General features: G+C 68.3%; 56 protein-coding genes, 1 pseudogene, 1 riboswitch and 1 other annotated feature (1 of these 59 cut by a window edge). Of the genes and pseudogenes, 22 read left to right on the plus strand and 35 right to left on the minus strand.

Translation table 11 applies throughout. From position 1 onward, the window contains the following. Positions 1-260 precede the first annotated feature (260 nt). A complete protein-coding gene (locus FG154_RS12995) occupies positions 261-1,916 on the plus strand; it encodes a BCCT family transporter (protein ID WP_145108579.1) in 1,656 nt (551 codons plus the stop codon). Positions 1,917-2,021: 105 nt separating this feature from the next. Further along, entirely contained in the window at positions 2,022-3,548 is a 1,527-nt protein-coding gene (locus tag FG154_RS13000; protein ID WP_145108582.1) for a cryptochrome/photolyase family protein, read from the plus strand. 148 nt (positions 3,549-3,696) lie between these two features. Here the strand turns inward: FG154_RS13000 and egtD are convergent, their stop codons facing one another. Together egtD and egtB are read right to left on the minus strand one after the other, a co-directional pair. Next, the gene (gene egtD, locus FG154_RS13005; protein WP_145108585.1) at positions 3,697-4,629 is read right to left on the minus strand and encodes an L-histidine N(alpha)-methyltransferase; all 933 of its coding nucleotides are present in this window, start codon (positions 4,627-4,629) and stop codon (positions 3,697-3,699) included. Beyond that, positions 4,629-5,876 (minus strand): ergothioneine biosynthesis protein EgtB, encoded by a 1,248-nt coding sequence (egtB, locus tag FG154_RS13010; RefSeq protein WP_145108588.1) that lies wholly within the window; start codon positions 5,874-5,876, stop codon positions 4,629-4,631. Before egtB ends, egtD begins: the two co-directional genes overlap by 1 nt. 237 nt (positions 5,877-6,113) lie before the next feature. On the opposite strand from egtB, the gene ilvD reads away from it, so the two are divergent. Further along, entirely contained in the window at positions 6,114-7,952 is a 1,839-nt protein-coding gene (gene ilvD, locus FG154_RS13015; protein ID WP_145108591.1) for a dihydroxy-acid dehydratase, read from the plus strand. A gap of 117 nt (positions 7,953-8,069) precedes the next feature. Here the strand turns inward: ilvD and FG154_RS13020 are convergent, their stop codons facing one another. The 4 genes from FG154_RS13020 to FG154_RS13035 all read right to left on the minus strand — a co-directional run bounded on the left by FG154_RS13020 (position 8,070) and on the right by FG154_RS13035 (position 10,631). Then, a complete protein-coding gene (locus tag FG154_RS13020; protein ID WP_145108593.1) occupies positions 8,070-8,624 on the minus strand; it encodes a L,D-transpeptidase in 555 nt (184 codons plus the stop codon). A 133-nt stretch (positions 8,625-8,757) separates the two neighbouring features. Then, positions 8,758-9,804 (minus strand): YeeE/YedE family protein, encoded by a 1,047-nt coding sequence (locus FG154_RS13025; RefSeq protein ID WP_145108596.1) that lies wholly within the window; start codon positions 9,802-9,804, stop codon positions 8,758-8,760. 39 nt (positions 9,805-9,843) lie between these two features. Beyond that, entirely contained in the window at positions 9,844-10,200 is a 357-nt protein-coding gene (locus FG154_RS13030; protein ID WP_011910798.1) for an ArsR/SmtB family transcription factor, read from the minus strand. 80 nt (positions 10,201-10,280) lie between these two features. After that, on the minus strand, positions 10,281-10,631 hold the full coding sequence (locus FG154_RS13035; protein WP_145108599.1) for a thioredoxin domain-containing protein: 351 nt from the start codon (positions 10,629-10,631) through the stop codon (positions 10,281-10,283). Positions 10,632-10,849: 218 nt separating this feature from the next. Here FG154_RS13035 and FG154_RS13040 point away from each other — a divergent pair, with 218 nt between their 5' ends. The 11 genes and pseudogenes from FG154_RS13040 (at position 10,850) to FG154_RS13090 (ending at position 20,482) form a co-directional block, all read left to right on the plus strand. After that, a complete protein-coding gene (locus FG154_RS13040; protein ID WP_145108602.1) occupies positions 10,850-11,587 on the plus strand; it encodes a cytochrome c biogenesis CcdA family protein in 738 nt (245 codons plus the stop codon). 11 nt (positions 11,588-11,598) lie between these two features. Further along, on the plus strand, positions 11,599-12,174 hold the full coding sequence (locus FG154_RS13045) for a SoxW family protein (protein WP_145108605.1): 576 nt from the start codon (positions 11,599-11,601) through the stop codon (positions 12,172-12,174). Positions 12,175-12,267: 93 nt separating this feature from the next. Further along, positions 12,268-12,738 (plus strand): sulfur oxidation c-type cytochrome SoxX, encoded by a 471-nt coding sequence (gene soxX / locus FG154_RS13050; RefSeq protein ID WP_145108608.1) that lies wholly within the window; start codon positions 12,268-12,270, stop codon positions 12,736-12,738. 28 nt (positions 12,739-12,766) lie between these two features. Further along, positions 12,767-13,183, plus strand: a complete 417-nt coding sequence (gene soxY, locus FG154_RS13055) for a thiosulfate oxidation carrier protein SoxY (protein ID WP_145108611.1) — start codon at positions 12,767-12,769, stop codon at positions 13,181-13,183. An 18-nt stretch (positions 13,184-13,201) separates the two neighbouring features. Beyond that, positions 13,202-13,531 (plus strand): thiosulfate oxidation carrier complex protein SoxZ, encoded by a 330-nt coding sequence (soxZ, locus tag FG154_RS13060; RefSeq protein ID WP_145108614.1) that lies wholly within the window; start codon positions 13,202-13,204, stop codon positions 13,529-13,531. Positions 13,532-13,589: 58 nt separating this feature from the next. Then, positions 13,590-14,447 (plus strand): sulfur oxidation c-type cytochrome SoxA, encoded by an 858-nt coding sequence (gene soxA / locus FG154_RS13065; protein ID WP_145108617.1) that lies wholly within the window; start codon positions 13,590-13,592, stop codon positions 14,445-14,447. Between the two features lie 99 nt (positions 14,448-14,546). Then, positions 14,547-16,238 carry a thiosulfohydrolase SoxB gene (gene soxB / locus FG154_RS13070; RefSeq protein ID WP_145108620.1) on the plus strand — a complete coding sequence of 564 codons (1,692 nt, stop codon included), beginning with the start codon at positions 14,547-14,549 and terminating at the stop codon, positions 16,236-16,238. Between the two features lie 15 nt (positions 16,239-16,253). Beyond that, positions 16,254-17,516, plus strand: a complete 1,263-nt coding sequence (gene soxC / locus FG154_RS13075) for a sulfite dehydrogenase (protein WP_145108623.1) — start codon at positions 16,254-16,256, stop codon at positions 17,514-17,516. Further along, positions 17,500-18,123, plus strand: a pseudogene (locus tag FG154_RS13080) (c-type cytochrome); the annotation flags it as partial. The gene soxC and the pseudogene FG154_RS13080, both read left to right, overlap by 17 nt. Before the next feature lie 120 nt (positions 18,124-18,243). Then, positions 18,244-19,497 (plus strand): NAD(P)/FAD-dependent oxidoreductase, encoded by a 1,254-nt coding sequence (locus FG154_RS13085; protein ID WP_145108630.1) that lies wholly within the window; start codon positions 18,244-18,246, stop codon positions 19,495-19,497. 82 nt (positions 19,498-19,579) lie between these two features. Then, positions 19,580-20,482, plus strand: coding sequence for an MBL fold metallo-hydrolase (locus tag FG154_RS13090; RefSeq protein ID WP_145108633.1), 903 nt, complete (start codon positions 19,580-19,582; stop codon positions 20,480-20,482). On the opposite strand, the gene FG154_RS13095 is transcribed toward FG154_RS13090, so the two are convergent. After that, positions 20,479-21,540, minus strand: coding sequence for a YeeE/YedE family protein (locus tag FG154_RS13095; RefSeq protein ID WP_145108636.1), 1,062 nt, complete (start codon positions 21,538-21,540; stop codon positions 20,479-20,481). The genes FG154_RS13090 and FG154_RS13095 overlap by 4 nt on opposite strands. A 225-nt stretch (positions 21,541-21,765) precedes the next feature. On the opposite strand from FG154_RS13095, the gene FG154_RS13100 reads away from it, so the two are divergent. Beyond that, on the plus strand, positions 21,766-23,055 hold the full coding sequence (locus tag FG154_RS13100; RefSeq protein ID WP_145108639.1) for a PQQ-dependent sugar dehydrogenase: 1,290 nt from the start codon (positions 21,766-21,768) through the stop codon (positions 23,053-23,055). 126 nt (positions 23,056-23,181) lie between these two features. Continuing rightward, positions 23,182-24,174, plus strand: coding sequence for an NAD(P)H-binding protein (locus tag FG154_RS13105; protein ID WP_145108642.1), 993 nt, complete (start codon positions 23,182-23,184; stop codon positions 24,172-24,174). Positions 24,175-24,203: 29 nt separating this feature from the next. Here the strand turns inward: FG154_RS13105 and FG154_RS13110 are convergent, their stop codons facing one another. Then, positions 24,204-25,487, minus strand: a complete 1,284-nt coding sequence (locus tag FG154_RS13110) for a glycerate kinase type-2 family protein (protein WP_145108645.1) — start codon at positions 25,485-25,487, stop codon at positions 24,204-24,206. Between the two features lie 76 nt (positions 25,488-25,563). On the opposite strand from FG154_RS13110, the gene FG154_RS13115 reads away from it, so the two are divergent. The 3 genes from FG154_RS13115 (at position 25,564) to FG154_RS13125 (ending at position 26,503) form a co-directional block, all read left to right on the plus strand. Then, a complete protein-coding gene (locus FG154_RS13115; RefSeq protein ID WP_186312359.1) occupies positions 25,564-25,791 on the plus strand; it encodes a GntR family transcriptional regulator in 228 nt (75 codons plus the stop codon). A 77-nt stretch (positions 25,792-25,868) separates the two neighbouring features. After that, positions 25,869-26,174, plus strand: coding sequence for an FCD domain-containing protein (locus FG154_RS13120; RefSeq protein ID WP_246100265.1), 306 nt, complete (start codon positions 25,869-25,871; stop codon positions 26,172-26,174). Beyond that, positions 26,171-26,503 carry an SDR family NAD(P)-dependent oxidoreductase gene (locus FG154_RS13125; protein ID WP_281282076.1) on the plus strand — a complete coding sequence of 111 codons (333 nt, stop codon included), beginning with the start codon at positions 26,171-26,173 and terminating at the stop codon, positions 26,501-26,503. Before FG154_RS13120 ends, FG154_RS13125 begins: the two co-directional genes overlap by 4 nt. Positions 26,504-26,520: 17 nt before the next feature. Here the strand turns inward: FG154_RS13125 and FG154_RS13130 are convergent, their stop codons facing one another. The 7 genes from FG154_RS13130 to FG154_RS13160 all read right to left on the minus strand — a co-directional run bounded on the left by FG154_RS13130 (position 26,521) and on the right by FG154_RS13160 (position 32,870). Continuing rightward, positions 26,521-27,258, minus strand: coding sequence for a COG3904 family protein (locus FG154_RS13130; protein WP_145108654.1), 738 nt, complete (start codon positions 27,256-27,258; stop codon positions 26,521-26,523). Between the two features lie 10 nt (positions 27,259-27,268). Then, positions 27,269-28,591, minus strand: coding sequence for a hypothetical protein (locus tag FG154_RS13135; protein WP_145108657.1), 1,323 nt, complete (start codon positions 28,589-28,591; stop codon positions 27,269-27,271). 125 nt (positions 28,592-28,716) lie between these two features. Beyond that, a complete protein-coding gene (locus tag FG154_RS13140; protein WP_145108660.1) occupies positions 28,717-29,847 on the minus strand; it encodes an MFS transporter in 1,131 nt (376 codons plus the stop codon). Positions 29,848-29,927: 80 nt separating this feature from the next. Next, positions 29,928-31,268 (minus strand): ANL family adenylate-forming protein, encoded by a 1,341-nt coding sequence (locus FG154_RS13145; RefSeq protein ID WP_145108663.1) that lies wholly within the window; start codon positions 31,266-31,268, stop codon positions 29,928-29,930. Position 31,269: 1 nt separating this feature from the next. Then, entirely contained in the window at positions 31,270-31,965 is a 696-nt protein-coding gene (locus tag FG154_RS13150; protein WP_145108666.1) for an SDR family NAD(P)-dependent oxidoreductase, read from the minus strand. Continuing rightward, positions 31,962-32,273, minus strand: a complete 312-nt coding sequence (locus tag FG154_RS13155; RefSeq protein WP_145108669.1) for a hypothetical protein — start codon at positions 32,271-32,273, stop codon at positions 31,962-31,964. The genes FG154_RS13150 and FG154_RS13155 overlap by 4 nt, the downstream gene beginning before the upstream one ends. A gap of 27 nt (positions 32,274-32,300) precedes the next feature. After that, positions 32,301-32,870: a serine O-acetyltransferase gene (locus tag FG154_RS13160; RefSeq protein WP_246100271.1), complete on the minus strand. Its 570-nt coding sequence runs from the start codon at positions 32,868-32,870 to the stop codon at positions 32,301-32,303. Positions 32,871-33,140: 270 nt separating this feature from the next. Beyond that, positions 33,141-33,196, minus strand: a sequence feature (sul1 is cis-regulatory element that is thought to sense ions involved in sulfur or methionine metabolism; They are found in Alphaproteobacteria). A 342-nt stretch (positions 33,197-33,538) separates the two neighbouring features. Between FG154_RS13160 and FG154_RS13165 the strand changes: the two genes are divergently transcribed. Then, positions 33,539-35,194, plus strand: a complete 1,656-nt coding sequence (locus tag FG154_RS13165; RefSeq protein ID WP_145108675.1) for a methyl-accepting chemotaxis protein — start codon at positions 33,539-33,541, stop codon at positions 35,192-35,194. An 88-nt stretch (positions 35,195-35,282) separates the two neighbouring features. Here the strand turns inward: FG154_RS13165 and FG154_RS13170 are convergent, their stop codons facing one another. Continuing rightward, entirely contained in the window at positions 35,283-35,555 is a 273-nt protein-coding gene (locus FG154_RS13170) for a DUF2934 domain-containing protein (protein WP_145108678.1), read from the minus strand. A gap of 252 nt (positions 35,556-35,807) precedes the next feature. Then, positions 35,808-37,034, minus strand: coding sequence for a urate hydroxylase PuuD (locus FG154_RS13175; RefSeq protein WP_145108681.1), 1,227 nt, complete (start codon positions 37,032-37,034; stop codon positions 35,808-35,810). 208 nt (positions 37,035-37,242) lie between these two features. Here FG154_RS13175 and FG154_RS13180 point away from each other — a divergent pair, with 208 nt between their 5' ends. Continuing rightward, positions 37,243-37,617, plus strand: coding sequence for a DUF2237 family protein (locus FG154_RS13180; protein WP_145108684.1), 375 nt, complete (start codon positions 37,243-37,245; stop codon positions 37,615-37,617). A 45-nt stretch (positions 37,618-37,662) separates the two neighbouring features. Here the strand turns inward: FG154_RS13180 and trpB are convergent, their stop codons facing one another. The 9 genes from trpB to trmB form a co-directional block, all read right to left on the minus strand. Further along, positions 37,663-38,895 (minus strand): tryptophan synthase subunit beta, encoded by a 1,233-nt coding sequence (gene trpB / locus FG154_RS13185; RefSeq protein ID WP_145108687.1) that lies wholly within the window; start codon positions 38,893-38,895, stop codon positions 37,663-37,665. 15 nt (positions 38,896-38,910) lie between these two features. Beyond that, positions 38,911-39,357, minus strand: a complete 447-nt coding sequence (locus tag FG154_RS13190; RefSeq protein ID WP_145108690.1) for a GNAT family N-acetyltransferase — start codon at positions 39,355-39,357, stop codon at positions 38,911-38,913. Continuing rightward, positions 39,354-39,992 (minus strand): phosphoribosylanthranilate isomerase, encoded by a 639-nt coding sequence (locus FG154_RS13195; protein ID WP_145108693.1) that lies wholly within the window; start codon positions 39,990-39,992, stop codon positions 39,354-39,356. Before FG154_RS13195 ends, FG154_RS13190 begins: the two co-directional genes overlap by 4 nt. Next, entirely contained in the window at positions 39,992-40,372 is a 381-nt protein-coding gene (locus tag FG154_RS13200) for a LapA family protein (protein WP_145108696.1), read from the minus strand. Before FG154_RS13200 ends, FG154_RS13195 begins: the two co-directional genes overlap by 1 nt. A gap of 40 nt (positions 40,373-40,412) precedes the next feature. Beyond that, positions 40,413-40,694, minus strand: coding sequence for an integration host factor subunit beta (gene ihfB, locus FG154_RS13205; RefSeq protein ID WP_011910760.1), 282 nt, complete (start codon positions 40,692-40,694; stop codon positions 40,413-40,415). Between the two features lie 174 nt (positions 40,695-40,868). Further along, positions 40,869-42,554, minus strand: coding sequence for a 30S ribosomal protein S1 (gene rpsA / locus FG154_RS13210; protein WP_145108699.1), 1,686 nt, complete (start codon positions 42,552-42,554; stop codon positions 40,869-40,871). 105 nt (positions 42,555-42,659) lie between these two features. Beyond that, a complete protein-coding gene (locus tag FG154_RS13215) occupies positions 42,660-43,280 on the minus strand; it encodes a (d)CMP kinase (RefSeq protein ID WP_145108772.1) in 621 nt (206 codons plus the stop codon). A 69-nt stretch (positions 43,281-43,349) separates the two neighbouring features. After that, positions 43,350-44,687: a 3-phosphoshikimate 1-carboxyvinyltransferase gene (gene aroA / locus FG154_RS13220; protein WP_145108701.1), complete on the minus strand. Its 1,338-nt coding sequence runs from the start codon at positions 44,685-44,687 to the stop codon at positions 43,350-43,352. A 224-nt stretch (positions 44,688-44,911) separates the two neighbouring features. Then, positions 44,912-45,670 (minus strand): tRNA (guanine(46)-N(7))-methyltransferase TrmB, encoded by a 759-nt coding sequence (gene trmB / locus FG154_RS13225; RefSeq protein WP_246100267.1) that lies wholly within the window; start codon positions 45,668-45,670, stop codon positions 44,912-44,914. Positions 45,671-45,931: 261 nt separating this feature from the next. Between trmB and FG154_RS13230 the strand changes: the two genes are divergently transcribed. Then, positions 45,932-46,468: a peptidoglycan-binding protein gene (locus tag FG154_RS13230; protein ID WP_145108705.1), complete on the plus strand. Its 537-nt coding sequence runs from the start codon at positions 45,932-45,934 to the stop codon at positions 46,466-46,468. Positions 46,469-46,573: 105 nt separating this feature from the next. Here the strand turns inward: FG154_RS13230 and metK are convergent, their stop codons facing one another. From metK to FG154_RS13275, 9 genes are all read right to left on the minus strand, one after another. After that, complete coding sequence (gene metK, locus FG154_RS13235; RefSeq protein ID WP_011910754.1) at positions 46,574-47,740, minus strand: methionine adenosyltransferase; 1,167 nt, start codon at positions 47,738-47,740, stop codon at positions 46,574-46,576. Between the two features lie 6 nt (positions 47,741-47,746). Next, positions 47,747-47,796: riboswitch (SAM-SAH riboswitch) on the minus strand. A gap of 32 nt (positions 47,797-47,828) precedes the next feature. Further along, positions 47,829-49,316 carry an apolipoprotein N-acyltransferase gene (gene lnt / locus FG154_RS13240; protein ID WP_145108708.1) on the minus strand — a complete coding sequence of 496 codons (1,488 nt, stop codon included), beginning with the start codon at positions 49,314-49,316 and terminating at the stop codon, positions 47,829-47,831. Positions 49,317-49,442: 126 nt separating this feature from the next. Continuing rightward, positions 49,443-50,387, minus strand: coding sequence for a hemolysin family protein (locus FG154_RS13245; protein WP_145108711.1), 945 nt, complete (start codon positions 50,385-50,387; stop codon positions 49,443-49,445). 39 nt (positions 50,388-50,426) lie between these two features. After that, positions 50,427-50,930 carry an rRNA maturation RNase YbeY gene (gene ybeY, locus FG154_RS13250; protein ID WP_145108714.1) on the minus strand — a complete coding sequence of 168 codons (504 nt, stop codon included), beginning with the start codon at positions 50,928-50,930 and terminating at the stop codon, positions 50,427-50,429. After that, a complete protein-coding gene (locus FG154_RS13255; RefSeq protein WP_186312360.1) occupies positions 50,914-51,933 on the minus strand; it encodes a PhoH family protein in 1,020 nt (339 codons plus the stop codon). The genes ybeY and FG154_RS13255 overlap by 17 nt, the downstream gene beginning before the upstream one ends. Positions 51,934-52,104: 171 nt before the next feature. After that, positions 52,105-53,415 carry a tRNA (N6-isopentenyl adenosine(37)-C2)-methylthiotransferase MiaB gene (miaB, locus tag FG154_RS13260; protein ID WP_145108718.1) on the minus strand — a complete coding sequence of 437 codons (1,311 nt, stop codon included), beginning with the start codon at positions 53,413-53,415 and terminating at the stop codon, positions 52,105-52,107. Between the two features lie 81 nt (positions 53,416-53,496). Then, positions 53,497-53,658, minus strand: coding sequence for a hypothetical protein (locus FG154_RS13265; RefSeq protein ID WP_145108721.1), 162 nt, complete (start codon positions 53,656-53,658; stop codon positions 53,497-53,499). Continuing rightward, a complete protein-coding gene (locus tag FG154_RS13270; RefSeq protein WP_145108724.1) occupies positions 53,655-55,013 on the minus strand; it encodes an amidase in 1,359 nt (452 codons plus the stop codon). The genes FG154_RS13265 and FG154_RS13270 overlap by 4 nt, the downstream gene beginning before the upstream one ends. Beyond that, positions 55,000-55,720, minus strand: partial view of a TRAP transporter large permease gene (locus FG154_RS13275; RefSeq protein WP_145108727.1) — the 3' portion only. The gene runs 701 nt beyond the window's last position; only the last 721 of its 1,422 coding nucleotides appear in the window; its start codon lies off the right edge, out of view; the stop codon is at positions 55,000-55,002. Before FG154_RS13275 ends, FG154_RS13270 begins: the two co-directional genes overlap by 14 nt.

Here is a 55,720-nt window from a genome sequence, read left to right on the forward strand (position 1 = left end):
TCCGGATGAGGCGACAGCCACCGCTTCGGGAACATTCCTTCATGAGGCAATACGCTCCGCCACAAGGCTGCCGTTGCGGGACGGCCGGCGGCCCTCCCGAAGCGCAACCTGCAACAATCGGGAACCCTGCAACCGCAGTCGATGTTCCTTTCGTCAGGAAACCTCATCCGGTTGGATCGGGGGAATTGCGCGATCACGGAGGCCCTCCGGCCCGTCGCGTCGGGGCCTCTGCATGACAGACAGACCGGAGGGACAATCCGATGGCCGATGCCACGCATCCGACGAACCCACCCGCCGAGGAGGCGATCCCCTCGCCCGAAGGCCCGACGCAGATCATCGAGACCGAATACGAGATCGGTCAGGACAATATCAGCTACCGACGAAGGTTCGTCTTCGAACTCGACATCCACAACGTCGTCTTCAGCGTCTCGGCCCTCAGCATCGTCGCCTTCACGTTCCTCACGCTGATGTTCCAGACGACGCTGGGCCCGGTCTTCACCGCCATCCGCGACACGCTGACATCGAACCTCGCCTGGTTCTTCCTGCTGTCGGGCAACCTCTTCGTGATCGTCTGCCTTGTGCTGGTCTTCCTGCCGCTGGGCCGTATCCGGCTGGGCGGGCCCGAGGCGACCCCGGACTACAACCGGATGTCCTGGTTCTCGATGCTCTTTGCCGCGGGCATGGGGATCGGGCTGATGTTCTACGGCGTCTCGGAACCGCTCGGGAACTTCACCGCGGCCTTCCAGGGCCCGGTGTTCGAGAACGGAGTGCGGACGGACTGGGCGCCGCTCAACGGCGCGCCGGGCGATGCCGAAGCCGCGCGGCGGCTGGCCATGGCGGCCACGATCTTCCACTGGTCGCTGCACCCGTGGGCGATTTACGCGGTCGTGGCGCTGTCGCTGGCGCTCTTCGCCTACAACAAGGGCCTGCCGCTTACGCTGCGCTCGGTCTTCTATCCGATCTTCGGCGAGCGCGTCTGGGGCTGGCCGGGCCATGTCATCGACATCCTTGCGGTCTTTGCCACCATCTTCGGCCTCTCGACCTCGCTCGGGATCGGAGCGCAGCAGGCGGGCGCGGGGCTTGATTTCCTCTTCGGCCTGCCCTCGACCATGGGGATGACGGTCTTTCTGGTGATCGTCATCACCGGGGTCGCCGCCGGCTCGGTGATCGCGGGGATGGAGAAGGGCGTGAAGCGCCTGTCGGAAATCAACATGGCGCTGGCCTTCCTGCTGCTGCTCTTCGTGATCCTCGTGGGCCCCAGCCTGCAGATCCTGCGCGGCTTCTTCCTCAACCTCTACGCCTATGTCCAGAACCTCCCCGCGCTCTCGAACCCGTTCGGGCGCACCGACGACAACTTCCGCCACGGCTGGACGGCCTTCTACTGGGCGTGGTGGATCAGCTGGTCGCCCTTCGTCGGCATGTTCATCGCCCGCGTCAGCCGCGGCCGCACCGTGCGCGAGTTCGTGATCGCCGTGCTGCTGATCCCGTCGCTCGTCTCGACGCTCTGGATGACGGCGCTTGGCGGAACGGCGATCAGCCAGGTGGTGGTCGAGGGGCTGAGCTCGGTCCAGAATGCCGCGCTCGAGATCCAGCTCTTCGAGATGCTGTCGCATCTGCCGCTGACACAGATCACGTCGCTGATCGGCATCGTGCTGGTGATCGTGTTCTTCGTCACCTCGTCGGACTCGGGCTCGCTGGTGATCGACACGATCGCCGCGGGCGGCAAGGTCAATGCGCCGGTGCCCCAGAGGGTGTTCTGGGCGACCTTCGAGGGGCTCGTGGCGATTGCGCTTCTGCTGGGGGGTGGTCTCGCGGCGCTTCAGGCGATGGCCGTCTCGACCGGCTTCCCCTTCACCATCGTCCTCCTTGGCGCCTGCTACGCGCTTATCAAGGGCCTTGCCGCCGAGCCGCGGTGAGGTGACGCCGTGGCGCCTGCCGTCGGGCAGGCGCCGCCCGTCCAGGCTTGACGTGCGCCTCAGCCTCGCTAGCTCTCGCCGGCGGGGCGACCGGAGGTGCATGGCATGACACGGCTCATCCTTGTGCTGGGCGACCAGTTGACAGAGACGCTTTCGTCCCTCCGGGCTGCCGATCCGGCGCGGGATGTCGTGGTCATGGCCGAGGTGGCCGAGGAAGGCATCTATGTTCCGCACCATCCCCAGAAGATCGCCCTCATCCTGTCGGCCATGCGCAAGTTCGCGCGGCGGCTCGAGGGCTTGGGCTTCGATGTCGCCTATTCCCGTCTCGACGACGCGGATACCGGGCCCTCCATCGGGGCCGAGTTGCTGCGCCGCGCCGGCGAGAGCGGTGCCAGCGAGATCCTCGTCACACAGCCCGGCGACTGGCGGCTGATCGCGTCCCTCGAGGCGCTTCCCCTGCCGGTCCGGTTCCTGCCGGACGACCGGTTCATCTGCCCGGCCGATGCCTTCGCCCGCTGGGCCGAGGGGCGCAAGCAACTGCGCATGGAATGGTTCTACCGCGACATGCGCCGCAAGACCGGCCTTCTGATGGAGGGCGACCAGCCCGCGGGGGGCCGGTGGAACTTTGACACCGAGAACCGCAAGCCGGCCGCGCCGGACCTGCTGCGCCCGCGTCCGCTGCGGTTCGAGCCGGATGGCGAGGTCCGCGCCGTTCTGGATCTGGTGGAGGCGCGCTTTCCGGGTCATTTCGGCCGCCTGCGCCCCTTTCACTGGCCGACCGACCGGGAGGAGGCGCTGCAGGCGCTCGAGCATTTCCTCCGCGAGAGCCTGCCGCGCTTCGGGGACGAACAGGATGCGATGCTGGCCGATGACCCGTTCCTGAGCCACGCGCTGCTGTCCTCGTCGCTGAACCTCGGGCTGCTGGGGCCGATGGAGGTCTGCCAGCGGGCCGAGGCCGAGTGGCGGGCCGGGCGCGCGCCGTTGAACGCGGTGGAGGGCTTCATCCGGCAGATCCTCGGATGGCGGGAATATGTCCGCGGCATCTGGGCGCTGTCGGGGCCGGACTACATGGCCGCGAACGGTCTGGCTCATCGCTCGGCCCTGCCCGCGCTCTACTGGGGGGCGCCCACGCGGATGGCCTGCCTTGCGGCCGCGGTGGGCCAGACGCGCGATCTGGCCTATGCCCACCATATCCAGAGGCTGATGGTGACGGGCAATTTCGCGCTGCTGGCCGGCGTCGATCCGGCCGAGGTCCATGAGTGGTATCTCTCGGTCTATATCGACGCGCTGGAATGGGTCGAGGCGCCGAACACGATCGGGATGAGCCAGTTTGCCGACCACGGCCTGATGGGGTCGAAGCCCTATGTCTCGTCGGGCGCCTACATCGACCGGATGTCGGATTATTGCCGCGGCTGCGCCTATTCGGTGAAGACGCGGACGGGGCCCAACGCCTGCCCCTTCAACCTGCTCTACTGGCATTTCCTCGCCCGCCACCGCGAGCGGTTCGAGCGCAACCCCCGGATGGTCCAGATGTATCGCACCTGGGACCGGATGGAGCCCGGACATCGTGACACGGTGCTGGCCGAAGCCGAGAGGTTCCTCGCACGGCTTCATGCGGGCGAGCCGGTCTGAGGGGGAAGGGCGGGCGATGGGCCTGCCCGGCGCCCCTGCAAGCTGGTCCGGGACAGGGAGGCTGCGCGCCCCCTTCGGTTCGCGCGCCGGGGCTGCACACGCACATGAGCGGGCCAGAGGATCCGTGCGGCTCGGGCGCGCACGGGGGTTACACGGGCGCCAGAACGGCCACACCGAACATTTGGGCCTCGTCGGTCAGGAAATCCGCAAGCCGCCATCCCGCCTCGGCCGCGCGGTTGGCAAAGCTCTCGGGCGAGAACTTGTGGCTGTTCTCGGTGTGGATCGTCTCTCCCTGCGCGAAGCGGATGGTGCGCGAGCCGATCTGCACGCTCTGCGCGCCAAGGCTTTCGAGATGCATCTCGATCCGGGCCTTGTCCGCGTTCCAGATCGCACGGTGGGCGAAGCGGTCGGGGTCGAAGTCGGCGCCGATCTCGCGGTTCATGCGGTGGAGAAGGTTGAGATTGAACGCCGCCGTGACGCCCGCCGCATCGTCATAGGCGCGCAGGAGGGTCTCCTCGTCCTTGATCAGGTCGATCCCCACGATGAAGCCGCGGATGCCCGGCCAGTCCCGCACCCCGCGCATCAGCGCGCGCGCGCCGTCGGGATCGAGATTGCCCAGAGTCGAGCCCGGAAAGAAGCCCACGCGCGGGTGGCCTTCGTCCTCCAGCCGCAGCGGGCGGGTGAAGTCGGCGGCCACCGGCCGGATCGGCAGACGGGGATAGGAGCTGGCCAGCCGCCGCGCGGTCTCCTTCAGGAACGAGGCGGAAATGTCCACCGGCACATAGGCCGACAGGCCCTCCAGACGGTCGAGAAGAAGCCGGGTCTTCACGCTGGCCCCGCTTCCGAGTTCCACCAGCTCGGCCCCTTCGGGCACATGCGACGCCAGCCGATCCGCGCCCGCCGACAGGATCGCGGTTTCGGTCCGGGTGGGATAATATTCCGGCAGTTCGGTGATGCGCTCGAAAAGCGCGCTGCCCTCGGCGTCGTAGAACCACTTCGGCTCCATCCGCTTGGGCGAGCCGGAAAGCCCGCGCAGCGCATCGGCCAGAAGCTCCGGGTTGCGGATGACCAGCGCGTCCATCACACGTCCCTCGCCAGCCGCAGGCCCATCATCTGCCACCTCTGATGGGGATAGAAGAAGTTGCGGTAGGTCGGCCGCATCTGCGCCGTGGGCGTCGCGCAGGAGCCGCCGCGCAGCACTTGCTGGTTGACCATGAACTTCCCGTTGTATTCGCCGATCGCTCCCTCGGGAGGACGGAAGCCGGGATATGGGCTGAAGGAGCTTGCGGTCCATTCCCAGACGTCGCCCCAGGGGCTGCCGCCGGGCAGCGGCCGCAGCGCGCCTTGCTCGAGGAAGTTGCCGGCGATGGGGCGATCGCGGAAGGCCACCTCCCATTCGGCCTCGGTCGGCAGCCGCCCGCCCGCCCAGCGGGCAAAGGCCTCGGCCTCGTAATAGCTGACATGGCAGACGGGCGCGTCGAGATTGACCGGCTGGGGCCCGCGCAGCGTGTAGGTCCACCAGACGCCGTCCTGCTGCCACCAGTAGAGCGGCGCATCCCACCGCTCACGCTCGCGCACGGCCCAGCCTTCCATCAGCCAGAGGGTCTGCTCGCCGTAGCCGCCGGCCTTCATGAAGGCGATCCAGTCGCGGTTGGTGACGGGCCGCTCGGCGATCTCGTAGGGATCGAGCCAGACGCGGTGGCGCGGACCTTCGCAATCGTAGGAGAAACCGCCGCCTTCGTGGCCGATCTCGACGAGCCCGCCCTCGTGGCGTGCGAAGCGGAGCGGCCGCTCCTCGGTCACGCCTACGGGCTCGGGGTCTCGGTAGGCGGGCAGCAGCGGGTTGTAGGAGAAGGCGTGCAGCAGATCGGTGACCAGAAGCTCCTGGTGCTGCATCTCGTGATGGCATCCCAGTTCCGCGAGCGCCGCGACCTCGGGATTGTCGCTGTGCTCGAGCAGGGTCCCGAGGGCCTCGTCCACATGGGCGCGGTAGTCGAGCACCGCCTGCACGCCCGGCCGCGAGACCAGCCCGCGCCGGGCCCGCGCATGGCGGGGCCCGGCCTGCACATAGTAGGAGTTGAACAGGAAGGCGAACCGGTCGTCGGGTGAGCGATAGCCCTGCGCGTGCGGCTTGAGGATGAACTCCTCGAAGAACCAGGTCGTATGGGCGAGATGCCACTTGGCCGGGCTCGCATCCTCCATCGACTGAAGCATCATGTCCTCGGGCGCCAGCGGCTGCGCGAGACGGGCCGTCATCGCGCGGGTCCGGGCAAACAGATCCTGCGCATAGGACCGCGAGGGCGGCGCGGCGGGCTTCGGCTGGGGCATGGGCATCCTCCTCCTCCGGGTGCCTCCAGCTAGGGCTGAGAGCCGGCCGGTCCACCGCCAGACGTCGCTTTTTGACCGCTCCTGCGGCGCCGGCGGCCCGCTGGAGCGCAAAGACGGAGCCTTCAAACAATCGTCACCACGTCCGCCTCCGCGCAGCTTTCCGCAAAGAAGGGTTGATTTTCGAGCAACGAAAGCGCAGTCGTCGGGCCCGAGAGATGCCAGCCGGAAAGACGAGACATGCCCGCATACCGTTCCCGCACCAGCACCCATGGCCGCAACATGGCCGGCGCGCGTGGCCTCTGGCGCGCGACCGGGGTGAAAGACAGCGACTTCGGCAAGCCGATCATCGCCATCGTGAACAGTTTCACCCAGTTCGTGCCGGGCCATGTCCATCTCAAGGACCTGGGCCAGCTCGTGGCGCGCGAGGTCGAGGCCGCGGGCGGGATCGCCAAGGAGTTCAACACCATCGCCGTCGATGACGGGATCGCGATGGGCCATGACGGGATGCTCTACTCCCTGCCCTCGCGCGAGCTGATCGCCGACTCGGTCGAATATATGGTCAACGCCCATTGCGCGGACGCGATGGTCTGCATCTCGAACTGCGACAAGATCACCCCCGGCATGCTGATGGCCGCGATGCGGCTAAACATTCCCGCCGTCTTCGTCTCGGGCGGGCCGATGGAGGCGGGCAAGGTCACGCTCGGCGACGGACGCACGGTCAAGATGGACCTGATCGACGCCATGGTGGCCGCGGCCGACGAAAAGGTCTCGGACGATGATCTGACCCGCATCGAGCAGGCCGCCTGCCCGACCTGCGGCTCCTGCTCGGGGATGTTCACGGCCAATTCGATGAACTGCCTGACCGAGGCGCTGGGGCTGTCGCTGCCGGGCAACGGCACCACGCTGGCGACCCATGCCTTCCGCAAGGACCTGTTCCTCGAGGCCGGGCGCCGGGCCGTCGAGCTTTGCCGCCGCTACTACGAGCAGGAGGACGAGAGCGTCCTGCCGCGTTCGATCGCGACCAAGCAGGCGTTCGAGAACGCCATGGCGCTCGACATCGCGATGGGCGGCTCAACCAACACGGTGCTGCACATCCTGGCCGCCGCGCAGGAAGGCGGCGTCGATTTCACGATGGACGACATCGACGCGCTCTCGCGCCGGGTGCCCTGCCTTTGCAAGGTCGCGCCGAACAAGGCCGACGTGCATATCGAGGACGTGCACCGCGCCGGCGGCATCATGTCGATCCTGGGCGAGCTGGACCGCGGCGGCCTTCTGCACCGCGATTGTGCGACCGTTCACGCCCCGACCCTCGGCGCGGCGATCGACCAGTGGGACATCGGCCGCTCGAACGCGGCCGAGGCGCGCGAGCTGTTCCTGGCCGCGCCCGGCGGTGTGCCCACGCAGGTGGCCTTCAGCCAGTCCTCGACGTGGGACAGCCTCGACACCGACCGCGAGACCGGCGTGATCCGCTCGGTCGCGGCGCCCTTCTCGCAGGATGGCGGGCTGGCGGTGCTGAAGGGGAACCTCGCGCCCGACGGCTGCATCGTGAAGACCGCGGGGGTGGACGAATCGATCCTCGTCTTCGCGGGCCCCGCCAAGGTGTTCGAGAGCCAGGACGCCGCCGTCTATGGCATCCTGAACGGCGGGGTGCAGGCGGGCGACGTGGTGGTGATCCGCTATGAGGGGCCGAAGGGCGGGCCGGGGATGCAGGAGATGCTCTACCCGACCTCCTACCTGAAGTCGAAAGGGCTGGGCAAAGCCTGCGCGCTCATCACGGACGGGCGGTTCTCGGGCGGCACGTCGGGCCTCTCGATCGGCCATGCCTCGCCCGAGGCGGCGTCGGGGGGCACCATCGGCCTCGTGCGCGAGGGCGACCGGATCGAGATCGACATCCCGAACCGCACCATCACCCTCGCCGTGCCGGAGGCCGAGCTGGCCGCACGCCGGACCGAACAGGATGCGAAGGGCTGGAAGCCCGCCGGGCCGCGCAAGCGCAAGGTCTCGCAGGCGCTGAAGGTCTATGCCCAGTTCGCGGCCTCGGCCGACAAGGGGGCCGTGCGCGTCCTGCCGGAGTGAGCCGCAGGGCCTGACGGACCGGAGGTCAAACTCCGGTCCGCGGCGGGGGCCGGCCACCGGCCGCCGTGACACAGCGGCCGCCCCGCGACATGGCAGCCGGTGTTGTGCCTGCCCGGCTCAGATCACCCGGACCTGCGTGCCGACGGGACAAAGCTCGAACAGTTCGGCGATCTTCTCGTTGTAAAGCCCGATGCAGCCGTCCGAAGAGGGTCGGCCGATCTTCCGCGTGTCGTGCGTGCCGTGGATGATGTAGGCGGGCCAGCCGAGATACATGGCGTGGGTGCCGAGCGGATTCTCGGGGCCGGGACCGATCGGCTTCCAGTCGGGATAACGCTCCATCTGCGAGGGCGTGGGTGTCCAGGAGGGGCCGACCTTCTTGCGCACGATCTCGGTGTAGCCGCGCTTCGTCAGCTCTTCCGACATTGGCACGGAGGTCGGGTAGATGCGGTACTCCTGCCCGTCCGCACTCCAGAAATGCAGCGCGCGCGAGGTGGTGTCGGCCACGATGGCGCCTTTGCCAAGACGATCGAAATGGTCTTCCCAACTCTGCATGGTGAAGGACGAGATGTTCGCCCGGTTCACGGTCCGGGCGATGGCCGGCATCGGCAACAGCAAGCCACCCGCTGCCGCAATCCCCAGACCCAGCGCATGGCGTCGGCTGAACGAACTCATCTGTCTGCTCCTTTGCTTCCTCGCGCCCCGGATGGGGAACGGAGCTTAAGAGCAGCTTAAGGATTGGCCCGGCCAGCGGTGACGCAGGGTCGCTCACACCGAGTTGATGGAGGCTCGGCCGGAGCAGCCGCCGTCACTCGGGCTGGAAGCCGTGGATCAGCTGGCGCAGGCCCACCGCGGCGCCGACGACGATCGCGGCCAGCGTGACCGGGCCCGACCAGGCCAGCGTGGCGAAGCCCGTCACGCCCTGTCCGATCGAACATCCCATGGCGACCACTCCGCCCACACCCATCAGGGCCGCCCCCGAGACCTGCCGGCCAAGCTCGCGTGGGTCCTCGCAGGCTTCCCAGCGGAAGAGGCCGCGGATCATCGACCCCGCCAGCGCGCCCAGGATCACCCCGGTGATCGAGCCCACCGAGAAGGTGATCCCGCCCGCGGTGGATGTCATGAGGAAGATCAGCGTCCGCCCGATCGGCGCGGTGAAGGACGGCCCCTCGATGCCAACGGCGCCGAAGCTGCCGTGGTTGAGCCAGCTGGTCGCGGCCAGGCACCAGACGACGGCCAGCCCCGCCGCCACGCCCCAGGCCATCATGCGCCGGTTGCGACGGATCGGCGCGTGCAGCAGCGCCCAGGCTCCCAGCGCCAGAGAGACGGCCAGCGCCACCAGAAGCGAGCCGGCAGCGCCCGCAATACCCAGCGAGGCCGCGATCCCCTGCGGCCCCGCCGCCTCGACCTGCGGGAAAAGCGCGATGCGCAGCGGGGCAAGCGGCCCCGACAGGGCGATGAAGGCGAAGATCCCCATCACCACCACGATCACCATCGAGCGGAGATCGCCGCCTCCGAAACGGACGAGAGCGCCAAAGCCGCAGTTGCCCGCCAGCGCCATGCCATAGCCGAAGACGAGCCCGCCCAGCACGCTCGCCCAGGGGTTCCAGACCATCTCGTGATAGATCGTCCCACCGAGATCCACGAGCCCTGCCGCCGCCAGCAGATGCGTCCCGAGGATCGCGGTCGCGAGAACGAGCCCCCAGAGCCGCAGTCGCCGCTGATCGCCCCCGTAGAGAGCCGATTCAAGTGCGGCGAGGGTGCAGAAATCGCCCAGCCGGGCGGCAAGGCCGAGCACGAGGCCCCCGGCAAGGCCGATCAGCGCCGCCAGGACGCCAAACGGTAGGCCTTCCATTCCCCTCTCCTCCCAAAGAGGTTCCGCGCGCCGTGATCGCTAGTCGCGGCGGCAGAAGAGTTCCGCGAGAAGGCGCACCATCCGCTCGACCTTGGGATCCAGGATCGAGTAGAAGATCGCCTGGCCCTCGCGCCGCGCACTCACCAGACCTTCCAGACGCAGCCGCGCAAGCTGCTGGCTTACCGCAGCCTGACGCGAAGAGAGCAGCGTTTCAAGCTCCATCACGCTCTTGGGCCCCGAGGACAGATGGCAGAGGATGGTGAGCCGCCCCTCGTGCCCGAGCGCCTTGAGGAAACCCGCGGCATCCTCTGCAGAGGCCACGAGATCGGCCGGACCCGGCGCCCCCGTTTCCGAGGGCACCTCTGCCTCCGCCCGTTCCGCCTGCTGCCGCGACATTGCCCGCCTCTCGATCCTTTCCAGAAATGCCACGAATTCCCCGGCGGCTTCCAGCGGGAATCGGCTTGGCCGCCCGCCGATCAGCCCTCGGGTCGGCCGGCGAGCATCTGGCCGAGCAGCGCCCAGAAGAAGGACTCGCCCGGATAGCCCTCGATCCGGCCGACCTCATGACCATCGTCGGTCAGCACGAAGGTGGGCGTGAAGGTGGCCGGGCGGGCCAGCGAGACGCCCTCGGGCAGGTCCGCCCTGAGCTGCTGCCGGACCAGCGGGGCAGCCTGACCCTCGGCCGTGCGATCATAGACCGGCGCCACCTCGCGGTCCCAGGCCTCGCACCAGACGCAGCCCGGCTGCTCGATCATCATCAGCCGCAGGTCGGCCGCAGCCGGGGTTGCGCCCAGAGCAAGCAGAACGAAGGTGGTTCGCAACAGCATGATTGACGTCCGCCATGAAATATCGAAATATCCTAATCTATCTGGGGGCGACTGCAAACACCTTCATGCCCCGGTTTCGGGATCCGGTCCCGGCGAGGGAGGACAGCGGCATCGCGGGGAGGCGGTGCCGCCATCAGCGACAACGAGTGACGGGCTTCGGTCCGGCAAGTGCCCTCGGGCGCTGCCGGCCGACCATGAGTGCGCGAAGGGGAGGGTGGATGTTCGAGATGAGCTATGGCGGGGCGGCACTGGCGGGACTGTTGTCCTTCCTCTCGCCCTGCATCCTGCCGATGGTGCCGTTCTATCTCTGCTACATGGCCGGGATCTCGATGCACGAGCTGCGCGGCGCGGCCGGGATTGCGCCGGGGGCGCAGCGGCGGCTCGTGGCCTCGGCGCTGGCCTTCGCGCTTGGGGTCACTACGATCTTCGTGCTTCTCGGGCTTGGCGCCACCGCCCTCGGTCAGGCCTTTGCCCAGTGGAAGGAGCCGCTCTCCTATGTTGCGGCCGCCGTCCTCTTCCTGTTCGGCCTGCATTTTCTCGGTCTGTTGCGCATCCCGTTCCTCTACCGCGAAGCCCGGATCGAGTCGCGGGCCGAACCGTCGAGCTTCCTCGGCGCCTATGTGATGGGGCTGGCCTTCGGATTTGGCTGGACGCCCTGCGTGGGCCCCGCCCTTGCCGCGATCCTGATGATCGCGAGCGGCATGGGCGAGCTCTGGCGCGGCGCCTCGCTGCTGCTGACCTACGGGCTTGCGATGACGCTGCCCTTCGTCCTGGCCGCGCTCTTTGCGCAGCCGTTCCTTGGCTGGGTCGGCCGCCACCGCCGCCACCTCGGCCATGTCGAGAAGGCGATGGGCGCCATGCTCATCCTGTTTGCCGTGCTGATTGCCACCAACTCCGTGAACCGGATCGCGGACTTCATGATCCGGCATTTCGACTGGAGCGGAACGCTCACCTGAGGGAGGAGAAGATGCGACTTCTGACACTGGCCGCGGCGGCCGCGCTCGCCCTGCCCGTTCATGCGGCCGAGCTGGGCGATGACGGTTTGCACAAGCCGGACTGGCTGCGCGACACGTTCAAGGACCTGCGCGAGGATCTGGCGGAGGCGAATGGCGACGGCAAGCGGTTGCTGGTCACCTTCGAGCAGCGGGGCTGCATCTACTGCACGAAGATGCACGAGGAGATCTTCCCCGACCCCGAAATCGAGTCGCTGATCCGCGACCATTACTTCGTCGTGCAGATGAACCTGTTCGGCGATACCGAAGTCACCGATTTCGACGGCCGGGTCATGAGTGAGAAGGAGGCCGCGGCGAGGTGGGGTGTGATGTTCACCCCCACCCTGATGTTCCTTCCCGAAGAGGTGCCCGAGGGGGCCACCGCCGCGCAAGCCGCGGTGGCGACGATGCCGGGCGCATTCGGCAAGGGCACCACGTCAGCCCTGCTCACCTGGGTGCGCGATCACGGCTACGAAGGCGGCGAGCATTTCCAGAAGTTCGTGGCCGAGCGCATGAAGAACGACCCGTCAGAGCAGAGCTCCGGCAACTGATGCGCGAAATTAATGCAAGAATTCTAATATCTTTATTGCGCGACATGAGAGGCCGGCGTATCGTTCGAGTCGGAGGAGTTCAGGGAGGAGAGGATGAGGCACCAGTATCTGCTGGGCGTGGTGGCGGCTTGCCTGGCGCTTCCGGCGCTGGCCCTGACCGGACCGCATGACCTGCAATTTGCGGATGGCGCGCTGGCGGAGTCGCTGACCGGCCAGCCCGGCGACCCCGCCGCCGGGGCAAAGGTGATGATGACGCGCCCGCTGGGCAATTGCGTCGCCTGCCACGAGGTTCCGACCATGGCCGATGTGCCGTTCCAGGGCGACGTCGGTCCCTCGCTCGCAGGGGTGGCCGACCGCTACAGCGAGGCGCAGCTGCGCGGGATCGTGGCCAATGCGAAGATGACCTTCGAGGGCTCGGTCATGCCGGCCTTCTACAAGAACAGCGGCTACATCCGCCCGGGCGATGGCTTTACGACCAAGCCCGCGCCCGCCGACCTGCAGCCGATCCTGACCGCGCAAGAGATCGAGGATGTCGTCGCCTACCTCCTGACACTGAAAGAGTGACCGGAGAGGCCCGAAGGAGGACCCTGACATGAGGCTTTCGAGACGAGACACACTGGTGCTGGGCATGGGGGGTCTGGCGGCCCTGGCCCTGCCGGGTTCGGCCCTTGCGGCCGCCGAAGAGGCCATCGCCGCCTTCACCGGAGGTGCAACGCCCGGCAGCGGCGGCATCAAGCTGATCGCCCCCGAGATCGCCGAGAACGGCAACACCGTGCCGATCACGGTCGATGCGCCCGGCGCAGCCTCGATCATGCTGGTCGCGACCGGCAACCCGGAACCGGCGGTGGCGACCTTCACCTTCGGCCCCGCCGCGGGCTCGCAGATGGCGGCGACGCGCATCCGGCTGGCCAAGACGCAGGACGTGGTCGCCATCGCGAAGATGCCCGACGGCAGCTTCGTTCAGGCAGCCGCAACGGTGAAGGTCACCATCGGCGGCTGCGGCGGCTGACACAGGGAGACGAGAGACATGGCCAAGGATGCAAAACCCCGCGTGAAGGTGCCCAAGACCGCCAGCCCCGGCGAGGTCGTCACGCTCAAGACGCTCATCAGCCACCAGATGGAGAGCGGCCAGCGGAAGGATGCCGACGGCAACCTGATCCCGCGCTCGATCATCAACCGCTTCACCTGCGATTTCAACGGCGTGAACGTGATCGACGTGACGATCGAGCCCGCCGTCTCGACCAATCCCTACTTCGAATTCGATGCCAAGGTGGATGCCTCGGGCGAGTTCAAGTTCACATGGTACGACGACGACGGCTCGATCTACGAGGACGCGAAACCGATCGAGGTCGCCTGACACCAAGGCCCGGTCGTCCGCAGGGAGGCGGGCGGCCCCACCCAGGGAGGAACCGCCAATGAGACTGCGCCTGCGCAGCCCGCTTCTTGCCGCCATCCTTGCCCTTGCCACCGGGCCGGCGCTGGCGGACCCACACCCGGATGCCGAGCTTGTCATCAACGGCGAGATCGAGCTTGCAACCCGCGCCCCGGCGCCCGACCACCTGAAAGGCACCTTCGACACCGTCTATTCCGGCTGGCTGTTCCGCACCGACGAGACCCGCGCGCTGGAGATGGACGATTTCGACAACCCGGCCATGGTCTTCGCTGACATGGGCGTTGATCGCTGGAACGCGGTGGATGGCAACGAGGGCAAGTCCTGCGCCTCGTGCCACGACGGGATCGAAAGCATGAAGGGCGTGCGCGCCTCGATGCCGAAGATCAACCCGGCCGGCAATGACCTGTGGTCGGTCGAGAATTTCATCAACACCTGCCGGACCGAGCGCATGGGCGCGGAAGCCTGGAAGTGGAACTCGCCCGAGATGAAGCAGATGACCTCGGCAATCTCGCTGCAATCGCGGGGGATGCCGGTCGCGGTGCAGATCGACGGGCCCGCGGAACCCTACTGGGAACAGGGCAAGGAGATCTACTACACCCGCTACGGTCAAATGGAGCTGGCCTGTTCCTCGTGCCACGAGCTGAACATGGGCAAGATGATCCGCGCCGACCACCTGAGCCAGGGCCAGATCAACGGCTTCCCGACCTACCGGCTGGCCGATGCGGGGATCGTCTCGATCCACCAGCGGTTTTCGGGCTGCATCCGCGACACCCGCGGCGAGCCGTTCGAGGCGGGCTCGCCCGAGTTCCGCGCGCTCGAGCTTTACGTTGCCTCGCGCGGCCTGTCGCTGCCCGTCGAGGGTCTGGCGGTCCGCCAGTAAACTGCCGGCGCGCGGACTTCGCGCGCCCCTCCCCTTCCGGCCGATCCCCGGCGCGTCGCCTGACGCGACCGAAGGCGGCTGCCCGCAAAGGACGATCCGATGATTTCCCGCCGCGAGTTCCTTCAGGCCAGCATGGCCGCCTCGGTGATCTGGGGCGCCTCGGGCATCGGCCGCTGGTCGCGCCTTGCCGCGCAGCAGGCCCTGACCCAGGACCAGCTGCTGCAGTTCGAGGATTTCGGCAACCTGACGCTGATCCACGTCACCGACATCCACGCCCAGCTGAAGCCGATCTGGTTCCGCGAACCCGAGATCAACCTTGGCGTGGGCGAGGCCAAGGGCCGGCCCCCGCATGTGACCGGCGCCGATTTCCTGAAGCTCTACGGCCTGAAGCCGGGCAGCCCCGACGCCTATGCCCTGACGCATGTGGATTTCGAGGCCCTGGGCAAGACCTATGGCCGGATGGGCGGGATGGACCGGATCGCGACCGTGGTGAAGGCGATCCGCGCCGCCCGCCCCGAGGCGCTGCTGCTCGACGGCGGCGACACCTGGCACGGCTCGATGACCTCGCTGCTCACCAGGGGGCAGGACATGGTCAACGCGATGAACGCGCTGAAGGTCGATGCCATGACCTCGCACTGGGAATGGACGCTGGGCACCGAGCGGGTGCAGGAGATCGTGGACGCCCTGCCCTTCCCCTTCCTCGGCGCCAACATCTTCGACAAGGAATGGGACGAGCCCGCCTTCCCGCCCTACGAGATCTTCGAGCGCGGCGGCCTGCAGGTGGCCGTAATCGGGCAAGCCTTCCCCTACATGCCCATCGCCAACCCCGGCTGGATGTTTCCCGAATACTCGTTCGGTGTCCGCGAGGAGCGGATGCAGGACATGGTGGACGAGGTGCGCGAAAAGGGCGTCGATCTGGTCGTCTGCCTCTCGCACAACGGCTTCGACGTCGACCGCAAGATGGCCGCGCGGATCAAGGGGATCGATGTCATCCTGACCGGCCACACCCACGACGCCCTGCCCGAGCCGGTTCTGGTGGGCGAGACGATCCTCATCGCCTCGGGCTCGCATGGGAAGTTCATCAGCCGCGTCGATCTCGACGTGCGCGACGGGCGGATGATGGGATTCCGCCACAAGCTGATCCCGATCTTCTCCGACGTGATCGCCCCGGATGCCGAGATGGCGGCGCTGGTCGACGCCGAGCGCGCGCCGTATCAGGCGCAACTGTCCGAGGAACTGGCCCGCACCGAGAGCCTGCTTTACCGCCGCGGCAACTTCAACGGCACGTGGGACGATCTGATCTGCCAGGCGATGCTGTCAGAGCGCGACGCCGAGATCGCCATGTCGCCCGGCGTGCGCTGGGGCACCACCGTCATGCCCGGCCAGGCGATCACCCGCGAGGATCTGCTGAACGCCACCTCGATGACCTACGGCGCCTGCTACCGCAATGAAATGACGGGAGAGTTCCTCAAGACCGTGCTCGAGGACGTGGCCGACAACATCTTCAACCCCGATCCCTATTACCAGCAGGGCGGCGACATGGTTCGCGTCGGCGGCCTTGGCTACCGGATCGACATCTCGCAGCCGATCGGCAGCCGGATCTCCGAGATGACGCTGCTCCGCACCGGCGAGGCGATCGATCCGGCCCGCAGCTACACGGTCGCCGGGTGGGCCTCGGTCAACGAGGGGACCGAGGGGCCGCAGATCTGGGACGTGGTCGAAAGCCACCTGAAGAAGATCGGCACCGTGAAGCTGGAGCCGAACAGCTCCGTCACCATCACCGGCGCCTGAGACGAGAGGACCGCCATGACCGATATGACCAAGAAAGGCACGACCCGCCGCGGCTTTCTGGCCGGCGCCGCCGCCGGAGGCGCGCTGGCCGCCACCGCCGCACGCGCGGGCGGACCCGATCCGCTGATCACCGAGGTGCAACCCTGGGCGCAGGCGCTTGGCGACGGCGTGGACGCCACGCCCTACGGGATGCCGATCCATCTCGAATCCCATGTGGTGCGGCGCAACGTGGAGTGGCTGACGGCCGATACGATCAGCTCGGTCAACTTCACCCCGATCCATGAGCTTGACGGCACGATCACCCCGCAGGGCTGCGCCTTCGAGCGTCACCATGCGGGCGCCATCGAACTCGCCAAACCCGACTGGCGGCTGATGATCCACGGGCTTGTCGAACGACCGCTCGTCTTCACCTACGACGACCTGATCCGCTTCCCGCGCGAGAACCACACCTATTTCCTGGAATGCGCTGCGAACAGCGGGATGGAGTGGGCGGGGGCGCAGTTGAACGGCTGCCAGTTCACCCATGGCATGATCCACAACATGGAATACACAGGCATTCCGCTGCGCACCCTGCTGGCCGAAGCGGGCGTGAAGCCGGAAGGCAAGTGGGTGCTGGTGGAAGGCGCCGACGCCTCGGCGATGAGCCGCTCGATCCCGATCGAGAAGGCGCTCGATGACGTTCTGGTGGCGTTCAAGGCCAATGGCGAGGCGCTGCGCAAGGAACATGGCTATCCCGTCCGGCTGGTCGTGCCGGGCTGGGAGGGCAACATGTGGGTCAAGTGGCTGCGCCGCGTCGAGGTGGGCGACCAGCCCTGGGAGCATCGCGAGGAGACCTCGAAATACACCGACACGATGGCCGACGGCCGCTCGCGCCGCTGGACCTGGGAGATGGACGCGAAGTCGATCATCACGAGCCCCAGCCCACAGGCGCCGATCACCCACGGCCCCGGCCCCACGGTGATCTCGGGCCTCGCGTGGTCAGGGCGCGGCACGATCCGCGAGGTGCATGTTTCGCTCGACGGCGGGAAGAACTGGCAGCAGGCGCGTCTGTCCGGCGCCAGCCACGACAAGGCGCTGCACCGCTTCTACCTCGACTTCGACTGGGACGGCTCGGAACTGCTGCTGCAATCCCGCGCGGTGGACAGCACCGGCTATGTCCAGCCGACCAAGGAACAGCTGCGCAGCTTCCGCGGCGTCAACTCGGTCTATCACAACAACGGCATCCATACCTGGTGGGTCAAGGCGAACGGAGAGGCAGAAAATGTCGAGATTTCCTGAGCTTCTGCTGTTGGCGGCGATCCTGTCCGCCCCTGCGGCCGCGGCCGAGGCCCCCCGCGTCGGCCGGATCGCCCTGCCCGAAGAGATCGCCGCCTGGAACCTCGACATCCGGCCCGACGGGTTCGGCTTGCCCGAAGGCTCGGGTGACGTGCTGACGGGGGAAGAGCTGTTTTCCGAACGCTGTGCCCTCTGCCACGGCGAATTCGGCGAGGGGGTGGACAACTGGCCCAAGCTCGCGGGCGGCCAGGGCACGCTCGATCACGACGATCCGCAGAAGACCATCGGCAGCTACTGGCCCTATCTTTCGACCGCATGGGATTACGTCTACCGCGCCATGCCCTTCGGCGATGCGCGCAGCCTGACCAGCGACGAAACCTACGCCATCGTGGCCTACCTGCTCTACAACAACGATCTTGTGGACGAGGATTTCACCCTGTCGCGCGAGAACTTCCTCGAGGTCGAGATGCCGAACGCCGATGGCTTCTTCGTGGACGACCGGGCGACGACCGAGATCCCGGCCTTCAGCCAGCCCCCCTGCATGACGGACTGCAAGCAGGAGGTCGGGATCACCATGCACGCAACCGTGCTTGACGTGACACCTGACGACACGACCGACTGACGACCGCGACGCCCCGCAAGGGCCGCGGGCACGGCCCCGGCCCTGTCTTGCCAGTAGAGACGGCAGGGCCCGCACCGGCCCTTCCCCGTGCCCGAAGGAGTGACGCCGATGAGACTGACCCGCCGCACCTTCCTTGCATCCTCCGCGGCCTGCCTCGCCGCACCGGCCGTCACGGGGCAGGCCCGGGCCCGAGTGCTCGTGGTCGGCGGTGGCGCAGGCGGAGCCTCGGTCGCGCGCCACCTGGCGGCCGAAGGCGCGGGTGCCGCCGACATCACGCTGATCGAGCCGAACGCGGTCTATCACACCTGCTTCTTCTCGAACCTGCATCTGGGCGGGCTCCGCAGTCTCGACAGCCTCGCCCACTCCTACGACCGGCTGGGCGGTCTTGGCGTGAAGCTTGTCGCCGACAAGGTGGCGGCCGTGGACCGCGAGCGGCGCCGGGTGGCGCTCTCCGCGGGCGGAACGCTCGACTGGGACTGGCTCGTGCTGTCTCCCGGGATCGACTTTGTCGATGACAGCGTTCCGGGCTGGACGCTGGCCGCGGCCGATCTCATGCCGCACGCCTACAAGGCGGGCGAACAGACAAGCCTGTTGCGCAAGCAGCTCGACGCGATGCCGCCGGGCGGCACCTTCTGTCTGATCGCCCCGCCCAACCCCTACCGCTGCCCGCCCGGGCCCTACGAACGGATCTCGATGATCGCGCACCGTTTCACGCAGGTGAACCCGACGGCCCGGATCCTGCTTCTCGACCCGAAGGAGAGCTATTCGAAGCAGACGCTCTTCGAGGAAGGCTGGCAGGCGCACTATCCCAACATGATCGAGCGTCTGGGCCCGGAAATGGGCGGCGACCGCGTCGAGGTCCGCCCCGACCGGATGGAGGTGGTGATCGACGGGGAGGTCGAGAAGGTCGATGTCTGCAACGTCATTCCGGGCCAGGTCGCGGGCCGCATCATCGCCGAGGCGGGCCTTGCCGACGAGACCGGCTGGGCGCCCATCGATCCTGCCACGATGAAGAGCCGCAAGGATCCCGCGATCTTCGCCCTTGGCGATGCCGCCGTGGCCGGAGACATGCCCAAATCGGCCTCGGCGGCCAACAGCCAGGCGAAGGTGGTGGCGGCCGTGCTTCTCGCCGAGATCGCGGGCAACGCGGCCCCGCCTGCCCGCTACGTCAACACCTGCTGGTCGCTCATCGCCCCGGAGGATTCGGTGAAGGTCGGCGGCACCTACGAGCCGACGCCCGAGAAGATCGCCTCGATCGACCGGTTCATCAGCCAGACCGAAGAGGATCGCGCCACCCGCCTCGCCACCTGGCAACAGAGCCTCGGCTGGTATGCGGGCATCACCTCCGACATGTTCGGCTGAGGCACACCCGCCGCGAACGCCCCCGCAGCGGCGGCCCGTGAAAGGGGCCGCCGCTTGCCATCTCCAGACGGAAAGGCCCGCCATGATCGTCTCGCGCCGCCACTTTCTCGCCACCGCCGCCGCGGGGATCGCCCTGCCGCAGCGCCTCTGGTCCGCCAGCCGCATCGAAAGCGGGACGATGCAGGTCGAGACCCTCTCGGACGGGCATCTGGTGCTGCCCACCGACTTCCTTTTCGGCGACATGCCCAAGGCGGAACTGGCGCCGATCCTCGCCCGTCACGGCGTGGCGGGCGGCGCGGTCGAGCCGCCGTGCAACGTGACCCTCCTGCGCGACGGCGGCCGCACCATCCTGTTCGACGTGGGCGCGGGCGCGGATTTCATGCCGACGGCGGGCCGGCTGTCCGAGGCGCTGGACGCGCTCGATCTGTCGCCCGAGGAAATCACCCATGTCCTCTTCACCCACGGCCACCCGGATCATCTCTGGGGGCTGCTGGATGAGTTCGACGAGCCGCTCTTTGCCAACGCCCGGCACATGATGGGGCGGGCCGAGTTCGACTACTGGATGGACCCCGACACGGCCTCGGCGATCGGCGAGGCGCGGCAGAGCTTTGCCGCAGGCGCGCGGCGGCGGCTTGAGACCATCGCCGACCGGATCTCGCTGTTCGAGGATGGCGAGGCGGTGCTGCCGGGCGTCACGGCCCGTCTCACCCCGGGCCACACGCCCGGCCACATGGCCTTCCTGATCGACGGGCCGGACCCCATGATGATCGCGGGCGACGCCCTGGCGAACGCTCATGTCAACTTCGAGCGGCCGGAATGGCGCTCGCCCTCGGATCAGGATGCCGAGCTTGCGGCCGAAACGCGCGTGGGGCTTCTCGATCAGTTGTCGGCGGACGGCCTGATCCTCGTGGGCTTTCACCTGCCCGAGGGCGGGATCGGCCGGGTCGAGCGGACGAAGGAGGGCTACCGCTACCTGCCGGGCTAGGCGATGGCGGGCCGCGACGCCTGATCGACGACCAGATCGGTCAGGACGGCGCCGATCCACATGCAGAGAAGTGCGAGCCAGGCCGTCGCCACGAAGATCGAGGTTCCCGAGACGCCCGCCCCGATCGCGCAGCCACCCGCGAGCATCGCACCGAAGCCCATCAGGACCGCGCCGATCATCGCCCGCCGCATGGCCGGCGCACCATCGAAACCCTGGAACTTCAGCTCTCGCGCAAAGCCCGCGGCGATCAGCGCGCCCAGGAATACGCCCGGCACAAGCCCCACGTCGAAGCCGAACTCGGGGTTCGGCACCAGAAAGAACATGAGCGTGTTCGCCGAGGGCCCGCTGAAGGTCGCCGAGGTGACCGCCACGGGCTCGAAGCTGACCTGCGCGAGGCTGTAGGTCAGCACCCAGCCAAGGGCCGCGGCGAAGCCCACGCCCGAGGCGAAGACGAGGGTCGAGACACCGATCCTGTTCCTGCGTGCAAGCCACAGCGCAAAGCCCGCAAGCCCAAGCCCCAGCACGAGGCCCGTCGCGCGAGGCATGCCCAGCAGATCGAGCAGATCCACGTTCCGCCCCGCCGGCGTCACCCACAGCCGCGCGAGCCAGTCGCGCAAGGGCGCAAGCCAGCCGTGCAGCGACATCTGCGCCACCACGGCAAAGATCAGCCCGGCTACCACCGAGCGCAGGTTCCCCGTCGCCGCCAGCACCAGAAGCCGCCCCGAGCAGCCGCGGGCCAGCACCATGCCGGCCCCGAAGAGAAAGCCCCCGAGGATCGCCCCCGACCAGGAGCCGGTGACGGCCATCATCCGCGCCTCGTCCGCCCGGAAGAAGCCGAGGGCCCCGGCCGCCTGCACCCAGACCAGCGCCGTCGAGAAGGTCAGCAGCCAGACCGCCATCCGCTGCCCGAACTGGCCGCGGGCGAACTCGACCGTGGCCGCCCGCAGGCAGAAGGCGGACCGCTGCGCGGCGATCCCGAAGACGATCCCGGTTAGCAAGCCGAAGAGGGCCGATGTCCGCGCCTCTCCCAAGAGATCCACGAGCGGCACGACATCCATGGCACCCTCCCCGGTTGATGCGCGATGCTACATCACACCGCCTGTGGCCCTTGTTGATCTGGATCAGCCCCATCAAGGGGCGGATACCTCCGCTCGCCCGCGCCTTCATCCTCCGCCAGCGGCCCCGCGGGTGACGCAGCGGCGAACTCGCGGCCGCAGGCAACTTCTCTGATTGACCAAGTGGCGGGCGGTGCTAGCCTTTCGGTCAAAGCTCGAGGACATGACATGGATTTTCTGGCGCGTGCGACCTCCATCGTCGGCAACACGATGGTCCTGATGAGGCGGTTCGGCTCGCCCGGCACCCAGGCGGTGGGGGAAAGCCCCGCCATCCCCGAGGCCAGGAAACAGGGGATCATGACGCTCAAGATGCCCGCTGCGCACGGCTGGGCACCGGGACACCTGCCCACGCCGGCGCCCGGCCTGAAGGTCAACGCCTTTGCCACGGGGCTCGAGCATCCCCGCTGGATCGAGGTCCTGCCCAACGGGGACGTTCTCGTGGCCGAAGCGCGCCAGATCCCCACGCCCCCCAAGAGCCTCCTGGATCGCGCGGCACAGGCCACCATGCGGCGGGCGCGCGCCCTCGGCGACAGCCCGAACCGCATCACGCTCCTGCGCGACAGCGGGCAGAGCGGCGAGACCACGCAGCGCGAGACCTTCCTTGTGGGCCAGAACCAGCCCTTCGGCATGGCGCTGGTCGGCGACACCTTCTATGTCGGCAACACCGACGGCATCGTGGCCTTCCCCTACCGCGAGGGCGCAACGCGCCTCGAGGGCGAGGGCCGCAAGCTCGTGACCTTCAAGCCTGGCGGGCACTGGACGCGCAGCCTGATCGTCTCGCCCGACGGCCGCCGGATCTATGCGGGCGTGGGCTCGCTCAGCAACATCGGCGACGACGGGATGGAGGCGGAAGAGGGCCGCGCCGCGATCTGGGAGCTTGACCTGGCCTCGGGCAACTCGCGGATCTACGCCTCGGGCCTGCGCAACCCGGTGGGGCTGGCGTGGGAGCCCGCGACCCGCGTCCTCTGGACCGTGGTGAACGAGCGCGACGGGCTGGGCGACGAGACACCTCCCGACTATCTGACCTCGGTCGAGGAAGGAGGCTTCTACGGCTGGCCCTACTGCTACTGGAACCGCATCGTGGACGATCGCGTGCCCCAGGATCCGGCGATGGTGGCGCGCGCGATCACGCCCGACTATGCGCTTGGCGGGCATACAGCCTCGCTCGGCCTGTGCTGGGTGCCGCCGGGGACCTTGCCCGGCTATCCGGGCGGAATGGCCATCGGCCAGCACGGCTCATGGAACCGCTCCAAGCTGAGCGGCTATCGGCTGATCTTCGTGCCCTTCGCGAATGGCCGCCCCTCGGGTCCGCCCCGCGACATCCTCACGGGCTTCCTCTCGCCCGACGAAAAGCTTGCCTATGGCCGCCCCGTTGGCGTCGCGGTGGGCCCGGACGGCCGGTCCCTCCTGCTCGCGGACGATGTGGGCGACGTGATCTGGCGCGTGACGGGGGCGTGAGAGGGCGCGGCCTCGCGGTCAACGCGACCCTACGTCCCCTTCTGGCGACCGCGCGGCCCGCCTAGACTGGTCCGGTTGATCCCCGGCTGATCCGGCCGGGGGTTCCATGCCGCAAGGACTGCCACGATGATCGAGCCCGCCGCCCGCCCCGAACCCCGCCGCATCTTCATGCTCGGCGCTACGGGCACGATCGGCCGCGCGACCGTCAGGGCCCTCCTCGCCCGCGGACATGAGGTGGTCTGCTTCCTCCGGCCCCGCGCCTCCGGCGGGCGCCTCGACCTGCCGGATGGCGCGATCCTGCGCTACGGCGACGTCACCGACCCCCTGTCGCTTGCCCGCGACGGTTTTCAGAACGAGCGGTTCGACGCGCTCGTCTCCTGCCTCGCCTCGCGCACCGGCGTCCCCCGCGACGCCTGGGCCATCGACCACAAGGCCCATTCCGACGCGCTCGCCGCGGCCCGCGCGGCCGGCGTGAGGCAGGTCGCCCTGCTCTCGGCGATCTGTGTGCAACGTCCCCTTCTCGCCTTCCAGCAGGCCAAGCTCGCCTTCGAGGACGAGTTGATGCGCTCGGGTCTCGACTGGTCGATCGTGCGCCCCACGGCCTTCTTCAAGTCGCTGTCCGGGCAGGTGAAGCGGGTGCAGGAGGGCCGCCCCTTCCTCGTCTTCGGCAACGGAGAGCTGACCGCCTGCAAGCCGATCAGCGACGACGATCTGGGCCGCTACATGGCGCTCTGCCTCGAGGATCCGGCCCTGAGAAACCGGATCCTGCCCATCGGCGGCCCCGGCCCCGCCCTTACGCCCCGGGCGCAGGCCGAGATGCTGTTCCGCCTGGCGGGGCGAGAGCCGAAGGTCCGGCATGTGCCGGTCGCGCTGCTCGACACGATCATCGCAGTCCTCTCGACGCTCGGGCGAGTGGCGCCGAAGCTGCGCGACAAGGCCGAACTGGCGCGCATCGGCCGCTATTACGCCACCGAGTCCATGCTGCTCCTCGATCCGGCGACGGGACGCTACGACGCCGACGCCACCCCCTCCTTCGGCCAGGAGACGCTGGAGGAGTTCTACACCCGCCTCCTGCGCGGAGAAGCGACCGTCGATCTGGGCGAGCACGCTGTGTTCTGACGGGTGGCCCGGCCGGCGGACCGCGGCCGTCAGGGCAAGAGGATCGCGCGGAAGTCGTTGACGTTGGTGCCGGTCGGCCCCGTCACCACCTGCGCGCCGAGCGCGGCAAAGAAGCTGTGGGCGTCATGCCCGGCCAGCGCCTCGGCCGGATCGAGCCCGGCCGCGCGCGCCGCACCCAGAAGCGCCGCCCCGCCCACCGCGCCGGCCACCTCGGCCGCGCCATCGACCCCGTCCGTATCGGCCGCAAGCGCCCAACCCGGAAGATCGCGCGCGTCCAGCAGATAGGCGAGCAGGAACTCGACATTGCGCCCACCGATGCCCGCGGGACCACGGATCGACACGGTCGTCTCGCCGCCGGAAAGCAGCAGGCAGGGACGCGCAAACGGTTGATTGCGAAGCACGACCTGTCGGGCGAGCCCGGCGAGAACCCGCCCCGCCTCACGCGCTTCCCCCTCCAGCGCATCGCCCAGGACATGGACGGCGAGCCCCTCGGCGCGTCCGGCCTCGGCCGCAGCCTCCAGCGCCATCTGCGGCGAGCAGACGATATGGCTCTCGACCCGGCCCAGCCTCGGATCACCCGGCTTGACGCTCTCGGCGCCCTCGGTGTCCAACGCCGCCTCAATCCGTGGCAGGTCCAGCCCCAGCCGACGCAGCACCGCGCTTGCATCCTCGACCGTCGTCAGATCCGCATGACAGGGCCCTGACGCGATGACGCTGGGATCGTCCCCCGGCACGTCCGAGACAAGCAGCGCCACCACCCGCGCCGGTGCACAGGCCGCGGCGAGCCTGCCCCCCTTGACCCGGCTGAGGTGCCGGCGCAGGCAGTTCATCTCGGCGATGGTCGCGCCCGAGGCCAGCAGCGCCCGGTTCAGCTCCACCTTGTCCTCCAGAGCCAGCCCCGGAAGCGGCGCCACCATCAGCGCCGAGGCCCCCCCCGAGATGACGGCGATCACCAGATCGTCGGGGCCTAGCCCCTCGGTCAGCGCCAGAAGCTCGGCGGTCGCCGCGATACCGGCGGCATCGGGAACCGGATGGGCCGCCTCGCGCAGCGCAATCCGGCGCAGCGAGCCGTCACCCCCCTGCCCGTGCCGCGTGATGACGAGGCCCGAGAGGCGCGGAAAGGCGGCATAATGCTCCTCCACCGCGCGCGCCATGCCCACGGCGGCCTTCCCCGCGCCCAGAACGAGGATATGCCCCGCCGGCGGAGGCGGCAGAAGCGGCGGAATGCGCGCTCCGGGCTGAGACGCCTCCACCGCACGGGCAAAGAGCCCGCGCAGGAAGGCCGCGGCCGTGGCGTCGTTCCAGTCCGTCATCTCGCGCCTCCAGCACCCCGGCCACACCGGCCGTTCCGCCCACCATTCCAGCCCGATCCGGCCAAGGCAACAGGACGTGTCAGAAGTTCACCTGATCGCCGCCCTTCAGCGCCGCCCTCAGGTCTATGACGCGATCTGCCGAACGCTGCTCGACAGCACGCTCAAGCCGGACAGCCTGACCTCGATCCGAGAGCTTGCGGACGAACTCGGGGGCTCGACCATGCCGGTACGGGAAGCGGCCGCCTCGTGGCGCAGGGCGCGCTTTCGGTGCGCAAGAATCGCGCGGTCGAGGTGCCCCGCATGACTTAGGACGAGTTTCGCGAACTTACCCGTACCCGCCTGCTGCTCGAACGCGAGGCGGCGCGGCTGGCCGTCGAGCGGATGCTGCCGGACGAGGTGGCCGGCATCCGCGCGCTTCATGTGCAGTTCCGGGACGAGATGGGCTTGGGCAACCGCTCGGCGGCGCTGATGACCAACCGGCTTCTGAATTTCGCGCTTTATGACGCCGCACGGTTGCCCACGATGCGCCAGATGATCGGCACGGCATGGCTGCGGGCCGGGCCGCTGATCTCGCTCGGCATCGGCGCCCGGACGGGTGGCAGTCGCGCGGAACATTCCATCGTGGCGCACGGCCAGCTTGTCGCGGTCCTGGAGGCTGGCGATGCCGAGGCGGCCGCCATCCCTTGACCAGAGGGCTCTCCATCGTGAACCTCTCCTCCTTCGCCGGACGGACGGGATTTGCGCTCCGCGCTCCCTATGCCGCGGGCAAATGGGGGGTGATCGGCCTCACGAAGTCGCTTACGATCGAGTTGGGCGAGGCCGGCATCCGCGTCAACGCCATCCTGCCGGGTCTTGTGGCGGGCGACCGCCAGCGCCGGGTGCTCGAGGCCAAGGCCCAGAGCCGCGGCCAGAGCTGCGCCGACGTGGAGGCCGAGGTGTCTCGCCCGTCACCCCTCGGGCGCTTCGTGTCGGGCCAAAGCCTTTCGGTCTGCGGCGATACGCGGATGATTGCCTGACACAATCCTTGCCCGGGTCACTCCGCGGCGGCCTGCACCGGCTCGGTCACCAGCCGCAACTCCTCCATCCGCTCGGCGTCGAGGATGTAGATCTCGCGCGCGGGCGTCTCCATCCCGTGCATCATCAGCCGCGGGTCGATGCCCATCCGGTCGAGATAGCGCATGACCTCGGCCTGACCGCGCTGCACATCCTCGACGGCGAGGAAGGCGGGCAGCAGGCTGTTCTCGCCGAAGTAATGCTGGTGCACCCCGACGAGCCCGCCAGGCCGCACCCGGCGCGGATCACCGCCCGCCAGCAGATAGGGGCAGGCCGACAGGCAGACAGCACCGCCGCCCACCTCCGTCGCGGCCCCGAGCGCGCGGATCTGCCGGCCGATCAGCAGCGCCTCGGCGACGACCCCGCCCGAACTGTCGAGCGCGACCGTTCCGGGCCGCACGGCCTGCTCCTCGAGGAACCGGGCAAAGCGGGCAGCGTCACCCTGCGCAATCTGCCCGATGACACTAACCCGGCCGTCTTCGTGCGCAAACTCGAGACGGGCGGGCATCGGCCGCATCTGCGGCCCGTCGGTGCCGGGCGCCGGGCGAAGGTCGGGGCGATAGGGCCGCATCTGGGGCACCGTGGCCGGGGCGAAGAGATCGGCCGGAGACGGCGGCGCGGGCCGGGCCAGGTCCATGCCAATCAGCGCGGCCCCGATCGCCACCTGAAGGATCAGCATGGCCCAGATGGCCCGGCGCGGCGGGGCGGGAGCCGTCACGCAAGAGCCCTCACCGGTCCGCATCCCGGTGCGCGTCGGCGTCCTGCAGAAGCCGGGCGGCCGCCAATGCGGCCCGCAATTCGGCCACCGTCATCGTCTCTTCCGACATCCCCTCGCCGCGCCCTGCCCGGATGGCCGCCTGTGTCACCATCACGATGAAGACGAGCACCGCCGGCAGAAGGTCGATGGCGATCGCTCCGGCCCAGCTGGGCACGAAATTTCCGGCGTAGCGGATCACGGCATCGGCGGCCGAGATCGGAGTATAGATCGTTTCCTCTGTCGCGGGCAGCGCCTCGACCTCGGCGGCGGCACCGCGCAGCGTCTCGGCCCGCTGGCGCAGAAGCGAGAGGACCGAGTCGATGGTGCTGGCCTGGCTCGACCGGGCGAGGTCCGATCCCCCGTCGAGTTCGGGAAGCACGACGGATTCGGCCAGATCCTGCGCGGCCCGCGCCACCAGCGGCGCGACGTTCAGCTGCCTGAGCTGCGCCACGATGCCAGCAAGCCGCACCGCTTCTTCCGAGAACCGCACCGAACGCTGCTCGACCGGCCCTGCCTCCACCGTCAGGGCCCGCATCCGGCTGAGGATGGCGTTGCCTTCGGCGAAGGCCGCCGCCACCGGCGCATCCTGCGCCCCGATCTGCGTCTCGAGCGCCGCAAGCTCTGCGGCCTTCTGGGTCAGGACGCGGAAGACGGCCCCGCGCCCGGCGAAGCCCGAAAGGTCGCCCGTCGCCTCCTGCTCGGAGAGGTCGCCGAAGCTCTGCCTCACCCGCGCGACGTCGCGCCCGAGGCTCTGACCCGCGATCGCGTTGGCATGGGCGCGCTCCAGCGAGGCCTGATAATCCTGCACCGTCACCGCCAGATGCTGCTCGACCGCCGCCGCCCCGGCCAGCGCCGCCGCGTTGAGCCACGAGGACATGGCGACGATGGCAAGGCTGCCAAGGGCCATCGAGCACAGCAGCCCGATGCGGGACGAGGCGCTGCGCATCGCGGGCAACAGCCGCATCATGTAGGACCAGAAAACGAAGATCCCGACCGAGACCGCAATGGAATAGGAGAGGGCCGCGAAGGTCGTCCAGGCGCCGGTGTCGTCGAGCAGCGTCCGCACGCCGAGATAGGTGTAGATGCCGGACGCCGCCGCCAGCACTCCCAGCGCCACCCCGGTGAAACTGTCAAGCCAGCCGAGGTGCCGCTCCAGCTCCCGCGCATGACGGGCACCCGACCGCTCGAGAGGCATGCGCATCCCCGTCTCGGGACGATGATCCGGGGCGGCCGGTTCCGGCTGACCTGCGGGCCGCAGGGGGCCCTGCTGCATCTCGGTAGGGGTGTCGGGCATGCGCTCAACCTTCCGTGCAAGGCTCGGCGTCGGAGGGCTCCGCGCGAAGGCCGATCTATGCTGCGCGATGGCCTCGGCGAAGGTGCATCCCCTTCACGCCTCTTCAAGAAGTTGCGAGGGGCGGCTCATCGCGCCGCCACGATCCTCGCCGTTGCGGGGATGAAGGCCATGAGGGCGGCCAGCATCCAGAAGGCAAAGGGCAGGCTTGTCAGGTGCGAGGCGAAGCCGATCAGCGCCGGCCCGGCCAGGATACCGGCATAGCCGGTGGTCGTGACGGCGGCGATCGCCAGCGCGGGCGGCATGACGGTCTGGCGTCCGGCAAGGCTGAAGAGCACCGGCACGATGTTCGACGCCCCCAGCCCGATCAGCACGAAGCCCGCCAGCGCCCCCGGCCGCCAATCCCACGAGAGGAGGATGGCAAAACCTGCCAGCGTCAGAAGGCCGCCCTGCACCAGCACGCGCCGGTCGCCCAGGACCATCACGATCCGGTCTCCGGTCAACCGTCCCACGGTCATTGCGATCGAGAAGAGCATGTAGCCAAGGCCGCCCCCGGCGGGCTCGACCAGCCCCCGCCCCACAAGGAGAAGCGCCCCCCAGTCCAGAAGTGCGCCCTCGACGAGGAAGGTGATGGCGGCGAGGCCGGCGAGCAGGAGGACCGCCGCCCGGGGCACGGCGAGCTTGGGCGGCTCGCCGCCCTGCGCGCGCAAGAGCCTCGGGGCGGCGCCGAGCACGGCCGCCAACGCCACCGCGCTTCCCACGCCGGCCGCCGCAAGGGGCGACAGGCCCTGTGACAGCATGAGGGTGACAAGCCCCGCCCCTCCAAAGCCGCCCACGCTGAAGAGCGCGTGAAACCCGGACATCAGCGGCCGGTCCGACTCCCGCTCGACCGCCACCGCATGCACGTTCATCGCCACGTCGAGCGTGCCGAGCGACGCGCCGAACAGGAGCAGCGCCAGCGCCAGCAGCCACGGCTGCCCCGCGGCGGCCAGGACGGGCAGGCAGAGGGCCATCCCGATCCCCCCCAGGAGGATCATCGGGCGCGAGCCGCTGCGCGCGCTGACCCAGCCGGTGACGGGCATGGCGATCAGCGAGCCGATCCCGAGGCACAGGAGCAGGAGGCCAAGCTGCGCCTCATCCACGCCCGAGCGGGCCTTGGCAAAGGGCACAAGCGGCGCCCAGCAGGACATGGCAAAGCCCGCCGCAAAGAAGGCGAGACGGGTGGCAAGGCGGGTGTCGGACGTATTGGCGGAGGTCAAGGGCGAGGGGCTCGCATGGGAGAGGCGTCCATCGACGCAAAGGGGGTCATCGCCCCACCCCTGCGGATGCGGCACGCGCGTCAGCCGCGCTTCTGCTTGAACCGATCCGTGGTCAGCGTCTCCGTCGTCACCTCGATCTTCTGCGGGATCTTGTAGGGCTCCAGCCGCCCTGACAAGCCCTTGCGGACAAGTGTGCGGATCTCGGAGGCGGAGAGGCGGGGGTCCTCCATTCGGACGCGGGCACAGACCGCCGTGCCGAGCAGCGCGTGGGGCATCCCGTAGACCGCCGCTTCGGCCACGCCTGGCAGAGCCAAGATCGCGCCCTCGACCTCGGCGGGAAAGACCTTCTGGCCGCCCACGTTGATCATGTCGCCCGATCGGCCGAGAAAGCGCAGCCGGTCGCCGTCCGCCTCGACGAGATCGCCGGTGCGATACCAGCCATCCTCGGTGAAGGGGCTGGGCGCGTTGAGGTATCCCAGCATGGCAGTCTCGGTGCGGATCTCAAGAAGGCCCTCCCGCACCCGCCAGGATGCGCCCGCGCCATCGAGCCGGATCCAGCGCGACCGGCCCCCGTCCGAGCGTGACCGCAGGGCCCCCAGCTCGGACGTGCCGTATTTCTGGACCAGCCGCGCCGCCGGGAAGGCATCGGCCACCCGCTCCAGCAGCGCCTGCGGCATCATCTCGGCACCATAGGTGACGACACGCAGGCTGGGCAGCCGAAGGTCGGGCCCGCCGTTCAACAGGAGGAGGTTGAGGAACGAGGGCGCCGTCGGCAGCACCTCGACGCCGTGGCGGGCGATCCGGTCGATCACCGTCGGCACGGACCTGTCGGGCAGACAGACGAGGGTCGAGCCGTTCGCCAGCGCGTAAAGCAACGTGTCGATGCCAGCGATGTGGTCGAAGAGCAGGAAGGCCAGCGTCACCAGATCCTTGCCCTGCGCCGCAAACTTGGACAACAGCCGACGCACGTCATGGACAGCCCCCTTTGGCGCCCCGGTTGTGCCCGAGGTGAAGATCACGAGACCCGGCGCGTCCTCACGCCTGAGCCTCTCGATCAACGGGTGACGCGAGGCGCCGCCGAGCGGGATCAGACGCTCGGCGGCCGCCTCGACGCGCCAGCCTGCATCGGCCACCGTGGCGAACTCCTCCTGCCGTTCGGCGCTGCTCGGGGCCACCGGCGTGACAACCGACCCGTGCCGCCAGAGCGCAAGCAGCCAGGCCACGGCCGCCGCGCTGAAATCGCCGCACAGCTGGACCGAAGCCCCGCGCGGCACCTGCGCGGCGGCCAGCCGTCCGGTCGCCTCCTCGATCCTCTGCAGAAGGGCGGCGTGGCTGATCTCGGTTCCGTCCGGCTCGACGATCGCCACCTTCCCGCCCGCGGCCCGCATCGGGTCGAGCAGGATGCCGAGGGCGTCGGCCATGTCAGACACCCCCCAGATAGATCGTCTGGCCCGTCACGAAATCGGACTCGGGCCGCAGGAAGAAGTCGCAGACGTTCAGGACGTCCTCCATCGTGCCATAGCGCGGAATGGCCTGCCGGGCGATCAGCGCGCTCATCTTCTCCTCGGGGACGGCGCCCACAAGATCGGTAGGCACCGGCGTCGGGCCCACGGCGTTCACGGTGATGCCCATTGGCGCCAACTCGCGGGCGAGAACCTCGGTCAGGGACACGACCGCCGCCTTGGAGGCCGCATAGGCCGCCTCTCCCTCCAGCTTGAGCGGCGTGGCCACCGTCGCGAAATTGACGATCCGGCCGAACCGATGCCGCCCCATGAGCTTGGCCGCCTCGCGGCAGAACAGGAACGTTCCCAGCACGTTGGTGGCGAAGACGCGCTGCACCGTCCGGCCCGGCGTCAGCAGCACATGGTTCATCGACGCGATGCCCGCATTGTTCAGCAGCGCGTCGAGACGGCCCTCCCGCCGGCGGACGTCCTGCATCATGCCGGCCACCGCCCGCTCGTCCGCCACATCAAGCTCGTAGTGGCGGTAGCGCTCGTGGGCGAGGTCGCTTGCATCGCGCGAGCAGCCGACGACGGTCCAGCCGCGCCCGAGGTAGGTCTCGGACAAGGCCCGGCCGATGCCCTTGCGTGTCCCGGTGATCGCGATCACCCCGCTCATGCAGCGTCGGCCTCGGCCGCGATGTCGGCCGCATAGTCAGCCAGGCTGCGCAGACTGCGGTAGGGGCTGCGCTTGCGCGACATGGCCGACTCCGAGGCCAGCACGATGTCGAGGCCCGTCTCGTCGCCCACATGCTGCTCGGCCGCCATGACGAAATTGACCAGTCCGAGCGAGTCGAGCGGGCTGCCCTCTCCATACAGGACGGCGTCGGGGTCCGACGAGATCTGCCGGTCGGCCGGAAGCGACAGGTTCACCTCCTCGACCGCATTCTGAAGGGCCTTGAGCAGCTGGCTCTTGTCCACGTTCATCGAAATATCCTCCATGAAAAAGGTTCGTCAGCAATTGTCCGGCTTCGCCTTGGGCAGAACCCGTGGCGGCGGCACGAACAGCGTGCAGTCCGACGGCACATCCGCCGAGATCACGCAGTTCGGGCCGATGGTGACGTTGTTGCCGATGGTCACGTTGCCCATGACCACCGTGCCCACGCCAAAGCGCACGCTGTTTCCGATCACCGGCCCCCGGCCCTCCGTCCAATCGGTGCCGACGCCGAACGTCACGTTCTGCCGGATCACGCAGTTGTGGCCGATGGTGGCATAGCGGTGGATCACGATCCCGCTCTGGTGCCCGATCTCGAGCCGCCGGCCCACGCGGACCGTGTCCTCCAGCTCGATCCCGTAGATGTTGCGGCAGAAGAGCTGGCCTGCCCGGTGAAAGACGCGGGCAAGCTGGCGGAGAGGCGCGCGCAGGTTCTGCGCATGAACCCCCACCCGATGGACCCAGAGAGTGTGAAGACCCGGCGCGAACGGATCGCGCCCGTGCGCCCGGAAATCCTCGCCAATGAGGAAGCGGAAACCGACCCGGCGGATGAGCGCCGCCTCGTCTCCGTCGAACGGCTGCTCGAGCATACGCTCCAAGTCATGCTCGCGCGAGTAAACGTTTCGCGGCGCTGCCAAATCCCTGTTCAAATCCCGTGCAGTCAAATCAGCGTTATCTGTCATGCTCACCAAGCGAATCTCGCTTCGACCGACATGGCGGCTGCGGCCCGAAAATGCAGGGACGCTTTCGCATAATGCGACAAAAGATCGTCATGTCTGGCATGGTCCCTGCCCTCTTGGAAAAACCGCAGGGAACCGCGTCCGATGTTGAACCTACAGCATCAGATCAAAGCAAATCAGCGTTGTCCGGCGGATCAGCGGCCGGAATAGCCACCCGGAATCGCACCGGGTCCAAGCGATGGAAAGCAGGGTAGCGCGCTCATCCCGTGTGACAACCCTTTAACGACAATCGCGGCCGGAGGGCCAGGACCGCCACCCGTGGCATCGCCGAAAAAGGTCGGGCGCACAGGATGTTGTCGCCCTACTGTCCGAATGGTCGGGTAGAGTATTCCCCTTTTTCAGGCGGGCATGAAAGCCACAACCGGCGGCTGGCGATTCGGGGCGCTCGCCAAGGGGCCTATTGTCGCAGATTGTCCGCATTCTCCCGCCCGGGCGCCCGACACCCTGCAAGACTGGAAACTACAACTAAAGGTTTTCCCGACGTTATGGGCCTTGGGACGTGGCAAAGACAGGCTCACATGAAACTGAACATCAAGATCAAGCTGGCCGTTACCTTCCTTCTGGTCTTCCTGCTCATGGGGGCCGGAACCGTGCTGGGTATTCTCGACCTGCGAAACTCGAATCAACTGGTGCAGACCATCGTCGAGACGCAGGCCGCGCGCGTCGAAGCCGCGAGCCGGCTCGAGATCCAGCAGACACAGTTCAATGTCATCCTGCGGGACTATGTGACCGCTCAGGATGCCGCGGAACGCGCCGCACTGAAACAGGACATCGTTCAACTGCGGGCCGACATGAGCGCAAGCATCGAGCGGCTGGAACTCCTTGCCGACGATGCGGGGATGCCGATGATCATCGCCTATGCCGAGCAGCGCAAGGCCGCTGCGGCGATCAACAACCGCGTGTTCGAGCTTGCCGATCGGGGCGAGACGGCGACCGCCTCGCGCCTGCTCGCCACTGACGCACGACAGGGAATGGAGAAGCTCGCCGCCAATCTCGAGGCGTTCCGCAGCACCTACAGCAACCAGATGGCGGCGGCGACCGCCTCTGCCAGCCGGGATCTGACGGCGAGCGTGCTCAACCTGTCCCTGCTTGCCCTGGCAGGGGTGCTGTTCGGGACGATCGCCGCGACGCTCGTGACAGCCTCGATCGCGCGCGGCCTTCGGCGGACACTGGACCTGACGCAACGGGTGGCCCGCGGCGACCTGACCACGCTGGCCGATGACCAGGGCTCGGACGAGATTGCGCAGTTGCTCAAGGCGAGCAACTCCATGATCCTCCGCCTGCGCGAGGTCGTCGGCCGTGTGACACTCGCCACCAATCAGGTGGCCGCCAACAGCCGGATCATGGCCTCCACATCCGAGCAGCTGTCGCAGGGCAGCAGCGAACAGGCCTCGTCCACGGAAGAGGCGTCCGCCTCGGTCGAGCAGATGGCCGCCAACATCCGGCAGACGGCGGACAACTCCTCCCGCACCGAGGAGATCGCCCTCAAGTCGGCCGAGGATGCGCGCGCCTCGGGCGGTGCCGTGCGCGAGGCGGTGGCTGCCATGGGGGCGATTGCCGAACGCATCCTCGTCGTGCAGGAGATCGCCCGTCAGACCGATCTTCTGGCCCTGAACGCAGCTGTCGAGGCCGCCCGCGCGGGCGAGCACGGACGGGGCTTTGCGGTCGTCGCGGCCGAGGTGCGCAAGCTGGCCGAGCGGAGCCAGTCCGCTGCCGCGGAAATCTCGCAGCTGTCGTCGCGGACCTCTGCAGCCGCCTCCACCGCGGGCGAGATGCTCGAGCGGCTGGTGCCGGACATCGAGCGCACCTCCACGCTTGTCTCCTCGATCTCGGTCGCCTCGCGCGAGCTGTCTACGGGGGCACAACAGGTGGCGCTGGCGATCCAGCAGCTTGATCAGGTGACACAGCAGAACAGCCACTCGGCGGAAGCTCTGGCCGAGGGAGCAGGAGAGCTGTCCACCGAAGCCGACCAGCTCAAGGACGCGGTCGGGTTCTTCCTGATCGACGTTGCATCAGAGCGGCCGGCCCGCGATCCTCAGCCCGCGCCGAAGTCCGTTCCGCCGGCGGTGCGGAAGCCTGCCCTGCAGGTCGCCTCAAAACCGAAGGGGTTCCACTTCGACATCGGCGACACCGACATGGACGAACTGGACACAGCGTTCCAGCGCACCGGCTGATCCTTGCTGTTCCAGGCAAGCGGCGATCACCCCGTGCCGCAGCGCAAGCTGCATCGGGGTGGTCCTCCGCGCCTGCCTGGGAACCGTTCTATCCCGCCGAAGCTGCTGGCTTCCGGCGCGGCTTTTTCGGGGCTGCGGCCTCTCCGGCAGCCGCCTTTTCAGACCCTTCTGCGTCAGCCTTCGCCTTCCGGGCGCGCGGCTTCGGCGTGGCCACCGGGGCGGCCGGCGCCACAGCCTCGGCTTCCGCCGCAATCTCGGCTTCGGCGCGCAGCCAGAAATCCTGATCGCGATCGCCGGGCTGGCCCTCCGCTTCCCAGAGTTCGTAGGCGCGCTGGCGCACGCGGGCTTCGAGGTCATTCATCGTGTTTGTCCCTCCGGTCATGGAAATCCGTTCGCCTCCTGCCCATGGGGCGCAGCTTGCCGCAGCATATGGAGATTTTCCGAAATCCGCAAAGCCGTCCCGTCTGGCTGTCTCCGCTCTTCCCCGCCAGCGCGCGATGGCTGGACGATGCGAAGGCAACTGCCTGCAAGCGCGGCAGTTCCGCTGTCCTTGTCGGAACTCGGGTCCTCGGCAAGGCCACGGCAGGCGGCGTCGGGGCGCGACGAGACACCGTCAGCCGGCGACCGAGCGATACCAGCGCACGATCACGGCCCGCTCTTCCGGCTCCATGTAGCTCAGGTTGCCGGGTGGCATGGCGTGGGTGATGCCGGCCTGCAGATAGATGCGGCGCGCCTCGTGCGCGATCTCGGCCGGGGTCTCGAGCCGCACGTTCTTCGGCGGCCAGTGGAGCCCGTCCCAACCCGGCTCGGCGGCGTGGCACATCGAGCACCGGCCCATCACGATGTCCGCCACCTCGGGAAAATCCGGTGCGGCGGCGAAGCGCATCGCAGAGCCGCCCAGCAGGGCAGCCTCCTCGGGCGCCTCTCCGCGCATCGGAGCCGTCGAAAGCCAGGCGATCACGAGAAAGATCACCGCGGTCACGGCCCAGGTCCAGTGCGGGTTGCCCTTCCGCGCGTGCCGCATGTTGAACCAGTGCCGGATCGACACGCCCATGAGGAAGACCAGCGACGCGATCAGCCAGTTCCACTCCGTCGCGAAGATCAGCGGATAGTGGTTCGACAGCATGAGGAAGATCACAGGGAGGGTCAGGTAGTTGTTGTGCGTGCTGCGCTGCTTGGCGATCTCGCCGTAGCGCGGGTCCGGTCGTCGGCCCGCCTTGAGGTCGGCCACCACGATCCTCTGGTTGGGCATGATGGTGATGAAGACGTTTCCGCTCATGATCGTGGCGGTGAACGCCCCCAGGTGCAGCAGCGCCGCCCGGCCCGAGAAGACCTGCGCGTAACCCCAGGCCATGCCGACCAGAACCCCGAAAAGCAGGATCATCAGAAGGGTCGGATGCCGTCCAACCGGCGACCGGCAGAGCCCGTCATAGACCAGCCAGCCAAGCCCGAGCGATCCCAGCGAGATGGCCACAGCCTGCCACACCGTCAGGTCCATGACATTCGGATCGATCAGGAACAGCTCTGCCCCGAAGTAGTAGAGCAGCACCAGAAGCGCGAAGCCCGAGAGCCAGGTGGCATAGCTCTCCCATTTGAACCAGGTGAGATGCTCGGGCAGGAAGTCGGGCGCCACGAGATACTTGTTGATGTGATAGAAACCGCCCCCGTGGACCTGCCACTCTTCCCCGTGGGCCAGCGGCGGCAGGGACGCGGTCTTCCGCAGGCCAAGATCCAGCGCGATGAAATAGAAAGAGGATCCGATCCAGGCGACAGCCGTGATGACATGTGTCCACCGCGCGGCTATCATGAGCCACTCCCAGAGCACGGCGTAATCATACATCGGAAAGCTCCCCCGCTGCGGCCACAAAGGCGTCAGCCCGTTGTTCCCGGATCGCGCGGAAAGTGCAATCGCCTGCTCGAGGCGCGGCGGCATTCGACGCAAGGTTGCCGAAGATCCGGCCAGCCGCCGCCCGCCCGGCCCGCTCTTGCCGCGACGGAACGCCGCGGCCAGAAGGGCCGGGCCATGAACAGGAGCCAGGGTCACACCCATGAAGGAGCCGTCTTTCAACGTCCTCGGCCGCCCGCTCGAGACCTGCTCACGCGATCCCCTGACCGGCTTCTTCCGCAACGGCTGCTGCGACACCGGCCCGTCCGACGCGGGCCAGCACACGGTCTGCGCCGTGATGACCGCCGAGTTCCTCGCGCTTTCGAAGTACCTCGGCAACGACCTCTCGACGCCGCGGCCGGAGTTCGGCTTTCGCGGCCTCAAGGCGGGGGACCAGTGGTGCCTCTGCGCCGGCCGATTCCTGCAGGCGCACGAGGAGGGAGCGGCGCCGCGCGTGCGGCTGGAGGCCACGCACCGGCGCACGCTCGACGTGGTTCCGCTCGACGTGCTCAAGCTCTATGCGATCGACCTCAGCTGAGCGGGTGCCGCCGGCGAACGGACGAGCCCGTCAGCTCCTGCCGGTTCAGATCTTCATGTCGAAGCCCAAGTGCTTCGCCACCGTGAAGATGTCCTTGTCGCCGCGCCCGCACATGTTCATCACGATGATATGGTCGCGCGGCAGGGTCGGCGCGATCTTGATGACATGGGCCAGCGCATGCGACGGCTCCAGCGCCGGAATGATCCCTTCCAGCGCGCAGCAGAGCTGGAAGGCCTCCAGCGCCTCGGCGTCCGTGATCGAGACATACTCGGCCCGGCCGATGTCATGCAGCCAGGCATGTTCCGGCCCGATGCCGGGATAGTCGAGGCCCGCCGAGATCGAGAAGCCCTCGAGGATCTGGCCGTCCTCGTCCTGCAGCAGATAGGTCCGGTTGCCATGCAGAACGCCCGGACGACCGCCGGTCAGCGAGGCGCAATGCTCCATCCGGTCATCGACACCCTTGCCTCCGGCCTCGACGCCGATGATCCGCACGGAGGGATCGTCGAGGAACGGGTAGAAGAGCCCCATCGCGTTCGAGCCACCGCCGATCGCCGCCACGACCGTGTCGGGCAGGCGGCCCTCGCCCTCCTGCTCGGCCAGCTGCCAGCGCACCTCCTTGCCGATGATCGACTGGAAGTCGCGCACCATCGCGGGATAGGGATGCGGGCCGGCCACGGTGCCGATGCAGTAGAAGGTGTCGCGGACGTTGGTCACCCAGTCGCGCAGCGCGTCGTTCATCGCATCCTTCAGCGTGCCGCGGCCGCTCGTCACCGGCACCACCTCGGCGCCCAGCAGCCGCATGCGGAACACGTTCGGCGCCTGACGCTCGACATCATGCGCACCCATGTAGACCACACATTTCAGCCCGAACTTGGCGCAGACCGTGGCCGTCGCCACGCCGTGCTGGCCCGCGCCGGTCTCGGCGATGATCCGGGTCTTGCCCATGCGGCGAGCCAGGATGATCTGGCCCAGCACGTTGTTGATCTTGTGCGCGCCCGTGTGGTTCAGCTCATCGCGCTTGAGGTAGATCTTGGCCCCGCCCAGATGTTCGGTCAGCCGCGGCGCGAAATAGAGCGGCGAGGGCCGCCCGACGTAGTTCTTCCAGAGATCCTCCATCTCGGCCCAGAAGTCCGGGTCGGTCTTGGCATGTTCGTAGCGCGCCTCGAGGTCGAGGATCAGCGGCATCAGCGTCTCGGAGACGAAGCGCCCACCGAAGATGCCGAAGCGCCCCTGCTCGTCCGGGCCGGTCATGTAGCTGTTGATGCCGTCCTCGGCCATGGCGCGCACTCCCTGTCAGTCCAGCGACCGTTTATACCCGATGTGCGAGGCGGTAAAGCCGAGCCGCTCGTAGAAGCGGTGGGCGCGCTCGCGCGAGCGGTGGGTGGTCAGCTGGATCAGGCTCGCTCCGGCGGCGCGGGCGCGCGCCTCGGCATCGGCCATGAGCGCGGCGCCAATGCCCTGCGAGCGGAGGGCCGCGTCCACTCGAACCGCTTCGACCAACGCCCGTGTCGCCGCGCGCAGCGACAGGCCCGGCAGGATCGCAAGCTGGTAGGTGGCCACGACGCGCCCCCCGGTCTCGCCGACGATCAGGAACAGGCCCGGGGCCTCGGCCATACGGTCGAATGCCGCCAGGTAGCTCGCTGGATCCGCTGTCTCACGCGCGGCGCCAAGCGGGTCATCGGCCAGAAGCGCCACGATGCGGCCGACATCCTCGCGCCGGGCTGCGCGGAAACGGATCACCGGGTGGCCTTCAGGAAGGCCTCGATCCTTGCCGCATCCTTCACGCCGGGCGCCGATTCGACACCCGAGGACACATCCACCTGCGTGGCGCCCGTGCGCCGCACGGCCTCGGCCACATTCCCCGGCCCGAGGCCGCCGGCCAGCATCCAGGGCCGGATCCAGTGACGCCCGGCGATCAGACGCCAGTCGAAGGTCAGCCCGTTGCCACCGGGCAAGGCCGCGCCCTTGGGGGCCTTCGCATCGATCAGGATCTGATCGGCGGCCAGCGAATGCTCCAGTATCTGGGGCAGGTCGGTCTCGTCCGACACGCCCACCGCCTTCATCACCGGCAGGCCATAACGAGCGCGCACCTCGGCCACACGTTCGGGCGTTTCATGCCCGTGCAACTGGAGCATGTCGAGCGGAACGGCCTCGACGATCTCATCCAGCGTCGCATCGTCGGCATCGACGGTCAGCGCGACCTTCGCGAGCCCCGGAGGCGCCGCAAGCGCCAGACCCTGCGCCTGGGCCAGAGAGAGATGACGCGGCGATTTCGGGAAGAACACCAGACCGACGTAGGCCGCGCCCGAAGACGCGGCCGCTTTCACATCAGCTTCCGTCCGCAATCCACAGATCTTGACGCGGACAGCAGCCATCAGGCCGATTTCGACAGGGCCGTCAGAACATCGTTCTTCGGCGCACCGGCCGCGTTGGCCGTTTCGACCTTGGACTTGAGGGTCGAGACCTCACGCTGCAGGTTCTTCACTTCCTTCGACTTGCGGCGCACCTCGGCCCGGTGCTTGTGCTCGCGCATCCACTCCCAGACGAAGCCGATCAGCAGGCCGGCCACGATGCCCCCGAAGATGACGGCGTAAAGCGGAAGCGCCATCGACCAGGCGGCCCAGTCGGTGCCGACGAAGGTCGCCAGATTTTCCGGCATGAGTTTCACCGTCACCGGATCCCGGTGAGCCAGCGCGACGGTCAGAAGCACGACCGCAAGGAGGACGAGGAACAGAATACGCAACCAACGGATCATTGGGTCCTTGCTCACCATTCAGAGGGGCAATGCCGCGCGTTCACTTCGCGTTCAGGCGGTCGCGCAGCAGCTTGCCGGTTTTGAAGAAGGGAACCTTCTTGTCTTCGACTTCGACGGCTTCACCCGTTCTCGGGTTGCGGCCGACTCTGGCATCCCGGGACTTGACCGAGAATGCGCCGAATCCGCGCAGTTCCACCCGGTCACCCCGGGCGAGCGCCTCGATGATCTCCTCGAAGACCGTGTTCACGATCCGCTCGACGTGGCGCTGGGTCAGATGGGGATTCTCGTCGGCTATTTTCTGGATCAGTTCCGATCGGATCATCCTTGCCCCCCTGAGCCGCCTTCGGCGGACGCCTTGTTCTGGAAAGGATAGAGGAAAAGATGGCGCGGCACAAACTGGAAAACCGTGGATTCTGCAGCACTTCCGGGCCATGGGCGAAGAAATGCAAGGGGCCCCGCGTTCCCGCGGGGCCCCCGTTTCGTCCCTGAGGCGAACTCAGCCGCGCTCGCTGTTGCGCAGCGCCGCGCCGAGGATGTCGCCCAGCGACGCGCCCGAATCGGACGAGCCATACTGTTCGACGGCCTCTTTCTCTTCCGCGATCTCGCGCGCCTTGATCGACAGGCCCAGACGGCGGGTCTTGGAGTCCACGTTGGTCACGCGCACGTCGACCTTGTCACCGACCTGGAAACGCTCCGGGCGCTGGTCGGCGCGGTCGCGCGAGAGGTCAGAACGGCGGATGAACGACTTCATGCCGTTGTAGTCCACCTCGATCCCGCCGTCCTCGATCGCCGTCACCGCCACGGTGATCACCGAGCCGCGCTTCACGCCCTCGATGGCTTCCGAGAAGGTGTCGTCGCCGAGCGCCTTGATCGAGAGCGAGATCCGCTCCTTGTCGGTGTCGACTTCCGTCACGACCGCCTTCACGACGTCGCCCTTGCGGTAGTTCTGGATGGCTTCCTCGCCGCGCTGGTCCCAGCTGAGGTCCGAGAGGTGCACCATGCCGTCGATGTCGTGCTCGAGGCCGACGAACAGGCCGAACTCGGTGATGTTCTTCACCTCGCCCTCGATCTGGGTGCCGACCGGGTGCGTTTCCGCGAACACTTCCCACGGGTTGCGCATGGTCTGCTTCAGGCCCAGCGACACGCGGCGCTTGGCGCTGTCGATCTCCAGCACCATGACGTCGACTTCCTGCGAGGTGGAGACGATCTTGCCGGGGTGCACGTTCTTCTTGGTCCAGCTCATTTCCGAGACGTGGACCAGACCCTCGACACCGGCTTCCAGTTCGACGAACGCGCCGTAGTCGGTGATGTTGGTCACGCGGCCCTTGTGGACCGACCCGATCGGATAGGCCTTTTCCACCGCATCCCACGGATCCGACTGGAGCTGCTTCATGCCCAGGCTGATGCGGTGGGTTTCCTTGTTGATCTTGATGACCTGGACCTTCACGGTCTCGCCGATCGACAGGATCTCGGACGGGTGGTTCACGCGGCGCCACGCCATGTCGGTGACGTGCAGCAGACCGTCCACGCCGCCGAGGTCGACGAACGCACCGTATTCGGTGATGTTCTTGACGACGCCGTCAACGGTCTGGCCTTCGTAGAGGTTCGAGATGACCTCGGCACGCTGTTCGGCGCGGCTCTCTTCCAGAATCGCGCGGCGCGACACGACGATGTTGCCGCGGCGACGGTCCATCTTGAGGATCTGGAACGGCTGTTTCATGCCCATCAGCGGGCCGGCGTCACGCACGGGGCGCACATCGACCTGCGAACCCGGCAGGAAGGCCACGGCGCCGCCGAGATCGACGGTGAAGCCGCCCTTGACGCGGCCGAAGATCGCGCCCTCGACGCGGGTCTCGTTGGCGTAGGCCTTCTCGAGACGGTCCCAGGCTTCCTCGCGCTTGGCCTTGTCGCGGCTGATGACAGCCTCGCCCCGGGCGTTCTCGACGCGATCGAGATAGACCTCCACCTCGTCGCCGACCGACAGATCGACCGAGCCGGACATGTCGGCAAATTCCTTGAGATCGACGCGGCCTTCCATCTTGTAGCCGACGTCGATGATGGCCTGGCCCGCCTCGATGGCGATGACGCGGCCCTTCACGACCGAACCCTCCTGGGGGGTGTCGATCTGGAGGCTCTCGTTCAGGAGGGCCTCAAATTCTTCCATGGTTGCTTTGGCGCACATGCAGTCAGTTTTCCTTTTCACGCATTTCACGGGCCTGGCGGTTGTCTCCGCCGGTCTTTTCACCTGCCCAAGGCCAGCCTCGCTCAAAACGACAAGGGCCGAGGATTACTCCCGACCCTGCGCCTGCCTGAGTCCGATGGCTTCGATCGCCTTGTTCACTGCGGCGTCTATAGTCAGTTTCGTCGTGTCAAGCAAGAGCGCATCCGGGGCCGGCCGGAGCGGAGCCGCCTCACGTTCGCGGTCGCGCCGGTCGCGCTCGCGCAGATCTTGCAGGATCTCGGCCTCGGACTGCTCGCTCCCCTTGGCCGCCAGCTCCAGCCAGCGCCGCCGCGCGCGCTCCTCGTCCGAGGCGGTCACGAAGAGCTTCACCTCCGCCTCGGGACAGATCACCGTGCCGATGTCGCGCCCGTCCAGCACCGCCCCACCCTCGCGCCGCGCGAAACGCCGCTGGAACGCCACCAGCGCCGCCCGCACCTCGGGCAGCGCCGCCACCCGGCTCGCCGCCTGCCCCGCCTCGGCCGAGCGCAGATCGCCGCGCTCGAGATCGGACATCTCCAGCCCGCGCGCCGCCGCCACCGGCTCCGCCCCTTCGGCCACCCTCGCCCCCACGGCGCGGTAGAGCAGCCCCGTATCCAGATGCGCAAACCGGAAATGCGCCGCGACCGCCCGCGAGATCGTGCCCTTGCCGGCGGCCGCCGGCCCGTCGATCGCCACCGTGAAGCGCATTCCGCAGCCTTTCATTCTCGCCCAAATATCCCGCGGGGGCGCGGGGGCGCGAAGCCCCCGCTTCCGCCCTCAACCGTCCGACAGATCCGCCCCGAGCGTGCGCATCAACCCCATGAAGATCGGAAAGGAGGTCACGATGGGCGAGCCGTCGTCCACCGCGACCGGCGCCTCCGCGGCCATGCCGAGCACGAGGAAGCTCATCGCGATGCGATGGTCCAAGTGGGTGGCGCAGGTCGCCCCTCCCGGAACGCGCCCCATCCCGTGCACGATCAGCGTGTCCTCGTCCTCCTCGATCCGCACGCCGCAGGCCTCGAGCCCGCGCGCCATGGCGTCGATCCGGTCGCTCTCCTTCACGCGCAACTCCTTCACGCCGCGCATGATGGTGGTGCCGTCCGCGAAGGCCGCCACCACCGACAGGATCGGATATTCGTCAATCATCGAGGGCGCGCGCTCGGGCGGCACCTCCACCCCCTTCAGCTCCGAGGCCCGCACGCGGAGGTCGGCGACCGGCTCGCCCCCTTCCTCGCGCTCGTTCTCGAAGGCGATGTCCGCCCCCATCTCCAGCAGCGTCACATAAAGGCCATCCCGCGTCGGGTTCCGGCTGACCCCCGGCACGAGGATCTCCGAACCCTCCACGATCAGCGCGGCGCAGACCGGAAAGGCCGCCGAGGACGGATCCCGCGGCACCGCCACCGTCTGCGGCCGCAGCTCGGGCTGCCCCGTCAGGGTGATGATCTGCCCTTCGGGCGCGGCCTCGACCGTCAGCTCCGCCCCGAAGCCGCGCAGCATCCGCTCGGAATGATCACGCGTGGCCTCGCGTTCGATCACCACCGTCTGCCCCGGCGCGTTCAGCCCCGCGAGCAGGACGGCCGACTTCACCTGCGCCGACGGCACCGGCACCGTGTAGCGCACCGGCACCGGCTCGGCCGCCCCCACGAGCGTCATCGGCAGCCGCCCGCCCTTGCGCCCGTAGGCGCGCGCCCCGAACAGCGCCAGCGGATCGGTCACCCGCCCCATCGGCCGCTTGCGCAACGAGGCGTCGCCCGTGAAGGTGGCAGTGATCGGCGAGGTCGCCATCGAGCCCATGATCAGCCGCACCCCCGTCCCCGAGTTGCCGCAGTCGATCACCTCCGCGGGTTCGGCAAAGCCGCCCACACCCACGCCATGCACCGACCAGTCGCCCGGGCCATGCTGGATCACCTCGGCCCCGAAGGCGCGCATCGCCCTGGCCGTATCGATCACGTCCTGCCCCTCGAGCAGGCCCGTGATCCGCGTCTCGCCGACAGCCATCGCGCCGAGGATCAGCGCGCGGTGGCTGATCGACTTGTCGCCCGGGATCGCGGCCCGCCCCTTGAGCGGCCCCGAGCGGCGGGCGGTCATCGGTTGGGCGGCCCCGTGTCCGGACATGGTCTTCCTCCAGCTTGACGGCGCGAGCCTTACCCAATGCGCCCCGTCCGGTCCAGCGCCAAACCCGGCCCGACCTGTCGCCCCCGAAGGTCGCCGCAGCCTGTCCCGGGTCGCCCCGGTGGCGATCGTGCGAATCCGCGAGTGGCCCGTCCCACAAAGCTCGCGCAGGATGCGAGGAACGGCCCGCAACCCACTCCTCCCTCAGAGGAATTGCCAATCCGCCCTCAACCCTTCCGTCGGAAGGTCAGGTAATGCGGCTCCCGCCCTTCGCGCAGCGCCTTCTGCTCGTAGCGGGTCGAGAGCCAGTCCTCCCACGGGGTGCCGCTCTGGTTCACCAGATCGAACCCCGCAAGCGGCACCTCTTCCAGCGTCTGCCGGACATAGTCGGGAATGTCGGTCGCCACGCGGAACTCTGCCCCCGGCGCAAGGACACGCGCCAGCGGCTGCAGATGGCCCTGCGTCACGAAACGGCGCTTGTGATGGCGTTTCTTCGGCCAGGGATCGGGATAGTTGAGGAAGGCCTTCCCGATCGAGCCTTCCGGCAGCACGTCAAAGAGATCGCGGACATCACCCGGGTGAATGAGCAGGTTCTCGACGCCAGCCGCGCGGATCTTGCCAAGCAGCATCGCCACGCCGTTCACGAAAGGCTCGCACCCGATCAGGCCCACCTCGGGGTTCCGGGCGGCCATATGGACCATGTGCTCGCCGCCGCCGAAGCCGATCTCGAGCCAGACCGGCCGACCGCCGAACAGGGCGCCCAGATCCAGAGGCCGCCGATCGGGGTTCTCTTCGGCCGTGATGCCCGCGGGGCGAAGCCTGCCGAGATCCTCGGTGAGGTAGGTCTTCTGTGAGGGTCGGAGCGTCTTGCCCGACCGCCGCCCATAGAAGTTGCGCCAGCCCGGCGCCGGCTCGCCCTCCGCGCCCGGCGCCACCCCGGCCGGTATCTGTCCAATGCCGGATTCGGCAGTCTTGTCGTGGGTCATTTCGGCACCTCTCACCGCCTGTGCCAGCCCCTAAACGTCGCCGCCGCGCAGGTCAACCGCCCGTCGTGCAAGATCGCGCGCTCTCGGGAACCCGCGGAACCTCGAACAGCATAAACCTTGCATGTCAACAGGTTACAGGCATGTCAGGGCGGCTGTTATCCGATAGCAGCGCCGGGTTTTTGCCTGACACCGCCGTTCGACCCATGTTGCGGAGCAGCAAACGCACCGCCTCGACCCGGGGCGCGAACCATGGAGACGCAGATGACCATCAACCTTCGCAAGACCGCCATCGCCGCGCTGGCCGCCCTGTCGCTGGTGCCCGCGGCCGCCGCCCCGGCCCATGCGCTCGGAAAGAAGGACAAGGCCTTCATCGCGGGTGCCGCCACCGCTGCCGTGGCCGGCGTGGTGATGCAGAACATGCGCGCCAACGGCCAGTGGCCCTTCGCCCAGCAGCAGCCGCGCTACGCCGCACCGCCGGCCCAGCCGCAGTATTACGTCCAGCCCCGCGCGACCTACGCCACGACCGCGCCGCGCCCGGTGACCTACCAGCCGCGCTACGTCGCCCCCAGCGTCCACTCCACCCCGGCCGCGCAGGCGTTCCGCGAGCTTTCGCCCCAGATGCGGCGCGAGGTGCAGATCTCGCTCGCCCGCTACGGCTATTACTCGGGCTCGATCGACGGCGCCTGGGGTCCCGGCACCTCGTCGGCCGTCGAGGCCTACGCGCGCGCCAGCGGCCGTTCAGGCCAGCTCGGCAGCATCGCCGGGGCCTACAGCGTCATGGACAGCCTCGGGGGCTGAACCGGATTTCACGAAAGACCTTTTCAGCAAGAGTTTCAGAACGACAGAAGCCCCGGCGATCCGCCGGGGCTTCATTTTGAACGGTCGCTGCGGACAGGCGCCGGATCAGACGGCCTTGAGCAGCGCCTCGGTCAGGTCGGTCCGCTCCCACGAGAAGCCGCCGTCTTCCTCGGGCGCGCGGCCGAAGTGGCCATAGGCCGAGGTCCGTGCATAGATCGGACGGCAGAGGTTCAGATGCTCGCGGATGCCCCGCGGGGTCAGGTCCATGCACTCGGCCACGGCCTTCTCGATCTGCGCCGCATCCACCTGGCCCGTGCCATGGGTGTCCACATAGATCGACAGCGGCTTGGCCACGCCGATGGCGTAGGAGACCTGCAGCGTGCAGCGATCCGCCAGCCCCGCCGCGACCACGTTCTTCGCCAGATAGCGCGCGGCGTAGGCGGCCGAACGGTCCACCTTGGTCGGGTCCTTGCCCGAGAAGGCGCCGCCGCCGTGGGGTGCGGCGCCGCCGTAGGTGTCCACGATGATCTTGCGCCCCGTCAGGCCCGCGTCGCCGTCCGGCCCGCCGATCACGAAGGTGCCGGTCGGGTTCACCCACCATTCGGTGGCCTCGGTGATCCAGCCCTCGGGCAGGACCTCGCGGATGTAGGGCTCGACGATGGCGCGGATGTCGGCCGAGGTCTGCTCTTCATGGGCGTGCTGGGTCGAGAGCACGATCGAGCGCACCTCGACGGGTTTGCCGTCCTCGTAGCGCAGCGAGAGCTGCGACTTGGCGTCCGGGCGCAGGTCGGGCTCCTGCCCGGACTTCCGCACCTCGGCCAAGCGGCGCAGGATGGCATGGGCATACTGGATCGGTGCCGGCATCAGCTCGGGCGTCTCGCGGCAGGCATAGCCGAACATGATGCCCTGATCGCCGGCACCGTCCTTGTCCACGCCCTGCGCGATATGGGCGGACTGGCGGTGCAGGAAGTTCTGCACCTCGATCGTGCGCCAGTGGAACTCCTGCTGCTCGTAGCCGATGTCCTTCACGCAATCGCGGACGATCCCGTCCACGCGCCCCATGAACTCGTCCAGCTTCTGGGGATCGGACAGGCCGACCTCGCCCCCGACAACGACACGTCCGGTCGTGGCGAAGGTTTCGCAGGCGACGCGGGCGTTGGGCTCCTCGGCCAGGAAGGCATCGAGGACGGCATCCGACACGCGATCGCACAGCTTGTCGGGGTGACCTTCCGAGACCGACTCGGAGGTGAAGACGTAGTTCATGCGGGACATGGAAAGTGCTCCGTTGGGGTTATCCCCGCCACGCCAGGAAGCCGTTGTGACGGTTGCCACCCGCGCTACACCCCGCGGGGGAGCCGGGTCAAGCGCGGTGAGGGCCGCGGGTCGCGAAGAGAAGGCCGCAAAGGGCAAAGAGACATGCCAGAAGCGGCAATTCTCCCAAGCGCGAGAAGGGCGTAGCCGGAAACGCCCCCGGCAGTGCGACATCTTTGTATCCCGCCTCGCCCAGCGGCAGTTCGGCCAGCACCCGCCCCCGCGCATCGATCAGGGCCGAAACGCCTGTGTTGGCCACGCGGGCCAGCGGCAGCCCCATCTCGATCGCCCGGAGGCGCGTCTGGGCCAGATGCTGATAGGGCCCGTTGAAGGTGCCGAACCAGGCGTCGTTCGTGATCTGGAGGATCCAGTCCGGCCGCTCCGCGGTGCGCAGATCCTGCGGGAAGACCGCCTCGTAGCAGATCAGCGGCAGCGCCTTGCCAAGTCCGGGACCAAGATCGAGCACCTGGGGCCCCTCGCCCGCGGAATAGCCGAACCCCTCCTGCGCCGCAAAGGCGCGGATGCCGAAGAGGTCGAACATCCGGTCGCCCATGGGAACATACTCTCCGAAGGGCGCGAGATGGTGCTTGTCATAGAGGCCCGCGATCCGCCCGTCGGGCGCGACCACCGCCAGGCTGTTCCAGAAGCGCCAGCCCTCGCCGCGCTGGATGCCCACCACGACCGTCGCCCCCCGGCCTGCGGCCGCGATCTCGCTCAGGATGCCCGGAGAGCGGTCGAGCAGATAAGGGACCGAGGTTTCGGGCCAGATCACCAGGTCCGGGCGCGGGCCCTCGGAACTCAGGGCCAGCAGGCGGCCGAAATGGGTGGCGGCCAGATCCGGGTCCCACTTCATGCGCTGCTCGGCGTTGGGCTGCACAAGGCGCAGGACCGGCCCGGCGGGGGCCGGCTCGGGCAGGGACAGGCGCCAGAGCCCGAAGCCCGAAGCCGCCGCCAGAAGGGCCGCCGAAAGACCAAGGCCCCGCCACCGCAGCGCGACCGGCAGCGCCGCGGCAAGCGTGGTCAGAAGCGTGAGGCCCGAGGGACCGACGAGGCTTGCCACCTGCGCCGGCCAGGCGCCGACCCAGACATGGCCGATCAGCGCCCAGGGAAAGCCGGTCAGCACATAGCCGCGCGCCAATTCCACCGCGGCGAGGGCCGTGGCAAAGGCCACCGGCCGCCGCCAGCCGGGCGCGACATGGGACAACCAGCCCGCCAGCCCCCAGAAAAGCGCCAGCCCGAAGGCCATCAGCACCAGCGCGAAGGGCGCCATCCAGCCATAGGTCTCGACGTCGATGAGGAACGGCTCGACGATCCAGCTGAGCGCGAAGGCGAAATGACCCGCCCCGCCGAACAGGGCGATCAGCGCCGCCTGCTGGCGACTTGCGGCTCCTGCGACGAGGGCCACGAGGCCTGCCAGCGCGGGCAGCGCGAGCCACCACAGGCCGAAGGGCGCCTGTCCGCTGGCCAGCACCAGACCCGCCCCGGCGGCAAGGCCGAGGCGCGCACCGTAGGGGCGGCATTGAGCGAGCGCGATCATCCGGTCTCCGGTTGGCTGGAGACGTGGGTGCCCCGGACGCCTTCCGCCGTCAAGGGCTCCCCCGTCGCGAGCGCGTGATCGCGCATTGTGGTCGGGGGACCCGCCTCCCGCGTCCCCGGCAACGGTTCAGCCGGAAGGAAGCGGCTGTTCCGCCCTGGGGCGCGCCCCGGCCGTAGTGGTGGCATGGCCCGGCAGACGCACGCGCAGACGCTTGATCTTGCGGGCGTCCGCGTCGATCACCTCGAACTCGGCGCCGCTTTCGTCCGGGACGATCTCGCCACGGACCGGCACGCGGCCGGTGCGCAGGAAGACGAGCCCGCCCAGCGTATCGATCTCTTCGTCCTCCTCGTCGCGGCGCAGGCGCAGGCCGATCTCGGCCTCGAACTCGTCGAGCGGCGCGCGCGACTGCGCCATGTAGATCCCCGGCTTCTCGAGGGTCCAGAGCGGGCCTTCGGCCTCGTCATGTTCATCCTCGATCTCGCCGATCACCGTCTCGATCAGGTCCTCGATCGTCACGAGCCCGTCCACGCCGCCGTATTCGTCGATCACCAGCGCCATGTGAACCCGCTCGCGCTGCATCTTCTGCAGCAGGACGCCGATGGGCATCGAGGGCGGCGCATAGAGCAGCGGCCGCAGCATGGACCGGAGGCTGAACTCGCCGCCGCCGTTGAACCCGTGCTGCAGCGCAAGATCCTTGAGCAGAACCAGACCCAGCGGCTGGTCGAGTGTCTCGCGATAGACCGGCAGGCGCGAGAAGCCATGCTCGCGGAACACCGCGACCAGATCCTCCTTGCCGAGATCGACGGGCACCGCCACGATCTCCACCTTGGGAATCGCCACATCGTCCACACGCAGGCGGCGAAGGTTGGCAATGCCGGGAAGGGTCAGGCTGCTCTGCGCGATGGCGAATGCCCGGTCCTCTGGAGACAGGGCGCCATTTCCACCCTCGGCGGGCGCAAAGGCACTGAAAAGTCGGCCGAAAAGGCCCTTTGGCCCAGGTTCCGCCTGGTCGTCTTCCGTCTGGTCGGGCGCGCTCTGCGCTGCCATAGACCCGTCGCCGCTACTGTCCATCTGTCCTTTCCGAATGGCCGCGCCCGATCCGGCGCAAGATCAATATGGGTCTGGGACCCCCAGCCCCGCAAGTATTCTCGTCTCGGTGGCTTCCATGAGGTCGGCATCCGCCTCCTCGACATGGTCATAGCCCAGCAGATGCAGGATGCCATGAACAAGCAGATGCGTCACATGGTCCGGGACGGGCTTGCCCTGCTCGGCCGCCTCGCGCGCGCAGGTTTCGTAGGCGATCGCGATGTCGCCAAGATGCTCGGGATCCTCGGGCTCGCCGGGTTCGGGCGGCTCGGGCGCAAGGCCGGCCTCGTCCGAGGCGCGCTCTCCCGACGGCCAGGAGAGGACGTTGGTCGGCTTGCCCTTCTGGCGGAAGGTGCCGTTCAGGTCGGCGATCCGGGCGTCGTCGCAGCCCATCACCGCCAGGCTGAACCCCTCCGGACGCAGGTCGAGCCCGGCAAAGGTCGCCTCGGCGGCGCGGGTGGCGAGCGCGGGGAGGTCAAGCTCCTCCCAACGCCCGTCTTCGATCACTGTATCAACCAGAGGCTCCATCTTCGGCCTCATACGCCTCGATGATGCGGGCCACAAGCGGGTGCCGCACCACGTCCTTCGCCGAGAAGTAGTTGAAGGACACGCCCCGCACCGTCTTCAGCACCCGCTCGGCGTCGGCCAGCCCCGAGGCCATGCCCCTCGGCAGGTCGATCTGGGTGCGGTCGCCGGTCACGACCATGCGGCTGCCCTCGCCCAGACGGGTAAGGAACATCTTCATCTGCATGGTGGTGGCGTTCTGCGCCTCATCCAGCACCACGAAGGCGTTCGACAGCGTGCGTCCCCGCATGAAGGCCAGCGGCGCGATCTCGATCCGCTTCTCCTCCATCAGCTTCTGCAGCTGCTTTTGCGGCAGGAAGTCGTTCAGCGCATCGTAAAGCGGCTGCATGTAGGGATCGATCTTCTCCTTCATGTCGCCGGGCAGGAAGCCCAGCCGCTCGCCCGCCTCGACCGCGGGACGCGACAGGATGATGCGATCGACCACGCCGCCGATCAGCATGGTCACGCCCACCGCGACGGCGAGATAGGTCTTGCCAGTGCCCGCAGGCCCGATGCCGAAGGCCAGCTCATGGTCGAAGAGGTTCGCCACATAGGCCTTCTGCGCCTCGGTCCGGGGCTCGACCGGCTTCTTCCGGGTGCGGATCTCGTATTTTCCCGGAGTGAAAAGTTCGATCTGCTCGCCCTGCGCCGCGTCGGGGGCCGGGCGGCCCAGCCGGATGGCGCCGTCGATGTCGCCCGCCACCAGACCACGACCCGCTTCCAGCCGGGCGTAGAGCGCGCGCAGGACGCCCGCCGCCTGATCCCTCGCCTCCCTGTCGCCAATCACCGCGAGCCGGTTGCCCCGGCGCAGGATATGCACTCCCATCTGGTGTTCGATCTGCGCGAGGTTGCGGTCATATTCGCCGCAGAGATCGATCAGCAAACGGTTGTCCGGGAATTCGAGAAGCGTTTCCACGACATCCTCGGAACGGGTCGGGGGGGTCAGCGCGCTGATGCCCAAAGACATCTCCTTGTGCTGGAGGGCAATGAAACAAGAGTGGGGTCGCAACCTCTTCAAGGCAAGAAAATAGGTGACGAAACCACAAATTCTTGTGACGCTCTCACGGAAGGACCCAAGAAATGAACAAGGCCGCGGGCGATGCCGCGGCCCCGTTCGAAGCTGTTTCCCGAAGGTGCCTCAGACGCCGAGCCGCTCTCCGGCCAGCGAGTTCGGGCCGCTTGCGGTGATGCGCACCCGCACGAGATCGCCGGGGCGTGCGCCGGGATCCTCGACATGCACCGCATGGAGATAGTCGGACTTGCCGACCATCTGGCCCGGCAACCGGCCCGCCTTCTCGTAGAGGACTCCCAGTTCGTGCCCCACCATCGCCGCCTGCGCGGCGCGCTGCTGTTCGCCCAACAGCGCCTGCAGGGTCTGAAGTCGCGCGTCGCACAGCTCGGCCGGCAGTTCCGGCTTCTCGGCGGCCGGCGTTCCGGGCCGCGCGGAATATTTGAACGAGAAAGCGGAACCGAAGCCGACGGCGCGGATCAGGGCCAGCGTCGCCTCGAAATCGGCGTCCGTCTCGCCCGGAAAACCAACGATGAAATCCGAGGTCAGCAGGATGTCGGGGCGCGCGGCACGGATCCGCTCGACCAGCCGCAGATACTGCTCGGCCGTATGCTTGCGGTTCATGGCCTTGAGGATCCGGTCGGACCCGGACTGCACCGGCAGGTGAAGGTAGGGCATGAGCTTGGGCTCCTGCCCATGGGCCTCGATCAGATCGTCGGCCATGTCGTTGGGATGCGAGGTCGTGTAGCGCAGCCGCTCGAGCCCGTCGATGCGCGCAAGCTCGCGGATGAGCCCGCCGAGACCCCGGCCGTCGTTCGACCAGGCGTTGACGTTCTGGCCCAGCAGCGTGATCTCGCGCACACCCTTCTCGACCAGCGCGCGGGCCTCGCCCATCAGCCGCGCGAAGGGCCGGCTGACTTCGGCGCCCCGGGTGTAGGGCACGACGCAGAAGGCGCAGAACTTGTCGCACCCCTCCTGCACGGTCAGGAAGGCGGTGGGGCCGCGCGTCGCCTTGCGCTCGGGCAGATGGTCGAACTTGTCCTCTTCGGGGAAGTCGGTGTCGATCACGCGCGCCCCGCCTTCGGTGCGCTCCAGCATGTCCGGCAGTCGGTGGTAGCTCTGCGGCCCCACCACCAGATCGACGAGCGGCATCCGGCGCAGGATCTCTTCACCCTCGGCCTGCGCCACGCAGCCGGCCACGCCGATCTTGAGATCCGGCCGCGCCACTTTCAGCGGGCGGAGGCGGCCCAGATCCGAATAGACCTTCTCGGCGGCCTTCTCGCGGATGTGACAGGTGTTCAGGAGAACCATGTCCGCCTCTTCGGCGACCTCGGTCAGCACATAGCCCTTGGCCCCCAGCGCCTCGGCCATGCGCTCGCTGTCATAGACGTTCATCTGACAGCCGTAGGTCTTGATGAAGAGCTTGCGGGATTCGGACATGGATGCGTCCCCCTTTCGATGAGGGCGCGTCTTAACCGGAATCGCACGCGTCTTGCAATCGGTACGGCCTGCGAAGCCCGCCTAGTGCCCCGACGGCGGCCCCCGGACCAGATCCCAGACCGCGAGGAGCAGCGTCGCCGCGATCACCAGCCCCAGATCAAGCCGCGGCACCTTCATCACGAGAATGCCGAGAAAGCCCGCGAGCACGACAAGCGCGAGGAGCGGCAGGAGGCGTCGGGTCATGGTCCGGTCTCCGATGGGGTTGGGGAGAGGCGCGCGGCCAGCCAGCGGGCGGTGCGCAGAAGCCGCGCGTCGCCCCCGCGCGGACCGACGAGCTGCGCGCCCATCGGCAGCCCCTCGGACGAGGCAAAGAGCGGCAGGGTGATGGCGGGAAGGCCACAGAGCGTCCAGAGGCCGTTGAAGATCGCGTCTCCGGTCGTCTCGCGGCCCGGAGCCGGGCCGGGCGCGGCCGGACAGAGGATCGCGTCGCAGCGGTGGAAGATCGGCGCAAGCCCGGCCAGAAGATCGGACCGGGCGTCGAGCGCGCGAAGATAGTCCGTGGCCGGGATCGCGCGCCCCTCGGCCAGCGCCTCGCGCAGCAGCGGCGACAGAGGCGCTTGCGCCTCCAGATCCGCGTAGTGGTGCGCCATCTCGGCCAGGTTGATCCGGAGCCGGAGGTCGGCCGCCGCGCCGAACGAGGCGGGCAGGTCCAGCGCGATGCAGTCGCGCCCCAGCAGCGATGCCAGCTCTTCCATGGCGAGGCGCATCTCCTCGGAGGCGGCCTCCCAGCCCGGAGGCCGGACGAAGGCCAGCGTCGGCGCCACCGGCGGAAGGCTGGCGGCGGTGTCGGGCAGCCGCGGGGCGGGCATGGGCTCGCTTGCCGGATCGGCGGGATCGTGGCCCGCCAGCGCCTCGGCCAGCAGCGCCACATCCTCGACGCTGCGTCCGAAGACCCCCATCGTGTCGAGGCTTGGCGACTGGCTGAGGACGCCGGTCCGCGGAACAAGGCCGAAGCTCGGCTTGAAGCCGGTGATGCCGCAGAAGGCGGCGGGCCGGATGACCGAGCCGCCGGTCTGGGTGCCGATGGCAAGCGGCACCATCCCCGCGGCCACGGCGGCCGCCGACCCCGAGGAAGAGCCGCCGGGTGTCCGCGCCGGATCGTGCGGATTGCGTGTGGCGGGCGGCTCGAGAAAGGCCGCCTCGGCGGTTGCGGTCTTGCCGATCAGGATCGCGCCCGCCGCCCTCAGCCGCGCTACCACGAAGGCATCGGCCTGCGCCACGCGCCCGGCCCGGTCGGCGAGGCCGTGGCCGGTGGGCATCCCGCGGACGTCGATCACATCCTTCACCCCCACCGGCAGCCCGTGGAGCGGCCCGATCGGGGCGCCGCTCAGGCGCCGGGCATCGAGCGCGCGGGCCTGGGCCAGCGCGTGCGCGCCGTCAAGGAAGGCCCAGGCCCGGACATCCGGCTCGCGCGCGGCGATCCGGGCGAGACAGGCCTCGACCAGCTCCACCGCCCGCAGCGCGCCACTGGCCAGCCGGTCGCGCAGCTCGGTCGCGGGCAGCGCGAGAAGCGTGCTCGTGGGATCAGCGTGCCCCATAGACATACTCCGGAAGAGCAAAGACAATCTGCGGATAGAGATACATCAGCGCCATGCAGAGGAAGACCATGCCGACATAGGGGATCGAGCCTGCGAAGATCTGCGTCAGCTGCACCTGAGGGGGCGCGATACCCTTCAGGTAATAGGCCGACATCGCCATGGGAGGTGTCAGGAACGAGGTCTGCAGGTTCAGCGCGACCAGCACGCCGAAGAACAGCGGGTCGATCTCGAAGATCCTCAGCAGCGGCAGGAAGATCGGCACGAAGATGATGATGATCTCGGACCATTCCAGCGGCCAGCCGAGGATGAAGATGATGAGCTGCGCCAGGATGAGGAACTGGAACGGCGTGAGGTTCAGCCCGCCCACGAAGTCGGCGATGAGATGCTCGCCGCCAAGGTAGGAGAAGACCGCCGAGAAGGTGTAGGAGCCGACAAAGAGCCAGCAGACCATCGCCGTCGTCCGCACCGTCAGATAGACGCTCTCGCGCAGGCGCTCGAAGGTCATGGCGCGGTAGGCGACGGCCAGCAGCATCCCCCCCAGCGCGCCGATCGAGGCCGCCTCGGTGGGGGTGGCCAGCCCGAAGAGGATCGAGCCCAGCACCGAGAAGATCAGCACCGCCAAGGGAAAGAACGAGGTCGCCAGCATCCACAGAAGCTGACCCATCGGCACGTCGGGCACCTCGGCCTTCGACGGCCGCGGCGCCACG

Source organism: Cereibacter sediminicola (assembly GCF_007668225.1).
GTDB classification, from domain to species: domain Bacteria; phylum Pseudomonadota; class Alphaproteobacteria; order Rhodobacterales; family Rhodobacteraceae; genus Cereibacter_A; species Cereibacter_A azotoformans.

Bases quoted from the DNA above. Each gene is read 5' to 3' on its own strand.
- FG154_RS12995 (WP_145108579.1), top strand. From the start codon at position 261: ATGGCCGATGCCACGCATCCGACGAACCCACCCGCCGAGGAGGCGATC.
- FG154_RS13000 (WP_145108582.1), top strand. From the start codon at position 2,022: ATGACACGGCTCATCCTTGTGCTGGGCGACCAGTTGACAGAGACGCTT.
- egtD (WP_145108585.1), bottom strand. From the start codon at position 4,629: ATGGACGCGCTGGTCATCCGCAACCCGGAGCTTCTGGCCGATGCGCTG.
- egtB (WP_145108588.1), bottom strand. From the start codon at position 5,876: ATGCCCCAGCCGAAGCCCGCCGCGCCGCCCTCGCGGTCCTATGCGCAG.
- ilvD (WP_145108591.1), top strand. From the start codon at position 6,114: ATGCCCGCATACCGTTCCCGCACCAGCACCCATGGCCGCAACATGGCC.
- FG154_RS13020 (WP_145108593.1), bottom strand. From the start codon at position 8,624: ATGAGTTCGTTCAGCCGACGCCATGCGCTGGGTCTGGGGATTGCGGCA.
- FG154_RS13025 (WP_145108596.1), bottom strand. From the start codon at position 9,804: ATGGAAGGCCTACCGTTTGGCGTCCTGGCGGCGCTGATCGGCCTTGCC.
- FG154_RS13030 (WP_011910798.1), bottom strand. From the start codon at position 10,200: ATGTCGCGGCAGCAGGCGGAACGGGCGGAGGCAGAGGTGCCCTCGGAA.
- FG154_RS13035 (WP_145108599.1), bottom strand. From the start codon at position 10,631: ATGCTGTTGCGAACCACCTTCGTTCTGCTTGCTCTGGGCGCAACCCCG.
- FG154_RS13040 (WP_145108602.1), top strand. From the start codon at position 10,850: ATGTTCGAGATGAGCTATGGCGGGGCGGCACTGGCGGGACTGTTGTCC.
- FG154_RS13045 (WP_145108605.1), top strand. From the start codon at position 11,599: ATGCGACTTCTGACACTGGCCGCGGCGGCCGCGCTCGCCCTGCCCGTT.
- soxX (WP_145108608.1), top strand. From the start codon at position 12,268: ATGAGGCACCAGTATCTGCTGGGCGTGGTGGCGGCTTGCCTGGCGCTT.
- soxY (WP_145108611.1), top strand. From the start codon at position 12,767: ATGAGGCTTTCGAGACGAGACACACTGGTGCTGGGCATGGGGGGTCTG.
- soxZ (WP_145108614.1), top strand. From the start codon at position 13,202: ATGGCCAAGGATGCAAAACCCCGCGTGAAGGTGCCCAAGACCGCCAGC.
- soxA (WP_145108617.1), top strand. From the start codon at position 13,590: ATGAGACTGCGCCTGCGCAGCCCGCTTCTTGCCGCCATCCTTGCCCTT.
- soxB (WP_145108620.1), top strand. From the start codon at position 14,547: ATGATTTCCCGCCGCGAGTTCCTTCAGGCCAGCATGGCCGCCTCGGTG.
- soxC (WP_145108623.1), top strand. From the start codon at position 16,254: ATGACCGATATGACCAAGAAAGGCACGACCCGCCGCGGCTTTCTGGCC.
- FG154_RS13085 (WP_145108630.1), top strand. From the start codon at position 18,244: ATGAGACTGACCCGCCGCACCTTCCTTGCATCCTCCGCGGCCTGCCTC.
- FG154_RS13090 (WP_145108633.1), top strand. From the start codon at position 19,580: ATGATCGTCTCGCGCCGCCACTTTCTCGCCACCGCCGCCGCGGGGATC.
- FG154_RS13095 (WP_145108636.1), bottom strand. From the start codon at position 21,540: ATGGATGTCGTGCCGCTCGTGGATCTCTTGGGAGAGGCGCGGACATCG.
- FG154_RS13100 (WP_145108639.1), top strand. From the start codon at position 21,766: ATGGATTTTCTGGCGCGTGCGACCTCCATCGTCGGCAACACGATGGTC.
- FG154_RS13105 (WP_145108642.1), top strand. From the start codon at position 23,182: ATGATCGAGCCCGCCGCCCGCCCCGAACCCCGCCGCATCTTCATGCTC.
- FG154_RS13110 (WP_145108645.1), bottom strand. From the start codon at position 25,487: ATGACGGACTGGAACGACGCCACGGCCGCGGCCTTCCTGCGCGGGCTC.
- FG154_RS13120 (WP_246100265.1), top strand. From the start codon at position 25,869: ATGCTGCCGGACGAGGTGGCCGGCATCCGCGCGCTTCATGTGCAGTTC.
- FG154_RS13135 (WP_145108657.1), bottom strand. From the start codon at position 28,591: ATGCCCGACACCCCTACCGAGATGCAGCAGGGCCCCCTGCGGCCCGCA.
- FG154_RS13145 (WP_145108663.1), bottom strand. From the start codon at position 31,268: ATGGCCGACGCCCTCGGCATCCTGCTCGACCCGATGCGGGCCGCGGGC.
- FG154_RS13150 (WP_145108666.1), bottom strand. From the start codon at position 31,965: ATGAGCGGGGTGATCGCGATCACCGGGACACGCAAGGGCATCGGCCGG.
- FG154_RS13155 (WP_145108669.1), bottom strand. From the start codon at position 32,273: ATGAACGTGGACAAGAGCCAGCTGCTCAAGGCCCTTCAGAATGCGGTC.
- FG154_RS13160 (WP_246100271.1), bottom strand. From the start codon at position 32,870: ATGCTCGAGCAGCCGTTCGACGGAGACGAGGCGGCGCTCATCCGCCGG.
- FG154_RS13165 (WP_145108675.1), top strand. From the start codon at position 33,539: ATGAAACTGAACATCAAGATCAAGCTGGCCGTTACCTTCCTTCTGGTC.
- FG154_RS13170 (WP_145108678.1), bottom strand. From the start codon at position 35,555: ATGAATGACCTCGAAGCCCGCGTGCGCCAGCGCGCCTACGAACTCTGG.
- FG154_RS13175 (WP_145108681.1), bottom strand. From the start codon at position 37,034: ATGTATGATTACGCCGTGCTCTGGGAGTGGCTCATGATAGCCGCGCGG.
- FG154_RS13180 (WP_145108684.1), top strand. From the start codon at position 37,243: ATGAAGGAGCCGTCTTTCAACGTCCTCGGCCGCCCGCTCGAGACCTGC.
- trpB (WP_145108687.1), bottom strand. From the start codon at position 38,895: ATGGCCGAGGACGGCATCAACAGCTACATGACCGGCCCGGACGAGCAG.
- FG154_RS13195 (WP_145108693.1), bottom strand. From the start codon at position 39,992: ATGGCTGCTGTCCGCGTCAAGATCTGTGGATTGCGGACGGAAGCTGAT.
- FG154_RS13200 (WP_145108696.1), bottom strand. From the start codon at position 40,372: ATGATCCGTTGGTTGCGTATTCTGTTCCTCGTCCTCCTTGCGGTCGTG.
- ihfB (WP_011910760.1), bottom strand. From the start codon at position 40,694: ATGATCCGATCGGAACTGATCCAGAAAATAGCCGACGAGAATCCCCAT.
- rpsA (WP_145108699.1), bottom strand. From the start codon at position 42,554: ATGTGCGCCAAAGCAACCATGGAAGAATTTGAGGCCCTCCTGAACGAG.
- FG154_RS13215 (WP_145108772.1), bottom strand. From the start codon at position 43,280: ATGCGCTTCACGGTGGCGATCGACGGGCCGGCGGCCGCCGGCAAGGGC.
- aroA (WP_145108701.1), bottom strand. From the start codon at position 44,687: ATGTCCGGACACGGGGCCGCCCAACCGATGACCGCCCGCCGCTCGGGG.
- trmB (WP_246100267.1), bottom strand. From the start codon at position 45,670: ATGACCCACGACAAGACTGCCGAATCCGGCATTGGACAGATACCGGCC.
- FG154_RS13230 (WP_145108705.1), top strand. From the start codon at position 45,932: ATGACCATCAACCTTCGCAAGACCGCCATCGCCGCGCTGGCCGCCCTG.
- metK (WP_011910754.1), bottom strand. From the start codon at position 47,740: ATGTCCCGCATGAACTACGTCTTCACCTCCGAGTCGGTCTCGGAAGGT.
- lnt (WP_145108708.1), bottom strand. From the start codon at position 49,316: ATGATCGCGCTCGCTCAATGCCGCCCCTACGGTGCGCGCCTCGGCCTT.
- FG154_RS13245 (WP_145108711.1), bottom strand. From the start codon at position 50,387: ATGGACAGTAGCGGCGACGGGTCTATGGCAGCGCAGAGCGCGCCCGAC.
- ybeY (WP_145108714.1), bottom strand. From the start codon at position 50,930: ATGGAGCCTCTGGTTGATACAGTGATCGAAGACGGGCGTTGGGAGGAG.
- FG154_RS13255 (WP_186312360.1), bottom strand. From the start codon at position 51,933: ATGTCTTTGGGCATCAGCGCGCTGACCCCCCCGACCCGTTCCGAGGAT.
- miaB (WP_145108718.1), bottom strand. From the start codon at position 53,415: ATGTCCGAATCCCGCAAGCTCTTCATCAAGACCTACGGCTGTCAGATG.
- FG154_RS13265 (WP_145108721.1), bottom strand. From the start codon at position 53,658: ATGACCCGACGCCTCCTGCCGCTCCTCGCGCTTGTCGTGCTCGCGGGC.
- FG154_RS13270 (WP_145108724.1), bottom strand. From the start codon at position 55,013: ATGGGGCACGCTGATCCCACGAGCACGCTTCTCGCGCTGCCCGCGACC.